At 72.0% G+C, this 57671-nt stretch carries 43 protein-coding genes and 1 pseudogene (2 of these 44 running past the window's edge); 35 read left to right on the top strand and 9 right to left on the bottom strand.

Annotation, left to right across the window (positions count from 1 at the left end; translation table 11 throughout):
- From LY05_RS12110 to LY05_RS12050, 13 genes and pseudogenes are all read left to right on the top strand, one after another.
- Nucleotides 1–928, top strand: the 3' portion of a protein-coding gene (locus LY05_RS12110) for an amino acid ABC transporter substrate-binding protein (protein WP_148923333.1). Its footprint begins 89 nt before the window's first position; 928 of the gene's 1017 nt are visible here — the last part of the coding sequence; the start codon falls outside the window, past its left edge; its stop codon occupies nt 926–928.
- A gap of 145 nt (nt 929–1073) precedes the next feature.
- Nucleotides 1074–2294, top strand: a pseudogene (locus LY05_RS12105) (amino acid ABC transporter permease); the annotation flags it as partial.
- 509 nt (nt 2295–2803) lie between these two features.
- On the top strand, nt 2804–4123 hold the full coding sequence (locus LY05_RS12100; RefSeq protein ID WP_148923331.1) for an amino acid ABC transporter permease: 1320 nt from the start codon (nt 2804–2806) through the stop codon (nt 4121–4123).
- Nucleotides 4124–4134: 11 nt separating this feature from the next.
- Entirely contained in the window at nt 4135–4914 is a 780-nt protein-coding gene (locus LY05_RS12095) for an amino acid ABC transporter ATP-binding protein (protein WP_072747763.1), read from the top strand.
- A gap of 540 nt (nt 4915–5454) precedes the next feature.
- Nucleotides 5455–6720, top strand: a complete 1266-nt coding sequence (locus LY05_RS12090) for an aspartate kinase (protein WP_148923330.1) — start codon at nt 5455–5457, stop codon at nt 6718–6720.
- Between the two features lie 107 nt (nt 6721–6827).
- Nucleotides 6828–9041, top strand: a complete 2214-nt coding sequence (gene ptsP, locus LY05_RS12085; protein WP_148923354.1) for a phosphoenolpyruvate--protein phosphotransferase — start codon at nt 6828–6830, stop codon at nt 9039–9041.
- 88 nt (nt 9042–9129) lie between these two features.
- Nucleotides 9130–9798 carry a DUF3047 domain-containing protein gene (locus LY05_RS12080; protein ID WP_148923329.1) on the top strand — a complete coding sequence of 223 codons (669 nt, stop codon included), beginning with the start codon at nt 9130–9132 and terminating at the stop codon, nt 9796–9798.
- Between the two features lie 160 nt (nt 9799–9958).
- A complete protein-coding gene (locus tag LY05_RS12075; RefSeq protein ID WP_148923328.1) occupies nt 9959–11410 on the top strand; it encodes an FAD-linked oxidase C-terminal domain-containing protein in 1452 nt (483 codons plus the stop codon).
- Nucleotides 11411–11442: 32 nt separating this feature from the next.
- Entirely contained in the window at nt 11443–12585 is a 1143-nt protein-coding gene (locus LY05_RS12070) for an FAD-binding protein (RefSeq protein ID WP_148923353.1), read from the top strand.
- A gap of 183 nt (nt 12586–12768) precedes the next feature.
- Complete coding sequence (glcF, locus tag LY05_RS12065) at nt 12769–14118, top strand: glycolate oxidase subunit GlcF (RefSeq protein ID WP_148923327.1); 1350 nt, start codon at nt 12769–12771, stop codon at nt 14116–14118.
- 322 nt (nt 14119–14440) lie between these two features.
- Nucleotides 14441–15058 (top strand): trypsin-like serine peptidase, encoded by a 618-nt coding sequence (locus LY05_RS12060; RefSeq protein WP_170258994.1) that lies wholly within the window; start codon nt 14441–14443, stop codon nt 15056–15058.
- 104 nt (nt 15059–15162) lie between these two features.
- Nucleotides 15163–15951, top strand: coding sequence for a trypsin-like serine peptidase (locus LY05_RS12055; protein ID WP_072747757.1), 789 nt, complete (start codon nt 15163–15165; stop codon nt 15949–15951).
- 487 nt (nt 15952–16438) lie between these two features.
- Complete coding sequence (locus LY05_RS12050) at nt 16439–16969, top strand: Hsp20 family protein (RefSeq protein WP_148923324.1); 531 nt, start codon at nt 16439–16441, stop codon at nt 16967–16969.
- Between the two features lie 468 nt (nt 16970–17437).
- On the opposite strand, the gene LY05_RS12045 is transcribed toward LY05_RS12050, so the two are convergent.
- Both LY05_RS12045 and LY05_RS12040 read right to left on the bottom strand, forming a co-directional pair.
- Nucleotides 17438–18151, bottom strand: a complete 714-nt coding sequence (locus LY05_RS12045) for a response regulator transcription factor (protein WP_148923323.1) — start codon at nt 18149–18151, stop codon at nt 17438–17440.
- Nucleotides 18148–20310 (bottom strand): hybrid sensor histidine kinase/response regulator, encoded by a 2163-nt coding sequence (locus LY05_RS12040; protein WP_211356327.1) that lies wholly within the window; start codon nt 20308–20310, stop codon nt 18148–18150. Before LY05_RS12040 ends, LY05_RS12045 begins: the two co-directional genes overlap by 4 nt.
- 264 nt (nt 20311–20574) lie before the next feature.
- On the opposite strand from LY05_RS12040, the gene LY05_RS12035 reads away from it, so the two are divergent.
- From LY05_RS12035 to LY05_RS11995, 9 genes are all read left to right on the top strand, one after another.
- Nucleotides 20575–22551: an AMP-binding protein gene (locus LY05_RS12035; protein ID WP_072747754.1), complete on the top strand. Its 1977-nt coding sequence runs from the start codon at nt 20575–20577 to the stop codon at nt 22549–22551.
- A 95-nt stretch (nt 22552–22646) separates the two neighbouring features.
- On the top strand, nt 22647–23405 hold the full coding sequence (locus tag LY05_RS12030; protein ID WP_245728523.1) for an ABC transporter ATP-binding protein: 759 nt from the start codon (nt 22647–22649) through the stop codon (nt 23403–23405).
- Nucleotides 23406–23415: 10 nt separating this feature from the next.
- On the top strand, nt 23416–24417 hold the full coding sequence (locus tag LY05_RS12025; RefSeq protein ID WP_148923321.1) for a branched-chain amino acid ABC transporter permease: 1002 nt from the start codon (nt 23416–23418) through the stop codon (nt 24415–24417).
- Between the two features lie 4 nt (nt 24418–24421).
- Nucleotides 24422–25498, top strand: a complete 1077-nt coding sequence (locus LY05_RS12020; protein ID WP_148923320.1) for a branched-chain amino acid ABC transporter permease — start codon at nt 24422–24424, stop codon at nt 25496–25498.
- A gap of 86 nt (nt 25499–25584) precedes the next feature.
- Nucleotides 25585–26874: an ABC transporter substrate-binding protein gene (locus LY05_RS12015; protein ID WP_148923319.1), complete on the top strand. Its 1290-nt coding sequence runs from the start codon at nt 25585–25587 to the stop codon at nt 26872–26874.
- 130 nt (nt 26875–27004) lie between these two features.
- Entirely contained in the window at nt 27005–27832 is an 828-nt protein-coding gene (locus tag LY05_RS12010) for an ABC transporter ATP-binding protein (RefSeq protein WP_072747750.1), read from the top strand.
- Nucleotides 27833–27884: 52 nt separating this feature from the next.
- Nucleotides 27885–29168 (top strand): ABC transporter substrate-binding protein, encoded by a 1284-nt coding sequence (locus tag LY05_RS12005; RefSeq protein ID WP_148923318.1) that lies wholly within the window; start codon nt 27885–27887, stop codon nt 29166–29168.
- A 109-nt stretch (nt 29169–29277) separates the two neighbouring features.
- The gene (locus LY05_RS12000) at nt 29278–30513 is read left to right on the top strand and encodes a phenylacetate--CoA ligase family protein (RefSeq protein WP_148923317.1); all 1236 of its coding nucleotides are present in this window, start codon (nt 29278–29280) and stop codon (nt 30511–30513) included.
- A gap of 75 nt (nt 30514–30588) precedes the next feature.
- Nucleotides 30589–32847: a molybdopterin-dependent oxidoreductase gene (locus tag LY05_RS11995; protein ID WP_148923316.1), complete on the top strand. Its 2259-nt coding sequence runs from the start codon at nt 30589–30591 to the stop codon at nt 32845–32847.
- A 6-nt stretch (nt 32848–32853) separates the two neighbouring features.
- On the opposite strand, the gene LY05_RS11990 is transcribed toward LY05_RS11995, so the two are convergent.
- Nucleotides 32854–34086 (bottom strand): urate hydroxylase PuuD, encoded by a 1233-nt coding sequence (locus tag LY05_RS11990; RefSeq protein WP_148923315.1) that lies wholly within the window; start codon nt 34084–34086, stop codon nt 32854–32856.
- A gap of 144 nt (nt 34087–34230) precedes the next feature.
- Between LY05_RS11990 and puuE the strand changes: the two genes are divergently transcribed.
- The 3 genes from puuE to LY05_RS11975 are packed head-to-tail and all read left to right on the top strand — an operon-like array spanning nt 34231 to nt 36988.
- Nucleotides 34231–35637: an allantoinase PuuE gene (puuE, locus tag LY05_RS11985; protein ID WP_148923352.1), complete on the top strand. Its 1407-nt coding sequence runs from the start codon at nt 34231–34233 to the stop codon at nt 35635–35637.
- Nucleotides 35634–36464 (top strand): bifunctional allantoicase/(S)-ureidoglycine aminohydrolase, encoded by an 831-nt coding sequence (locus tag LY05_RS11980; RefSeq protein ID WP_148923314.1) that lies wholly within the window; start codon nt 35634–35636, stop codon nt 36462–36464. The genes puuE and LY05_RS11980 overlap by 4 nt, the downstream gene beginning before the upstream one ends.
- Nucleotides 36461–36988 carry an ureidoglycolate lyase gene (locus LY05_RS11975; protein WP_148923313.1) on the top strand — a complete coding sequence of 176 codons (528 nt, stop codon included), beginning with the start codon at nt 36461–36463 and terminating at the stop codon, nt 36986–36988. The genes LY05_RS11980 and LY05_RS11975 overlap by 4 nt, the downstream gene beginning before the upstream one ends.
- Before the next feature lie 431 nt (nt 36989–37419).
- On the opposite strand, the gene LY05_RS11970 is transcribed toward LY05_RS11975, so the two are convergent.
- The 3 genes from LY05_RS11970 to LY05_RS11960 form a co-directional block, all read right to left on the bottom strand.
- The gene (locus tag LY05_RS11970) at nt 37420–37902 is read right to left on the bottom strand and encodes a (deoxy)nucleoside triphosphate pyrophosphohydrolase (RefSeq protein WP_282957565.1); all 483 of its coding nucleotides are present in this window, start codon (nt 37900–37902) and stop codon (nt 37420–37422) included.
- On the bottom strand, nt 37899–39311 hold the full coding sequence (gene argJ / locus LY05_RS11965; protein WP_148923312.1) for a bifunctional glutamate N-acetyltransferase/amino-acid acetyltransferase ArgJ: 1413 nt from the start codon (nt 39309–39311) through the stop codon (nt 37899–37901). The genes LY05_RS11970 and argJ overlap by 4 nt, the downstream gene beginning before the upstream one ends.
- A 122-nt stretch (nt 39312–39433) precedes the next feature.
- On the bottom strand, nt 39434–40360 hold the full coding sequence (locus LY05_RS11960) for a peptidylprolyl isomerase (RefSeq protein WP_249041943.1): 927 nt from the start codon (nt 40358–40360) through the stop codon (nt 39434–39436).
- Nucleotides 40361–40678: 318 nt separating this feature from the next.
- Here LY05_RS11960 and secA point away from each other — a divergent pair, with 318 nt between their 5' ends.
- On the top strand, nt 40679–43582 hold the full coding sequence (secA, locus tag LY05_RS11955) for a preprotein translocase subunit SecA (protein ID WP_148923311.1): 2904 nt from the start codon (nt 40679–40681) through the stop codon (nt 43580–43582).
- A 259-nt stretch (nt 43583–43841) separates the two neighbouring features.
- Here secA and LY05_RS11950 read toward each other — a convergent pair whose 3' ends face one another.
- Nucleotides 43842–44867: a T6SS phospholipase effector Tle1-like catalytic domain-containing protein gene (locus tag LY05_RS11950; protein WP_282957564.1), complete on the bottom strand. Its 1026-nt coding sequence runs from the start codon at nt 44865–44867 to the stop codon at nt 43842–43844.
- A 273-nt stretch (nt 44868–45140) separates the two neighbouring features.
- On the opposite strand from LY05_RS11950, the gene LY05_RS11945 reads away from it, so the two are divergent.
- Nucleotides 45141–45488 (top strand): hypothetical protein, encoded by a 348-nt coding sequence (locus tag LY05_RS11945; protein WP_125459038.1) that lies wholly within the window; start codon nt 45141–45143, stop codon nt 45486–45488.
- 133 nt (nt 45489–45621) lie between these two features.
- Nucleotides 45622–45996, top strand: a complete 375-nt coding sequence (locus tag LY05_RS11940; protein WP_148923310.1) for a hypothetical protein — start codon at nt 45622–45624, stop codon at nt 45994–45996.
- Here the strand turns inward: LY05_RS11940 and LY05_RS11935 are convergent.
- On the bottom strand, nt 45978–48272 hold the full coding sequence (locus tag LY05_RS11935) for a xanthine dehydrogenase family protein molybdopterin-binding subunit (RefSeq protein WP_148923309.1): 2295 nt from the start codon (nt 48270–48272) through the stop codon (nt 45978–45980). The two genes, LY05_RS11940 and LY05_RS11935, sit on opposite strands and share 19 nt — an antisense overlap.
- A gap of 175 nt (nt 48273–48447) precedes the next feature.
- On the opposite strand from LY05_RS11935, the gene LY05_RS11930 reads away from it, so the two are divergent.
- The 7 genes from LY05_RS11930 to LY05_RS11900 all read left to right on the top strand — a co-directional run bounded on the left by LY05_RS11930 (nt 48448) and on the right by LY05_RS11900 (nt 57241).
- Entirely contained in the window at nt 48448–51144 is a 2697-nt protein-coding gene (locus LY05_RS11930; protein WP_170258992.1) for a hypothetical protein, read from the top strand.
- A gap of 106 nt (nt 51145–51250) precedes the next feature.
- Entirely contained in the window at nt 51251–52777 is a 1527-nt protein-coding gene (locus LY05_RS11925; protein ID WP_170258991.1) for a substrate-binding domain-containing protein, read from the top strand.
- 194 nt (nt 52778–52971) lie between these two features.
- On the top strand, nt 52972–54165 hold the full coding sequence (locus tag LY05_RS11920; RefSeq protein ID WP_072747738.1) for an acetyl-CoA C-acyltransferase: 1194 nt from the start codon (nt 52972–52974) through the stop codon (nt 54163–54165).
- Between the two features lie 57 nt (nt 54166–54222).
- Complete coding sequence (locus LY05_RS11915) at nt 54223–54603, top strand: rhodanese-like domain-containing protein (RefSeq protein ID WP_072747737.1); 381 nt, start codon at nt 54223–54225, stop codon at nt 54601–54603.
- A 1-nt stretch (nt 54604) separates the two neighbouring features.
- Nucleotides 54605–55735: an acyl-CoA dehydrogenase family protein gene (locus tag LY05_RS11910; RefSeq protein WP_072747736.1), complete on the top strand. Its 1131-nt coding sequence runs from the start codon at nt 54605–54607 to the stop codon at nt 55733–55735.
- A gap of 13 nt (nt 55736–55748) precedes the next feature.
- Nucleotides 55749–56519 carry an SDR family NAD(P)-dependent oxidoreductase gene (locus LY05_RS11905; protein WP_148923306.1) on the top strand — a complete coding sequence of 257 codons (771 nt, stop codon included), beginning with the start codon at nt 55749–55751 and terminating at the stop codon, nt 56517–56519.
- Nucleotides 56516–57241 (top strand): DUF2161 domain-containing phosphodiesterase, encoded by a 726-nt coding sequence (locus LY05_RS11900; protein WP_148923305.1) that lies wholly within the window; start codon nt 56516–56518, stop codon nt 57239–57241. Before LY05_RS11905 ends, LY05_RS11900 begins: the two co-directional genes overlap by 4 nt.
- A 229-nt stretch (nt 57242–57470) precedes the next feature.
- Here the strand turns inward: LY05_RS11900 and paaZ are convergent, their stop codons facing one another.
- On the bottom strand, nt 57471–57671 hold the final stretch of the coding sequence (gene paaZ / locus LY05_RS11895) for a phenylacetic acid degradation bifunctional protein PaaZ (protein WP_148923304.1). Its footprint extends 1827 nt past the window's final position; the window shows 201 of its 2028 coding nt (coding positions 1828–2028); its start codon lies off the right edge, out of view; it ends in the stop codon at nt 57471–57473.

Here is a 57671-nt window from a genome sequence, read left to right as displayed (position 1 = left end):
CAAGGGCCATCTGCAGTGCGGCGTCGCCACCGGCGTTCCCGGCTTCGCCTTCACCGACGCCGACGGCGAGTGGCAGGGCTTCGACGTCGCGGTCTGCCGCGCCGTGGCCGCCGCGATCTTCGGCGATCCGAAGGCGGTCAAGTTCACCCCGACCACCGGCAAGACCCGCTTCACCGCGCTCGCCTCGGGCGAGGTGGACATGCTGGCGCGCAACACCACCTGGACCTTCTCGCGCGACACGGATCTGGGCTTCGACTTCGTGGGCGTGAACTACTACGACGGCCAGGGCTTCATGGTCCGCAAGGATCTGGGCGTGACCTCGGCCAAGGAGCTTGACGGCGCCACGGTCTGCATCCAGACCGGCACGACCACCGAGCTCAACCTGGCGGACTTCTTCCGCACCAACGGCATGAGCTACGAGCCGGTGCCGATCGAGACCAACGCCGAGGCGCGTCAGAAGTATCTGGCCGGCGCCTGCGACGTCTACACCACCGACGCCTCGGGCCTGGCGGCCACGCGCTCGACCTTCGAGGATCCGAAGGCGCATGTGATCCTGCCCGAGATCATCTCGAAAGAGCCCCTCGGCCCGCTGGTGCGTCATGGCGACAACGAGTGGGGCGACCTGGTGCGCTGGACGCTCAACGCGCTGATCATCGCCGAGGAGAAGGGCATCACCGCCGCCAACGTCGAAGAGATGGCGAAGGGCACCAACGATCCCGAGGTCAACCGCCTGCTGGGCGCCGAGGGCGAGTATGGCAAGATGATCGGTCTGGGCAAGGACTGGGCCGTGAACGCCATCAAGGCCGGCGGCAACTATGGCGAGATCTTCGCCCGCTACATCGGCGAGGAGACCCCGGTGGGCCTGGCGCGCGGCCTGAACGCGCAGTGGACCCAGGGCGGGCTGCTTTACGCGCCGCCGTTCCGCTGATCCGAACCAGCCGGGCGGGGCGCGCGCCGTCCCGCCCGGATCTTTTGCCGACCGCCGACCGAGGCCCGCCCGCGCGCCGCATCGATCCGCGCGCCCTGGGGCCGGCGGCGCTTACCCCCCACGACAGGTTGAGGGAGCGGGCTGCATGACCGCCGTCACTGACCCTTCGCAGGGAGGATTCCGCATCGGGATGCTCCTGTCGGACACGCGCTATCGCGGCGCGACGATCCAGACGATCGCCCTGATCGCGTTCCTGACCGCCGGCTACTGGCTGGTGGACAACGTCATCAGCAATCTGGCGGCGCTGGGCAAGGACTTCAGCTTCCGGTTCATGACCGAGCCGGCGGGCTATGACATCAACCAGCGGCTCATCGAATACACCTCGCGCTCCAGCCATGCGACCGCCGCGGTGGTGGGCATTCTGAACACGCTGCTGGTGGCGGTGCTGGGCTGCGCCCTGGCCACCGTGATCGGCGTCGTCGCGGGCGTGCTGCGGTTGTCGAACAACTGGATCGTGGCCAAGCTGATGACCGTCTATGTCGAGACGGTCCGAAACATCCCGGTGCTTATCCAGATCCTGCTTCTGGCCGCCGTGTTCGACGAGTTCCTGCCCCATCCCAAGCAGGCGGGCACGCTGTCGCTGTTCGGCCTGGTCGACACGGGCGTCGTGGCCACCAACCGCGGCTTCTACGTGCCCGGCCCGGTCTTTCACGACGGGTCGGCCTGGGTGGTGGGCGCGCTGATCGTCGGGATCCTGCTGTCGATCGGCTATGCGCGCCATGCGCGCCGGGTGCAGCAGGACACGGGCGAGATCCTGCCCGTCCTGCCGGTGCGGCTCGGGCTGATCGTGGGGCTGCCGCTGGTCGTGATGCTGGTCCTGTCGGCCGTGGGCGCGCCGCCGATCACCATGGAATCGCCGGTTCTGAAGGGGTTCAACTTCCAGGGCGGCATCTACATGCGCAACTCGCTGGTCGCGCTGTGGCTGGCGCTGTCGATCTACACCGGCGCCTTCATCGCCGAGAACGTGCGCGCGGGCATCCTGTCGGTGCCCAAGGGGCAGACCGAGGCCGCCTACGCGCTGGGTCTGCGGCCGCGGCGCACCATGCAGCTGGTGATCCTGCCGCAGGCGATGCGCGTGATCATTCCGCCGCTGATCTCGCAATATCTGAACCTGACCAAGAACTCGTCGCTGGCCATCGCCGTGGGCTACATGGACGCAACGGGCACGCTGGGGGGCATCACGCTCAACCAGACGGGCAAGGAGATGGAAACGCTGATGCTGCTCATGGCGTTCTACCTGAGCATCTCGCTGACCATCTCGATGGTGATGAACCTGTATAACGAGCAGGTGAAGCTGGTCGAGCGCACCTCGGCGACGGGCTTCGCGCCGTCGCTGGGCCATCTGCTCAACAACGTCACGGGCCCGTGGCGCAACCTGACCAAGGGCGACGCGCAGCACCAGCCGCTTTACGGCGTGGCGGGCTGGCTGAACCTGGTCGTGCTGCTTTACGGCGCGATTTGGCTTGCGCTGCTGGTCTACCTGTTCCTGATGGACACGCCCGCCCAGCGCGAGCCCTATTTCCTGTGGCCGACCTCGCGGCAGATCGTCTTCCTGGCGCTGACGGCCTCGACCATGTCCGCCTTCCTGACGATCGTGTTCAAGCACTTCCGCGCCATCGACTTCGCCGCGCTGACCCTGGTCCTGTGGGTGGCGGCAAGCCTGCTCGGCGTCGATCTGGACGGGCTTGCGGCCGACCTGCCCGACGGCGTGGTCACCTATGGCGGCTTCGCGGCGCAGGTGGCGGCCATCGCCTATCTGCTGTTCGGCAAGCGGCCGAACCTGACCTATCTCAACCGCGTCAAGGAGGCCGGGTGATGTCCAACGCCAAGTCCGTCGCCTTCGTCGCCACGAAGATGATCCCGCCCTCGCCGCCGCCCTCGGGCAGCGTCGGGCCGATCCACTGGGCGCGCGAGCATCTGTTCCCGACGCCGCTCAACGCCCTGCTGACGCTCGTCTCGATCGCCTTCGTGCTGTGGCTGACGCCCGAGATCATCCGCTGGGCCTTCATCGACGCCGTGTGGAAGGCCGGATCTCTGGCCGAGTGCCGCGAGATCGCGCGCGCGGCGGGCGTCGAGGGGTCGTTCGCCTGCTGGGCCGTGATCAACGAGCGCTTCAACCAGTTCATGTTCGGCTTCTACCCGTCCGAGCTCTACTGGCGCCCGATCCTGGCCTTCGCGCTGCTGCTGGTCGCGCTGGCGCCGGTCCTGTTCGCGCATCTGCCGCGCAAGATGCTGATCTTCTCGGCCGTGTATCCCTTCCTGGCCTACTGGCTGATCTGGGGAGACAGCCTGTGGGCGCCGCTCTCGGCCATGGCGGGCTTCGCGGTGGCCTATGCGGCGTTCCGCGCGCTGAGCGGCGGCGTCGTGCAGCTGGGGCTGGCGGCCGCGGCGGCGGCGGCGGGGCTGGCGGCCGTGCTGTGGTGGCTGTTCGCCGCCTCGTCGGCGGCCGAGGCGATGCAGGCCGTTCTGCCGCTGTCGATCGAGCATGTGGAAAGCGCCAAGCTGGGCGGCTTCCTGCTGGCGCTGATCCTGGGCGTTTCGGGCATCGCCATGTCGCTGCCGCTGGGCATCCTGCTGGCGCTGGGGCGCAAGTCGGATCTGCCGGTGCTCAAGGGCATCTGCGTCGCCTTCATCGAGTTCATCCGCGGCGTGCCGCTCATCACGCTGCTGTTCGTGGCCTCGACGCTGCTCAACTACTTCCTGCCGCCGGGCACCAGCTTCGACCTGATCCTGCGCGTGGTCATCATGGTGACGCTGTTCGCCGCGGCCTACATGGCCGAGGTGATCCGCGGCGGCCTGGCGGCGCTGCCGCAGGGGCAGTACGAGGCGGCGGCGGCGCTGGGGCTGGATTACTGGAAGTCCATGCGGCTGGTGATCCTGCCGCAGGCGCTCAAGATCTCGATCCCCGGCATCGTCAACACCTTCATCGGCCTGTTCAAGGACACGACGCTGGTGTCGGTCATCGGTCTGCTCGACCCGGTGGGCATCATCGCGCCCATGCGCGCGGACTCGAACTGGAACGGCATCGTGTGGGAGTTCTACGGCTTCGTGGCGCTCTTCTTCTTCATCTTCTGCTTCGGCATGTCCCGCTACTCGATGTATCTCGAGGGCAAGCTGAAGACCGACCATCGTTGAGGACCGAACCCATGACCAACACCGCCATCGACACCTCGAACATGGTCGTCTCGGACGAGGTGGCCGTCGAGATCGTGAACATGAACAAGTGGTACGGCGAGTTCCACGTTCTGCGCGACATCAACCTGACCGTGAACCGGGGCGAGCGGATCGTCATCTGCGGCCCCTCGGGTTCGGGCAAGTCCACGCTGATCCGCTGCATCAACCGGCTCGAGGAGCATCAGAAGGGCAAGATCGTGGTGGACGGAATCGAGCTGACCTCGGATCTGAAGAACATCGACAAGATCCGCTCCGAGGTCGGGATGGTGTTCCAGCACTTCAACCTGTTCCCGCATCTGACGATCCTCGAGAACTGCACCCTGGCGCCGATCTGGGTGCGCAAGACCCCGCGCCGCGAGGCCGAGGAGATCGCGATGCATTTCCTCGAGAAGGTCAAGATCCCCGACCAGGCGCACAAGTATCCCGGCCAGCTGTCGGGCGGCCAGCAGCAGCGCGTGGCCATCGCGCGGGCGCTGTGCATGAAGCCGCGGATCATGCTGTTCGACGAGCCGACCTCGGCGCTCGACCCCGAGATGATCAAGGAGGTGCTCGACACCATGATCGAGCTGGCGCAGGAGGGCATGACCATGCTGTGCGTCACGCACGAGATGGGCTTCGCGCGCCAGGTGGCCAACCGGGTCATCTTCATGGACCAGGGCCAGATCGTCGAGCAGAACGAACCCGAGGAGTTCTTCCTCAACCCGCAGAGCGAGCGCACCAAGCTGTTCCTGAGCCAGATCCTGGGGCACTGAAGCGCCGGTTTCGCAAGGATGCGCCCCGCCGCCCTCGGGCGGCGGGGCGCTGCGTTTCGCGCGGCGTCCCTGGCGCGCGACTCGGGGCGGGGCGCCTGGCCTTGGGCGCGGGCACCCTGAGGCCGGAGACGCCTTCCGGGCGTTTGCGCCGGTTCCCACTCGTGTCATGGCTGCGTCCGGGTCGGGTTTTCCGCGCCCTGCCGTTAATTCTGATCGCATTCCCGTTAACTCAGACAGGAATTTGCACTAAAATCGTTTCATGTTTTCTTGATTGGCGAGGCGCTCGCCGCGTTCGTGGTTCGCCGCCTTCTCCGCGTTTCGTTCGCGGGTTTTCAGCCAATGGAGTTTCCAATGACCTTTTCCACCGTTTCGCGCATGGGCGCGCTGTTCGCCGCCGACATCGTCTTCATGGCCCTGCTGGCCGCCGCGATCCATCTGATGCTCTGAAGCCGGGCGCGCGCCCTCGGGCGCGCTTGCGCGCAAGGGCCCCATCCTCTATGACCTGCGCCGACGACAGGGCGCAGGGGGGCCTTTGCGAACATGCCCAGGCTTGTGATGAAATTCGGCGGCACGTCGGTCGCCGATCTGGACCGGATCCGCAACGCCGCGCGCAAGGTCAAGCGCGAGGTCGAGAAGGGCTACGAGGTCGCGGTCGTGGTCTCGGCCATGGCCGGCAAGACCAACGAGCTGGTCGGGCTGGTGCGCAAGGCCGCCGCGACCGAGGGCGAGGGCGAAAGCAGCTTCTACGACGCGCGCGAATACGACGCCGTCGTCGCCAGCGGCGAGCAGGTGACCGCCGGCCTCATGTCCATCGTCCTGCAGGAGATGGGCGTGCCCGCGCGCTCGTGGCAGGGCTGGCAGGTGCCGATCCTGACCAACGCCTCGCACGGCGCCGCCCGCATCGAGGAAATCCGCACCGAAGCGCTCGAGCGCAAATTCGCCGAGGGCCTGCACGCCGTCGTCGCGGGGTTCCAGGGGCTTGGCCCCGACGGGCGCATCACCACGCTGGGCCGCGGCGGCTCGGACACCTCGGCCGTGGCGCTGGCCGCGGCGCTGGGCGCCGAGCGGTGCGACATCTACACCGACGTGGACGGCGTCTACACCACCGACCCCCGCATCACCAAGAAGGCGCGCAAGCTCGAGCGCATCGCCTATGAAGAGATGCTCGAGCTGGCCAGTCTGGGCGCCAAGGTCCTGCAGACCCGTTCGGTCGAGCTGGCCATGCGCTACAAGGTGCGGCTTCAGGTGCTGAGCAGTTTCTCGGACGAGCCGGGCACGCTCGTTTGCGACGAGGAGGAGATCATGGAATCCAGGGCCGTCAGCGGCATCGCCTATGTGCGCGACGAGGCGAAGCTGACCCTCATCTCGGTGGCCGACCGCCCCGGCGTGGCCGCCGCCATCTTCGGCCCGCTGGCCGAGGCGGGGGTGAACGTGGACATGATCGTCCAGAACATCTCGGAAGAGGGGCGCACCGACATGACCTTCTCCTGCTCGGTGGACGACGTGCCCAAGGCCATGAAGGCGCTGCAGGAGGCCCGCGCCAAGGGCGCCATCAACTACCGCGACCTGGTGGCCGACACCGAGGTCTCGAAGGTCTCGGTGGTGGGCATCGGCATGCGCTCGCATGCCGGCGTGGCCGCGCGCATGTTCAAGGCGCTGGCCGATGAGGGCGTGAACATCAAGGTCATCACCACCTCCGAGATCAAGGTCTCGGTGCTGGTGGACCGCAAATACATGGAGCTTGCCGTGCAGGCCCTGCACGACGCCTTCGATCTGGACAAGCCCGCCGACCGGCTGGAAGGCTGACCGACGCATCCAGGCAGGAGGGCCAGGTGCCCGACGACGACGCGCCGACATCGCAGCACGATCCGGGCGCGCAGCGCGGCGAGGGTTCGCGCGCGCTGCTGCGCCGCATGGCCGCCGTCATGGCCGAGCCGGGCGGCCCGCAGGAGCGGCTCGACCGCATCGTGCGCCTCATCGCCGAGTCGATGCGCACGGATGTGTGCTCGATCTATCTGCGCCGCGGCGAGCGCACGCTCGAGCTGTGCGCGACCCACGGTCTGAAGGCCAGCGCCGTGCACGCGGCGCGGCTGCGCGTGGGGCAGGGGCTGGTGGGTCTGATCGCGCAGCGCGCCGAGCCCATCAACACCGCCGAGGCGATGAACGAGCGCGGGTTCCAGTATCTTCCCGAAACGGGCGAGGAGGAATACCACGCCTTCGCCGGCGTCCCCATCCAGCGGCTCGGCGCGGTGCTGGGCGTGCTGGTGGTGCAGAACCGCGCCAGCCGCGTCTTCACCGAGGACGAGATGCACGGCCTCGAGGTCATCGCCATGGTGCTGGCCGAGATGACCGAGCTCGGGGCCTTCCTGTCCGAGGCCGACGCCGACGTGGCCGGCGCGCACCGGCGCCCCTTCTATGCGCGCGGCGTCTCGGGGCAGGAGGGCGCGGCCATGGGCGTGGCGCATCTGCACGAGCCGCGCGTGGCCGTGCAGAACCCCGTCGCCGAGGACCCCGCCGTCGAGCGTGCGCGCCTCGAGGCGGCGATGGAGGCGCTGCGCGGCGAGGTGGACCGGATGGTGACCGGCGATCTGGTCGGCAATCCGGGCGAGCATCGCGACGTGCTCGAGGCCTACCGCATGTTCGCGCATGACAAGGGCTGGCTGCGGCGGATGCTGGAATCGATCGACCGCGGCCTGAGCGCCGAGGTCGCCGTCGAGCGCGAGCAGACCGCCGCCCGCGCCCGGCTCGAGCGCGTCGCCGACCCCTATCTGCGCGAGCGGCTGCACGACCTTGACGACCTTGCCAACCGCCTGATGCGCAAGCTGGTCGGCGACGGCGGGCGCGAGCCGGTTCCCGAGAACGCCGTCCTTGTGGCGCGCAACATCGGTCCGGGCGATCTGCTGGAATACGGGCGCAAGCTGAAGGGCGTGGTGCTCGAAGAGGGTTCCATCGGCTCGCATGCGGCGATCGTGGCGCGCGCGCTGGGCATCCCCATGGTGCTGCAGGCGGCGGGCGTCGCGGCCGAGGCGCGCCCCGGCGACGTGATCCTGGTGGACGGCGACCTGGGCGTGGCGCATCTGCGCCCCGAGGACAGCGTGCTTGCCGCCTTCCGCGAGAAGATGGAGATGCGCGCCCAGGCGCAGGAGCTGTATGAGAGCCTGCGCGACAAGCCCGCCGTCTCGCTCGATGGGCGGCGCATCGCGTTGATGATGAACGCGGGGCTGATGACCGATCTGCCCTCGCTCGAATCGAGCGGCGCCGAGGGGGTGGGGCTTTACCGCACCGAGCTTCAGTTCCTGATCCGCAGCACCGTGCCGCGCCGCTCGGAGCAGGCGGCGCTGTATTCGCGCGTGCTGGACGCCGCGCGGGGCAAGCCGGTGGTGTTCCGCACGCTCGACATCGGCTCGGACAAGGTGCTGCCCTATCTGCAACGCCCCGAAGAGCCGAACCCGGCGCTCGGCTGGCGCGCGATCCGCATCAGCCTGGACCGGCCGATGATCCTGCGCATGCAGATCCAGTCGCTGCTGCGCGGCGCGCGGGGCCGGCCGCTGCGGGTCATGTTTCCGCTGGTGGCCCAGGCGGCCGAGTATTTCGCCGCCCGCGACATGGTTCTGGAAGAGGTCGAGAAGGAGCGCGCCCGCGGCCGCCCGGTCCCGAGCGAGCTGCGCATCGGCGCCATGCTCGAGACCCCCTCGCTGGCCTTCGCGCCCGACGCCTTCTTCCGCGAGGCGGATTTCATCTCGATCGGGGGCAACGACCTCAAGCAGTTCTTCTTCGCCGCCGATCGCGAGAACGAGCTCGTGCGCCGGCGCTACGACACGCTCGACGCGGCGTATCTGCGCTTCGTCGACCTGATCGTGCGCCGCTGCGCCGAGGCCGGAACCGAGCTGAGCTATTGCGGCGAGGATGCGGGCCGCCCGCTCGAGGCGCTGGCGCTGGCCGCGATGGGGGTGCGGGTCCTGTCCATGCGCCCGGCCTCGGTCGGCCCGGTCAAGAGCGCGATCCGCGCCGCCCGGCTGAACGAGGCGCGCGCGGTCATCGACGCCGCGCTGGCCGAGGGCGCGGCGACGCTGCGCGAGGCGCTGACCCGCTGGGCGGCCGAGGCGGGCGTCGTGCGGCCGGGCTGAGCGCGCGGCCTTGACCCGGCGGCGCGGCGCATCACCCTTTTGCGCATGGCCGCCGGGAAGCGGCGGGCGACGACGGAGCCGAACAGCGATGCGCGCAACGATCATGGCCGCCGCGGCGGCGGTCTGCCTGGCCGGGGCCGCCCCGGCCTGGGCGCCGGTGTCCTTCGACGGATGGGCCGAGCAGCGGTTCTCGCTTTTTTTCGGCAATGAGTGGCGCACGAGGGGAACGTCGCTCGAGGTGCGCGCCGACGGCACGGTCTCGATGCTGTGGTCGCCGCTGCCCGAAGCGGCATGGGGCGCGCGGGCGGCGTCCTGGCGCTGGTCGGTGGCGCGCAGCGTGCCGCCGACGGATCTGACGCGCAGGGGCGGCGACGACCGCAACCTGGCGCTCTATTTCATCTTCATGCCGGCCGAGATCGCCCGCGCCCATCGCGGCAAGGGCATCCGCGCGCTGCTGGACGTCGATGAGGCGCGGGTGCTGATGTATGTCTGGGGCGGCGCGCATCCGCGCGGGGCCGTGCTGCCGACGCCCTATCTGGGCGCGCGCGGGCGCACGGTGGCGCTGCGCCCGGCGGGCGAGGGCGCCTTCGCCGAGCAGGTCGATCTTGACGCCGACCACCGCCGCGCCTTCGGCGCGCCGGCGGCAAGCCTTGTGGGGCTGGCGGTGTCGGCGGACGCCGACGACACCGACTCGGCGCTGCGCGCGCGGCTCGAGGATCTGCGTCTGTCGCCGGTCTCCTCCCTTGCCGGAGGCTGAGGCCCGCCGCCGCGCCTTCCGCGGGGCGGAAAAGCGGCGCGCGACGATGCGCCGCCGCCGCGCGCGGGCGCTTGCGGCTTGGCATGCGGGGAAATTGGTCACATAATCGGACCAATTCTTCGGGCGCGCCCGCGCCCGCCGCTGCGAACGAGGTCCCGCCATGCAGATGCCCGAACCCGACGCCAAGGTGCTTGCCCGGCGCGAGCGCATCCTGGTCCGCCTGGCCGAGGCGCTGCCCGAGGACGCGCTGATCTCGGACCCGGCCGAGACCCGCGCCTATGACTGCGACGCGCTGACCGCCTATGCCTGCGCCCCCATGGCGGTGACGCTGCCGCGCAGCACCGAAGAGGTCAGCGCGGTGATGCGCATCTGCCATGAAGAGGGCGTCAGCGTCATTCCGCGCGGCTCGGGCACCGGGCTGGCGGGGGGCGCGCTGCCCACGGCGGACTCGGTGGTGCTGGGCGTGTCGCGCATGAACCGCGTGCTCGAGGTCTGCCCCGAGGACCGCTTCATCCGCGTCGAGGCCGGGCGCACCAACCTGTCGGTCACCGGCGCGGTCGAGGATCTGGGCTTCTTCTACGCGCCCGACCCCTCGTCGCAGCTGGCCTGCGCCATCGCGGGCAACATCGCCATGAATTCGGGCGGCGCGCACTGCCTGAAATACGGCGTCACCACCAACAACCTTCTGGGCGTCAAGATGGTGCTGGCCGACGGCGAGGTGGTCGAGCTGGGCGGGCCGACGCTCGAGCAGCCGGGGCTGGACCTGCTGGGCGTCGTCTGCGGCTCGGAAGGGCAGCTGGGCGTGGTCACCGAGGCGACGCTGCGCATCCTGCCCCGGCCCGAGGGCGCGCGCCCCATCCTGCTGGCCTTCGACAGCCCGGTCACCGCCGGCGCCTGCGTGGCCGACATCATCCGCGCCGGCGTCCTGCCCGTGGCGATCGAGTTCATGGACCGCCGCATCATTCACCTGACCGAGAATTTCGTCGGCGCGGGCTACCCGCTGGACGCCGAGGCGCTGCTGATCGTCGAGGTCGAGGGCTCGGAGCCCGAGATCGACGAGCAGCTGGCCCGCATCAAGGCCGTGGCCGCCCGGCACGATCCGCTCGAGATGCGCGAAAGCTCGGGGCCCGAGCAGTCGGCCGCCATCTGGAAGGGCCGCAAGGCGGCCTTCGGCGCGACGGGGCAGGTGGCCGACTATCTGTGCATGGACGGAGTCATCCCGACCTCGGCCCTGCCCGACGTGCTGCGCCGCATGGCCGAGCTGTCGGCGCAATACGGGCTGGACGTGGCGAACGTGTTCCACGCCGGCGACGGCAACCTGCACCCGCTCATCATGTTCGACGCCAACGCGCCCGGCCAGCTCGAGAAGGCCGAGCGCCTGGGGGCCGAGATCCTGACCCTGTGCGTCGAGGCCGGCGGCTGCCTGACCGGCGAGCATGGCGTCGGCGTCGAGAAGCGCGATCTGATGACGCGCCAGTATGCGCCCGACGATCTGGATGCGCAGATGCTGGTCAAGGACGTGTTCGATCCCGACTGGATCCTCAACCCGGCCAAGGTCTTCCCGCTCGAAGCCAGCGCGGCGCGACGCGTGCGCAAGGGGGCGGCGGCATGAGCGCCGGGGCCGTTCCGGGGGCGGCGGAAGTCCTGGCCCCCGCCGACGAGGCCGAGCTGGCGGCCATGGTCGCCGACGCCGCCGCGCGCCGCGCGCCGCTGCGCATCCGCGGCGGCGGCACGCGCCTGGCGCTGGGCCGCCCGTCGCAGGCCGCGGCCGAGCTGAGCGTGGCGCGCCTGGGCGGCGTGCGCCTTTACGAGCCCGGCGCGCTGACGATCGTGGCCGCCGCCGGCGCCACCGTGGCCGAGATCGAGGCGACGCTGGCCGCCGAGCGCCAGATCCTGCCCTTCGAACCCATGGATCACCGGCGTCTTCTGGGAACGGACGGCGAGCCGACCATCGGCGGCGCGGCGGCGGTCAACGCCTCGGGGCCGCGCCGCGTGCAGGCGGGGGCGTGCCGCGATCTGATGCTGGGCGTGCGCTTCGTCGACGGGCGCGGCCGGGTCGTCAAGAATGGCGGGCGCGTGATGAAGAACGTCACGGGATACGACCTGGTCAAGCTGATGGCGGGCGCCCATGGCACGCTGGGCGTTCTGACCGAGATCGCCTTCAAGGTGCTGCCCGCGCCCGAATGCGCCGCCACGCTGTGGCTCGAGGGGCTGGAGGACGAAACCGCCATCCGCGCCATGAGCGCCGCGCTGACCTCGCCATGGGATGTGAGCGCGGCGGCGCATCTGTCGGGCGGGCCGACCATGATCCGCCTCGAGGGGCTCGAGGGATCGGTGCGCGCCCGCGCCGAGCGGCTGCGCGAGCGCCTCGCGGCCTTCGGCGACGTCGAAACGGCCGAGGAGGGGCCCCTTTCCTGGCGCGACGTGCGCGATTGCGCCCCCTTCGCCGGGCGGCCTGGCGCGGTGTGGCGCGTGGCGGCGCGGCCGTCGATGGCGGCGGCGGCGGTGGCGCGCCTGCGCGCCGAGCGGCCGGTCGAGGCGCTCTATGACTGGGGCGGCGGGCTGATCTGGCTGCTGACCCCCGAGCAGGACGACGCCGGCGCCGCCCTTGTGCGCGCCGCCGCCGAGGCCGCGCAGGGCCATGCGACGCTTGTGCGCGCGTCCGACGCGGTGCGCGCGGCGGTGGGCGCGTTTCATCCGCGCCCAGGCGCCGACGCGCTGGCCGCCGGGCTGCGCGCGCGCTTCGACCCGGCGGGGGTGCTCAACCCCGGCCTGATGGCGTCATGAGCCGCGTCGCCGCCGCGCGCCCGCATGGCGCGGCCCCGGCCCAGGCCCCGCGCCGCCGCGGCGGGGCGGGCCTGATCTTGCGCGCGTTCGCCCGCCCCCGCGCCGCAGCGCGTGCGGCGCGTGCGGCGCCCGTTTCCGCCCGCCCGCCCGCCGCCTGATCCGAGCGCAGCCGAGGAGCCCCCGATGCAGACCCGCTTCACCCCCGAGCAGCTGGCCGATCCGCGCATCGCCCGCGCCAACCGGATCCTGCGCAGCTGCGTGCATTGCGGCTTTTGCACCGCCACCTGCCCCACCTATCAGGTGCTGGGCGACGAGCTCGACAGCCCGCGCGGGCGCATCTACCTGATCAAGGAGATGCTCGAAAGCGGCCGCGACCCCGATCCGCGCACGGTCAGGCACATCGACCGCTGCCTCAGCTGCCTGGCCTGCATGACCACCTGCCCCTCGGGGGTGAACTACATGCACCTGGTGGACGAGGCCCGCGCCTATATCGAGCGCCGCTACCGCCGGCCGCCCTTCGAGCGGCTGCTGCGCTGGACGCTGGCCTGGATCCTGCCCCATCCGGGCCGCTTCCGCCTGGCGCTGCGCGCCGCGCGGCTGGCGCGGCCCCTTGCGGCGCTGGTCCCCGATGCGCGGCTCAGGGCGATGCTGCGCATGGCCCCGCGCCGCCTGCCGCCGCCCAGCCCGGCCGACGCGCCCCAGGTCTTCGCCGCCCAGGGCGCGCGGCGGGCGCGCGTGGCGCTGATGATCGGCTGCGCCCAGCGCGCGCTCGACCCCGGCATCAACGAGGCGACGATCCGCCTGCTCACCCGCCTCGGCTGCGATGTGGTCGTGCCGCGCGGCGCGGGCTGCTGCGGCGCGCTGGCCCACCACATGGGGCGCGAGCGCGACAGCCACGCCGCCGCCGCCCGCAACATCCGCGCCTTCATGGCCGAGGCGCGCGGCCAGGGCCTTGACGCCGTGGTCGTCAACGCCTCGGGCTGCGGCACGACCGTCAAGGATTACGGCGCGATGTTCGAGGGCGACCCGCTGGCCGAAGACGCCGCCGCCGTCGCGGCCATGGCGCGCGACGTGACCGAGCTTGTCGCCGAGCTGGGCCTGCCCGAGGGCGTCGCCGCGCCGCGCCCGCTGCGGGTGGCCTATCACGCGGCCTGCTCGCTTCAGCACGGGCAGAAGATCACCCGCCAGCCCAAGGCGCTGCTGCGCCAGGCGGGGTTCGAGGTGCTCGAGCCCGCCGACGCGCATCTGTGCTGCGGCTCGGCGGGCACCTACAACCTGCTTCAGCCCGAGATCGCCGAGCAGCTCAAGGCGCGCAAGGTCGCCACGCTCGAGGCCTTGAGCCCCGACGCGATCGCGGCCGGAAACATCGGCTGCATGGTGCAGATCGGCTCGGGATCGCGCGCGCCGGTCGTCCATACGGTCGAGCTGCTGGACTGGGCCACGGGCGGGCCCGAGCCGCGCGCCCTGTCCGCGGGCGGCGCGGCGCAGGCAAGGCAGCCGGGCGGGTTCCGCATGCCGGCCGACGCGCGCTGAAGGTCGGGCGCGCGCCTTCGCCTGCGCGGCGCAGGCGGCCGGGGCGCGGCGCCCCCGAACCCGCGCCAGCCGCCGGCTCGCAGCGCGCGCATGGGCGGGGCTCGGCGCGGCCCATCGCCCGCGATCCGCGGATGGCGCGGCGGGCGGGGGTGCGCCGGACCCGCCGCCATGGCATGATCGCGCCATGCTCGCGAACTGGCGCCCTTGCTCGATCCTTCGCCGCCTTGGCGGCGCCGCCATGGCATGGCTGGCGGCTGCGGCTGCGGCGGCAGCCCCGTTGGGCGCCGCGGCCGCAAGCGACGCGCCGCCAGGCGCGCGCCGCATGGCCAACCCGGACGAGGCGCGCGCCTGGCGGGCGGTCGGGCGGCTCAACCTGGCGGGGCGGGGGTTCTGCACGGCGACGCTTGTCGCGCCCGACCTCATCGCGACCGCGGCGCATTGCCTGCGCCACCCGGTTTCGGGCAGCGCGCTGGCGCCCGAAAGGCTGCATTTCCTTCTTGGCCATGACCGCGGGCGTCATGCGGCGCATCGGCGCGGGCGGGCCGCCCTGTCGCCGCCGGGGGCGTCGGGCCGTGCCGAGGACGTGGCGGTGGTCGTGCTCGACGCCGCGGTCGACGAGGCGCCGCCGCTTGCCCTCGGTCCCTTGTCGGCGGCGACGTCGCCGCTGGCGCTGACGGTCGGCTACGGGGTCGATCGCCCCGAGGCGCTTTCGATCCAGCATGGCTGCCGGATTCTGGCGCGGCGCGGGGCGCTCATGCGCATCGGCTGCGCGGCGCCGCCGGGCTCTTCGGGCGCGCCGCTGATCGCGCGCGGCGCGGCGGGCCCGTTCCTGGCTGGCGTGATCGTGGCGCGCGGCCCGGACGGGCATGCGTTGGCCGTGGCGGCCGAGGCCTTGGCGCCGCTCATCGCCCGCGCGCGCGCCATGGAGGCGGGGCGATGAGGGCGCCGCGCCCGGCCCCGAGCGCCGGCCGCATGCGCGCTCGGGCGCCCGCAGCCGGGGCGGCGCGGCGCAGCTGCGCGCCGGCGCTGACGGCGGCTCGGGCGGTGGCTCGGGCGGCAGCGCTGGGGGCGGCGCTGGCGGCGGGGTCCGCGCTCGGCGCCGGGCCTGAGGCGCCGCCGCGCGGCTGGCCGGCCATCGGGGCCGCGGCGCTGACCGGCGTGGGGCGGCTCGAGGCCGAGGGCGGCGGGCGCTGCACCGCGGCGCTGGTCGCGCCCGCTCTGATCGTCACCGCGGCGCATTGCCTGTTCGACCGGCGCGGCGCGCGGCTGCCCGATGCGCGGCTGCGCTTCCGCGCCGGTGGCGGGCCGGGGGGCGCGGGGGCCGCGCGCGCCATTCGGCGCAGCGCGCTCCTGCCCGGCTATGTCCATGGCGGCGCGCATCCTTCCTACGAGTCGGTCGCCGCCGACCTGGCGCTGGCCGAGCTTGACGCGCCGATCGATCGCGCCGCCGTCGCCCCCCTTGCCCTGGCCGCGCCGGGCGCGCCGCCGGCGCCGGGGGCTACGCTGATCCTTCCGGGGCATGGGGCGGATGGACGGTTGTCGCTTCGGCGGTGCCCGCTCGAGGCGCGCGATGCGCGGATCCTGCGCCTTGGCTGCCGGGCGCCGGCGGGCTTTTCCGGCGCGCCCGTGGTGATGGCGGACGAGGGCGGCGCGCGGGCCGTCGCTATTCTGACCGCCGGCGGCGCGGGCAAAAGCTACGCCGTCGCGCTCGGGCCGGCCTTCGCGGCGCTTCGCGCGGCGTTCGACGCCGGGATCCCCGCACGCAAGACGGCGGCGCCCGGGCGCCCTGGCGCGCAAGGCGCCTGGAAAAGCAGCCGCCCGCCCGCGCGCTGACCCCGCCGCGCGGGGCGGCGGGGAAGTTGGGCCGGTCCTCGGCCCCCGCGCCTCTTGCCGCCGCGCCCGTCATCCCTTGCGCGGGCAGGCCGATCTTCGCGGCGCCGCCGGCCCCCTTCCGGGCGCGCCGCATCGACCGCCCCGCGGGGCGCCCGCAGAGCAGGCGCCGGGCGTCGATGGCCCCGGCCGGAGCGGGCCAGGTCGTCGGCGCGAATTCTGGACGGCGGTCTGCGGGTCGCCAGGCGGTGCGGGCCGAAAGCCGCCGCCGGCGCGCCCCCGCGGCGCGCGCGGCGGGGGCCGCACATGGCCCGCATCGAACGCGGCGGGACGGGGGCCGGCCGCGGGCGCGCCGTTCTTGCGCGGCCGCGCGGGGGCGCCCATATCCATTGCGCCGCCCGGCGCCGCTTTCGGGCCCGGCGGCGCGCAAGGGTCCGTCCGATTCGGAGGACCCGCCATCCTGTCGCTCTGACCGAGGAGAGGAACCAAGATGAGGCACGTCGATTTCACCCCGCTCTACCGCACCACCATCGGTTTCGACCGGCTGGCCAGCCTGCTGGACAACGTTCTGGCCGCCGAGACGGCGCAGGGCGGCTATCCGCCCTACAACATCGAGAAGACCGGCGAGGACGCCTACCGCATCACCGTCGCCGTGGCCGGGTTCTCGGAGGATGAGCTGAGCGTCGAGACCCGCGACGGGCAGCTGACCATCTCGGGCCGCAAGGTCGAGGACGAGCAGGAGCGCGGCCGCACCTTCCTGCATCGCGGCATCGCCGCGCGCGCCTTCGAGAAGCGCTTCCAGCTGGCCGACCATGTGCGCGCCGTGGGCGCCCGGATCGAGAACGGGCTGCTGCATGTGGATCTGGTGCGCGAAGTGCCCGAGGCGCTCAAGCCGCGCCGGATCGAGATCGTGAGCGACGCGCCGCGCAAGGCGGCCATCCGGCACGACGCCCCCGCGGCCGAAGAGGCGCAGGCGGCGCCGAGCGACGCCGCGCCGGCCGAGGCGCCCGCCCAGGCCTGACGGCTTCGCCGCGCGAGCCGGGGTCCGCGTCGGGCCCCCGCTCCAGCCGCTTGATGCGCGCGCCGTGGGGCGGCCATCGGTCGTTGTTGCGGCCTGAGGCGCGCACAGCTTTGGGCGCGGCGATGCGCGGTCGGGCCGAGGCGGCGCCGGGGCCCGCCCGCCATGCATCGCCGCCCGTTCGCCCCCCTTCGGCGCGGCGCGGGCGGTCCGGCGCCCGCCGCGGCGCGATCGTGCGGGCGCGCCCTGCGGCGGTCTGCGCGCATGCGCCCGCGGCGCGCGCGTTCGTTCCCGTTCATCGAGGATCGCCTGGCCGGTGCGCGCTTCGGCGCCCGCCGGCTCGCCGCCCCGTCGCCGCCGTTTCATCGCTTCCGAAGGGATCGGGCGGCGACTTGCGAGAACCGGCGCCGAGCGGTGAGCCGGCGCATGGGCGCCGCACCATCGGCAAGGTCTGGGCGGGGAAGACCCTTTTCAGCCCTCCCAGGTCACATCGCCGACGAAGATGTAGCCCGCGCCGTAGATGGTGCGGATCAGCTTGGGGTTCTTGGGGTCGTCGCCCAGCTTGGTCCGCAGGCGCGAGACCCGCACGTCGATGGCGCGGTCGAACCCTTCGCCGGCGCCCCCGCCGATGCGGTCCTGGATCTGCGCGCGCGAGAGCAGCCGGTTGGGCGTTTCAAGGAACAGCCGCAGGATCTCGCCCTCGGCGCGCGACAGCCGCGCCTCGGCGCCGTCGGGGGCGGTCAGCGCATGGCCGTCGAAATCGACGCTCCAGCCGCCGAAGCGCGCGCGGCTGCGCCGGCCGGGGTTGGCGGCGCGCTCGCCCCGGCGCAGCAGAACGCGGATGCGGGCCACGACCTCGGCGGGGTCGAAGGGTTTGACGATGTAGTCGTCGGCGCCCAGCTCGAGCCCGGCGACCTTGTCCTGCACCCCGCGCCGGCCCGAGACGATCATCACGAGCGCGCCCTGCTCCTGCGCCAGCTTGTAGACAAGGGCCAGCCCGTCCTTGTCGGGCAGGCCCAGATCGACCAGGCACAGCGCCGGGCGCAGGCGGGGCAGGGCGTGCTCGAAGCTGGCGGCGGTCGAGAAGCCGCGCATGCGCAGCCCCGCCCCCTCGAGCGCGCCGCGCAGGATCTCCAGCACCTCGGGTTCGTCGTCCAGAACGGCGATCAGCGGGGCGTCGGTCATGCGGGCTCCGTCGCGGACCGCGCAAGCAGGGCGCGCAGCTGCTCGGCGGCGAAGGGTTTGTCCAGCGTCGCGAACCGGCCGCGCGCGCGCCGTCGCTCGGGCGCGTCGGGCGGCAGGCCCGTGGTCAGGATCACGCCAAGGCCGGGGCGCAGGGCGGTCAGGCGCTCGGCCAGCTCGACGCCGCTCATCCCCGGCCCCATGTCGATGTCCGAGACGACCAGCCCCACCTCCTCGACGCGGCGCGCCAGTTCGAGCGCCTCTTCGCCGTCGGCGGCCTCGAGCACCGGCCAGCCGGCCTCCTGCAGCGTCTCGCGCACCATGCGGCGCAGCTCGGGGTCGTCGTCGGCGACCAGCGCCAGCCCGCCGATGGCGGCCGGCAGGGCGGGGCCGGGGGCGATGCGCTCGAACTCGTCCGGCGCGCCGAGGGGCAGCGTCAGCGTCACCGCCGCGCCGGCGCCGGGCGCGCTGCGGATGGTCAGCTCGCCGCCCGCGCCCTGCGCGAAGCCGTAGACCATCGACAGCCCAAGGCCCGAGCCGTTGCGCCCCTTGGTGGTGAAGAAGGGCTCGAAGGCGCGCTCGCGCGCCTCGGGGTCGAAGCCCGGGCCGTTGTCGCGCACCGTGATCGACAGTTGCCCGTCGGCGACGGCGGCGGCGATCATGATCTCGCCGCCCTCGGGGCCCTCGGGGCGCGCGGCGACGGCGTCGCGCGCGTTCAGCAGCAGGTTCAGAACCGCGTCCTGCAGCTGGCCGGCGTCGAGCCAGGCGGGCGGCAGCATGGCGGGCACGTCGCGCGTGATGGACACTCCCGGCGGCGCCGAGGGGGCGAAGATCTCGACCAGGCCGTTGAGCAGATCGGCCACGTCCACGCGCGCGCGCCGCTGCTCGCGCTCGGCGGCGATCGAGGACAGGCGGTCGATCAGCTGCGCCCCCCGGCGCGCCGCGGCGCGGGTGCGCTCGGCCGCGTCGCGGACCGCGTCGGGCAGGGGGCCGGCGTCGAGGATGCGGCCCTGAAGGCCCAGGATCACCGTCAGCAGGTTCGAGAAGTCATGCGCCAGGCCCCGGGTCAGCTGCGCGGCGGCCTGCATCTTCTTCGATTGAAGCAGCGCCGCCGCCGCGCGGCTTTCCTCGGTCACGTCCAGCGACAGGATGTAGACGCCGCGCACGGCGCCGTCGGGTTCGCGCACCGGGGTGAAGACGCAGCGCACCTCGGCCTCTTCGCCGTCGGCGCGGCGGAACTGGAAGGCGCAGCGCGTCTGCTCGCCGGCGAAGGCGCGGTCGAGGGCGGGGCGGATCTTGTCGAACACCTCGGCGCCCAGCACCTGGGGCATGGGGCGGCCGACGATCTCGGCGGGCGCGGCGCCGGGGCCCAGCACCGCCTCGATGCGCTTGTTGGAATAGCGGTAGACGTAGTCGCGCTTGACGTAGGCGATGTGCGCGGGGGTCGTCTCGGTGGCCAGGCGCGCGCGCGCCTCCGAGCGCATCAGCGCGCGCTGCGTCTCGATCAGCGCGGCGTTGGCGGCGGCCAGCTCGCGGTTGGCGCGCGCAAGATTGGCCGAGTGCGCCAGAAGCTGCTCGGACAGGTCTTCCGAGCGCGCGCGCAAGAGCCGCTCTTGCCGGCGGTAATGGGTGATGTCGGTGTAGACCGCGATCCAGCCGCCCTGCGCCAGCGGGTGACCCTCGATCGAGATGGTCATGCCGTTGGGGCGGTCGCGCTCGAAATAGTGCGGCTCGAAGGCGCGGGCGCGCTCGACGCGGTGGCGCACGATCTCGTCCACGGGGCCGGGGCCGTATTCGCCGCGCTCGGCCATGAAGCGGATGATGTCCTCGAAGCGCGCGCCGCGGCGCACGAGCTCGGGCGGCAGGTCGAACATCTCGGTGAAGCGGGCGTTCCAGCCCACAAGGCGCAGCTGCGCGTCGAAGATGGTCAGCGCCTGCTGGATCAGGTTGAAGCCGGCCTCGATCAGCGCCGGATCGGCGGCGGGGATGTCGGCCGCGTCGTCGCGCCCCAGCCCCTGCCCATGCCCCTGCCCATGCGCCTGCCCCGACGCCTGCCCGTGCGCAGGGTCGTGCGCAGGGTCGCGCGCCGCCGGCCGTTCGGCGCCGGCGCCGTCGGGCCCGCGCGGCGGCGGGGCGGGATATGCGCCATCATGCTGGGCCATGCTCTTGCGCTAGCACCATGCCCGCGCGTTCGTAAAGCGCGGCGAGGGGCTTGTTGCAATTCGTTGCAATGCTGAAAAACTGGCGCAAGACTCGGGCGCTTTAAGTGGGGCGCAGAACGCGCGCCGGGCCGCGGCCGCGGGGCAAGCGCAAGTCGGCGCTTGACCTTTTCGGGCCCGCGCGGGTTACTTGCACCCGGCGGCCCGGCCGCCGAGACAGGGAGCGGGACGCGCGCGAAGAACGCGCATCCGAGGGAGGACATCGCCGTGACAAGAGGCGCCGCGCTGGACAGCGCGCTCGACACCTTTCCGAAGCTGCTGGAGGACAACGCCCGCCGCTTCGGCGACCGGCCCGCGAATCGCGAGAAGGAATTCGGCATCTGGCAGAGCTGGACCTGGCGCGAGGTGCGCGACGGCACGCGCGCGCTGGCGATGGGCTTCATGGCGCTGGGGCTCGAGCCGGGCGAGCATGTGGCCATCATCGGCAAGAACAGGCCCAAGCTCTACTGGTCCATGATCGCCTCGCAGTATTGCGGCGCCACCCCCGTGCCGGTGTATCAGGACGCCGTGGCCGAAGAGATGGCCTTCGTGCTCGAACACGCCGAGGTCGTCTTCGCCGTGTGCGAGGATCAGGAGCAGGTGGACAAGGTGCTGGCGGTCAAGGACCGTCTGCCCAAGCTGCGCCACGTCATCTATCTGGACCCGCGCGGCCTGCGCAAATACGACCACACCACGCTGCACAGCATGGAGCATGTCGAGCGCCTGGGGCAGGACCGCCGCGCCGAGCTCGAGCCGCGCATCGACGCGATCCGCGACGCGGGCAAGGGCTCGGACACCTGCGTGATGCTCTACACCTCGGGCACCACGGGCCGCTCGAAGGGCGTGGTGCTGTCGAACGACAACGTCATCGTCACCGCCCGCGGCGCGGCGCAGTTCGACGACCTGCGCGAGACCGACAGCGTGCTGGCCTATCTGCCCATGGCGTGGGTGGGCGACTTCGTGTTTTCGGTGGGGCAGGCCTATGTGGTGGGCTTCTGCGTCAGCTGCCCCGAAAGCCAGGAGACGATGATGGCCGACCTCAAGGAGATCGGCCCGACCTACTTCTTCGCGCCGCCGCGCATCTTCGAGACGATCCTGACCAACGTCGCCATCCGCATGGAGGATGCGGGCCGCGTCAAGAAATGGCTCTACGACGTGTTCATGGCCCATGCGAAGAAGGTCGGCCCCGACATCCTCGACGGCAAGCCGGTCGGGCTGGGGGCGCGGCTGAAATACTGGCTGGGCGAGCTGCTGATCTACGGCCCGCTCAAGAACGTGCTGGGCTTCAGCAACGTGCGCGTGGGCTACACGGCGGGCGAGGCGATCGGCCCCGAGATCTTCCAGTTCTACCGCTCGCTGGGCATCAACCTCAAGCAGCTCTACGGCCAGACCGAGGCGACGGTGTTCATCACCATCCAGCCCGACGGCCAGGTGCGCGCCGACACGGTCGGCGTGCCGGGGCCGGGGGTCGAGATCCGCATCGCCGACAATGGCGAGGTGTTCTACCGCTCGCCCGGCGTGTTCCAGGAATACTACAAGAACCCCGAAAGCACGGCCGACACCAAGGACGCCGAAGGCTGGGTGGCGACGGGCGACGCGGGCTTCATCGATCCCGAGTCCGGCCAGCTGCGCATCATCGACCGCGCCAAGGACGTGGGCAAGATGGCCGACGGGTCGATGTTCGCGCCCAAGTTCGTCGAGAACAAGCTCAAGTTCTACCCGCCGATCCTCGAGGCGGTGGTGTTCGGCGCCGGGCGCGACCGCTGCGTGGCCTTCATCAACATCGACATGGCCGCGGTGGGCAACTGGGCCGAGCGCAACAACATCGCCTACGCCTCGTATCAGGAGCTGGCCGCCCATCCGCAGGTCTACGCCTGGGTGCAGAAGTGCATCGAGGAGGTCAACCGCGACGTGGCGCAGGATCCGATGCTGTCGGGCTGCCAGATCCACCGCTTCCTGATCCTGCACAAGGAGCTGGACGCCGACGACGGCGAGATGACCCGCACGCGCAAGGTGCGCCGGCGCATCGTCGAGGAGCGTTACAAGCCGCTCATCGACGCGCTCTACGCCGGCGAGCCGTCGGCCTACATCGAGACCGAAGTCACCTACGAGGACGGCCGCAAGGGCAAGATCGCGGCCACGCTCGAGCTGCGCGACGTCGCCGTGTTCGAGCGTCGGAGCGAGCAAGGGAGGGACGCCGCATGACCCATACAGTCGCCGAGGCCGCTTCCGACGACCTCGAATACGCCGTCAAGGAGATTCAGCACGGCATCCCGCCGCGCGTCATCGGCGAGCCGGTGATGGAGATGAAGCACATCACGCTGCGCTTCGGCGGCGTGACGGCGATCAAGGACATCTCGTTCGACATCCGCGAGGGCGAGATCCGCGCCATCATCGGCCCCAACGGCGCGGGCAAGTCCTCGATGCTGAACGTCATCAACGGCTTCTATCACCCGCAGGAGGGCGAGATCTGGTTCCGCGGCAAGAAGCGCGGGCCGATGAAGCCGCACGAGATCGCCCGCCAGGGCATCGCGCGCACCTTCCAGAACATCGCCCTGTTCAAGGGCATGACCACGCTCGACAACATCATGACCGGGCGCATGACGCTGATGAAGACCGGCATGCTCAGCCAGCTGTGGTGGTGGGGCCGCGCCCAGGCCGAAGAGATCGAGCACCGCGAGAAGGTCGAGCGCATCATCGACTTTCTCGAGATCCAGCACATCCGCAAGACGCCCGTCGGCCGCCTGCCCTACGGCCTGCAGAAGCGCGTCGAGCTGGGCCGCGCCCTGGCGGCCGAGCCCAAGCTGCTGCTGCTGGACGAGCCGATGGCCGGCATGAACGTCGAGGAGAAGGAGGACATGTGCCGCTTCATCCTCGACGTGAACGACGAATTCGGCACCACCATCGCCCTGATCGAGCACGACATGGGCGTGGTGATGGACATCGCGGACCGGGTGGTCGTGCTGGACTACGGCAAGAAGATCGGCGACGGCACGCCCGACGAGATCCGCAACAATCAGGAAGTGATCGACGCCTATCTCGGCGTGAGCCACGATTGAGGACGCGCTGATGAGCCCCGTATTTCTCAACACCCTTGAAGTGATCCTGAACGGCCTGATGGCCGGGGTCATGTATTCGCTCGTCGCCCTGGGCTTCGTGCTCATCTACAAGGCGTCAGGCATCTTCAACTACGCGCAGGGCGTGATGGCGCTGTTCGCGGCGCTGACGCTGGTCGGGCTGCAGACGGGGCAGGTGCCCTTCTCGCACCTGATCAACGCCATCTTCGGGACCGAGGTGCATCACTTCGGCTGGGAGCTGCCCGCGCTGGTCGCCATCGTGCTGACGCTGGGCGTGATGGTGATCTTCGCCATCCTGGTCGAGCGGCTGGTGCTGCGGCACCTGGTCGGGCAGGAGCCGATCATCCTCTTCATGGCCACCATCGGCCTGGCCTACTTCATGGAAGGCTTCGGCGACCTGATGTGGGGCTCGGACATCAAGAAGCTGGACGTGGGGCTGCCCTCGGGCGGGTCGTTCTGGCTCGAGGACGTCACCCGCGGCTGGGCGGCCGAGGGCGCCGACTATTACGGCATGTATATCGACCTGCTGGACGTGTGGGCGGCGATCGTGGCCACCATTCTGGTCGTGTCGCTGACGCTGTTCTCGCAATACACCAAGACCGGCCGCGCGCTGCGCGCGGTGGCCGACGACCACCAGGCGGCGCTGTCGGTGGGCATCGACCTGCGCACGATCTGGGTCATCACCTGGGCCATCGCGGGCTTCGTGGCGCTGGTGGCGGGCGTGATGTGGGGCGCCAAGTCGGGCGTGCAGTTCTCGCTGTCTCTGATCGCGCTCAAGGCGCTGCCGGTGCTGATGCTGGGCGGCTTCACCTCGATCCCCGGCGCCATCGTCGGCGGGCTGATCATCGGCGTGGGCGAGAAGCTGTTCGAATACGCGATCGGTCCCATGCTGGGCGGCGCGACCGAGAACTGGTTCGCCTACGTGCTGGCGCTGCTGTTCCTCGTCTTCCGGCCGCAGGGCCTGTTCGGCGAAAAGATCATCGAGAGGGTCTGAGACCATGTTTTACCGCGAGGCCGGCGACTTCAAGACGAACTACGCCGACGACAGCCAGACCTTTCCCATCGCCTTCGACCGCAAGGCCTACTACGCGGCCATGTTCGTGGCCTTCTGCGTGATCCCGCTGGTCATCAACAGCTACTGGGAGAAATCGGTGCTCGTGCCGTTCCTGGTGTGGAGCATCGCGGCGCTGGGCCTGAACATCCTGACCGGCTATTGCGGACAGGTCAGCCTGGGCACGGGCGGCTTCATGGCCGTGGGCGCGTTCGCCGCCTACAAGCTGATGACCGCCTTCCCCGAGCTCAACATCTTCTTCGTCGTGTTCCTGTCGGGCGGGATCACCGCGCTGGTCGGGATCGCCTTTGGCCTGCCCTCGCTGCGGATCAAGGGGTTCTACCTGGCGGTGGCGACGCTGGCGGCGCAGTTCTTCCTGGTCTGGCTCTTCAACAAGGTGCCGTGGTTCTACAACTACTCGGCCTCGGGGCAGATCACCGCGCCCGAGCGCACGGTCTTCGGCGTCATCGTGACGGGGCCGAACGCGCCCAGCTGGGCCACCTACCTGTTCTGCCTGACGATCCTGTTCCTGCTGGCCTGGGGCGCGCGCAACCTGACGCGCGGGCGCATCGGCCGCAGCTGGATGGCGATCCGCGACATGGACATCGCCGCCGAGATCATCGGCGTCGATCCGCTCAAGGCCAAGCTCAGCGCCTTCGGCGTGTCGTCCTTCTACATCGGCGTCGCGGGCGCGCTGTTCTTCGCGTCCTATCTGGGCGCGGCCGAGGTGACCGAGGCCTTCGGCATCAACCAGTCCTTCCTCGTGCTGTTCATGATCATCATCGGCGGCCTCGGCTCGATCTTCGGCAGCTTCGCCGGCGCGGCCTTCATGGTGCTGATGCCCGTGGCGCTGAAGAACCTGCTGGTCGGGGGGCTTGGCTGGCCGACCGACATCGCCGCCCATCTCGAACTGACCATCGTGGGCGCGCTGATCATCTTCTTTCTCATCGTCGAGCCGCACGGTCTGGCCCAGCTCTGGCGCCTGACGAAGGAGAAGCTGCGCCTGTGGCCCTTCCCCTACTGAGGGGGCGGGCCCGCACGGGCGCCAACCATCCGACCCCGGATTCGCCGGGGCGTTTCAACCGTCGAAATCCCAAGGGAGGCAACGACATGAAATTCACCAAAGTCACCGCGCTGGCGGCGGCGGCCATCCTCAGCGCCGCGCCCGCCATGGCGGATCTGGTGTTCCCCTCGCTCAGCTACCGCACGGGGCCCTACGCCGCCAACGGCATCCCCTTCGCCGACGGCTACGCCGACTACTTCACCCTGCTCAACGAGCGCGACGGCGGCATCGGCGGCGTGAAGATCAAGCTGATCGAGTGCGAGACCGGCTACAACACCCAGAAGGGCGTCGAGTGCTACGAGGCCACCAAGGGCGAAGGCGCGCTGCTCTACCAGCCGCTGTCCACGGGCATCACCTACCAGCTGATCCCCAAGGCGACCTCGGACGGCATCCCGCTGCACACCATGGGCTATGGCCGCACCTCGGCCGCGAACGGCAAGGTCTTCCCCTGGGTGTTCAACTACCCGGGCACCTACTGGGATGCGGCGTCGATCATCATCGAGCACCTGCTTGACGAGAACGGCGGCAGCCTCAAGGGCAAGAAGATCGCGCTGCTGTATCACAACTCGGCCTATGGCAAGGAGCCGATCCGCACCCTCGAGGAGCTGTCCAAGAAGCACGGCTTCGAGCTGATGCTGCTGCCGGTCGATCACCCCGGTCAGGAGCAGAAGTCGCAGTGGCTGCAGATCCGCCGCGCGCGCCCCGACAACGTCATCATGTGGGGCTGGGGCGTGATGAACCAGGTCGCCATCCAGGAGGCCGTGAACATCCGCTATCCGATGGATCACTTCATCGGCGTCTGGTGGTCGGGCTCGGAGAACGACGTGAAGCCCGCCGGCGAGGGCGCCGACGGCTACAAGGCCGTCACCTTCCACAATGTCGGCGCGAACTACCCGATCTTCGATGACCTGAAGAAATACGTCATCGACGCGGGCAAGGCCGCGGGCGCGGGCGATCAGGTCGGCACGGTGCTTTACAACCGCGGCCTCTACGCGGCCATGCTGGCGGCCGAGGCCGCGCGCACCGCGCAGAAGATCCACGGCGTGAAGCAGATCACGGCGGCCATGATGCGCGACGGCATGGAGGCGCTGCAGGTCGATCAGGCCCGCATGGCCGAGCTGGGCCTGCCGAATTTCGGCCCCGAGATCCACGTCACCTGCGCCAACCATGGCGGCCCGGGCCTGGGCGCCATCCAGCAGTGGGACGCGAAGGCCGGCCAGTGGAAGCTGATCACCGACTTCATGCCCGCCGATCGCGAGGTGGTGGACCGCCTGATCGAGGAAGACTCGATGGCCTACGCCAAGGAAGCGGGCATCACGCCGCGCGACTGCAAGTGATCCGCGGCGCGCCCGGCCGGTCCGGGCGCGCGACGCCAACAACGTGCCGAGCGCCCCGGCGCTCGGCGCATCAAGGTCGAGACAGGCTTCGCGGCGCGCAGGAACGCGACGCGGCAAGGGAGGGCGCTTCATGACCCAGGCGAGCGCGCAGCGCGGAGAAACGCTGCTCGAGGTGAACAACATCGAGGTCATCTACAACCACGTGATCCTCGTGCTGAAGGGCGTCAGCCTGAGCGTGCCCAAGGGCGGCATCACCGCGCTTCTGGGCGGCAACGGCGCGGGCAAGACGACGACGCTCAAGGCGATCTCGAACCTGCTGCAGTCCGAGCGCGGCGAGGTCACCAAGGGCTCGATCACCTATCGCGGCCAGAAGATCCAGGACCGCAGCCCCTCGGACCTGGTGCGCACCGGCGTCATCCAGGTGATGGAGGGCCGCCACTGCTTCGAGCACCTGACCATCGAGGAAAACCTGCTGACCGGCGCCTACACGCGGCGCGACGGCGCGGCGGCCATCCGCCAGGACCTCGAAATGGTCTACAGCTATTTCCCCCGCCTCAAGGAGCGCCGGCGCAGCCAGGCGGGCTACACCTCGGGCGGCGAGCAGCAGATGTGCGCCATCGGCCGGGCGCTGATGTCGCGCCCCGAGACCATTCTGCTGGACGAGCCGAGCATGGGCCTGGCGCCGCAGCTGGTCGAGGAGATCTTCGAGATCGTGCGCGATCTGAACGAGAAAGAGGGCGTTTCCTTCCTTTTGGCCGAGCAGAACACCAACGTCGCCTTGCGCTACGCGCATTATGGCTACATCCTCGAGAACGGGCGCGTCGTCATGGACGGCGCGGCCGCGGAACTGCGCGAGAACCAGGACGTGAAGGAATTCTATCTTGGCATGTCGGAGCAGGGCCGCAAGAGTTTCCGCGACGTGCGCTCGTATCGTCGCCGCAAGCGTTGGCTGAACTGAAAAGGCTCGCCGCCGTCGCCGGCCGCCGGGCTCGAGGGAGAGATCGAACACCATGTATCGTGCGCTTACCGTGTCACTGGCCCTTGCGTTGGGCTGCGTCTCCGCCGCGCGGGCGGACATCGTGCTGGCCGATCTGTCCTACCGGACCGGTCCCTATGCGAACAACGGCATCCCCAGCTCGGACGGCTTCAACGACTACATCACCCTTCTGAACGAGCGCGACGGCGGCATCGAGGGCGAGAAGATCCGCGTCGTGCCCTGCGAGTTCGGCTACAACACCCAGAAGGGCGTCGAGTGCTACGACAAGATGAAGGCGGCCGGCGCGCTTTCGATCCAGCCGCTCTCGACGGGCGTCACCTACGGCATCATTCCCAAGTCCATGGCCGACGGCATTCCCGTCCTGACCACGGGCTACGGGCGCACCTCGGCGGCGGATGGCGAGGTGTTCTCGACCATCTTCAACCCGCCCGCCAACTACTGGCAGGCCGCCGACGCCCAGATCCGCTTCATCAAGGAGCAGGAGGGCTCGCTGCGCGGCAAGAAGATCGCGCTGGTCTACCACAACTCGCCCTACGGCAAGGAGCCGATCCCCACGCTCGAGGCCCTGGCCAGGCGCGAAGGCTTCGAGCTGCAGTTCTATCCCATCGACCACCCCGGCGCCGAGCAGGCCGCCGACTGGGACAAGCTCAAGGCCGCCGCGCCCGACTGGGTCCTGCTGTGGGGCTGGGGCGTGATGAACCCGACCGCGCTGCGCGAGGCGCGCCGCGTCAAGTTCCCCATCGACCACATCATCGGCGTGTGGTGGTCGGCCAACGAGACCGACGTCAAGTCGATCGGCCGGCGCGCGAACGGCTACAAGGCGGTGAACTTCCACGCCGTGGGCACCGAGTTCCGCATCTACAACGACATGAACGAATACGTCTACTTCGCCGGCAAGGCGCGCGGCGAGGCGGACAATCTGGGCACGGTCCTCTACAACCGCGGCATCCTGACGGCCATCCTGGTCACCGAGGCCGCGCGCACGGCCATGAAGATCCACGGCACCACCAAGCTGACGCCGCAGATGATGCGCGACGGCTTCGAGAACCTGAACATCACCGAAGAGCGCATGGCCGAGATCGGCATGGAGGGCTTCGTGCCGCCCTTCTCCCTCAGCTGCGCCAATCACGGCGGCTCGGGCCGCGTGACGGTCAACGAGTGGGACGCGCGCCTGCGCGGCTGGCGCCAGATCGCCGACTATTACGAGCCCGACATGTCGATCATCGGTCCCATGATCAAGGCCGACGCCGACAAGTTCGCCAAGGAGAACGGCATAAAACGCCGCAAATGCCGCTGAGGCGGGGCCCCTGGGCGCCGCCGTCCGGCGCGGCCGGGCGGCGCGCCGCTTCGGGCGCGTCGCGGCGGCGGGCGGCCTCGCCACAGGAAACGACCCCGGAGAACGCCTGATGTCAGAATATTACGACGCGCTCGAAACCCGCTCGGCCGACGAGCGGGCGGCCGACATCGCCCGCGCCCTGCCGCGCCAGATCGCCAACGCCAAGGCGAACGCGCCGGCCATGGCCGCGCTCCTGGCCGATGTGGACCCGGACGCCATCGACAGCGTCGAGAAGCTGGCCGCCCTGCCGGTGCTGCGCAAGTCCGAGCTCGTCGCCCGGCAGAAGGAGGCGCCCCCCTTCGGCGGCTTCGCCGCCCGCCCCGTGACCGCCATGCGCCATGTCTTCCAGTCGCCCGGGCCGATCTACGAGCCCGGCCACGACGCGCGCGACTGGTGGCGCATGGGCCGCTTCCTGCACGCCGCGGGCATCGGTCCGGGCGACATCGTGCAGAACTGCTTCTCGTATCACCTCGTCCCGGCCGGCATGATCTTCGAGAACGGCGCCGCGGCGGTGGGCGCCACGGTGCTGCCCGCCGGCGTCGGCCAGACCGAGCTGCAGGCGCGCGCCGCGGCCGATGTCGGCGTCACCGCCTATGCCGGCACCCCCGATTTCCTCAAGATCATCCTCGAGAAGGCCGACGCGCTGGGCCTGGACCTGAGCCGCCTGACCAAGGCGGTCGTCGGCGGCGGCGCGCTGTTCCCCTCGCTGCGGCAGGAATACGCCGATCGCGGCATCTTGTGCCTGCAATCCTACGCCACGGCCGATCTGGGCAACATCGCCTATGAGAGCCGCGCCATGGAGGGCATGATCGTGGACGAGGGCGTGATCGTCGAGATCGTGCGCCCCGGCACCGGCGATCCGGTTCCCGAGGGCGAGGTGGGCGAGGTGGTCGTGACCACGCTCAACCCCGATTACCCCCTCATCCGCTTCGCCACCGGCGATCTGTCGGCGGTCCTGCCCGGGCAAAGCCCCTGCGGGCGCACGAACATGCGCATCAAGGGCTGGATGGGCCGCGCCGACCAGACGACCAAGATCAAGGGCATGTTCGTGCGCCCCGAGCAGGTCGCCGAGCTGGTCGCCCGCCACCCCGAGATCATCCGCGCCCGCGTCGTCGCCACGCGCGAGAACGAGCGCGACGTGATGACCGTGCGCATCGAGACCGAGCGCCGCACCGACGATTTCGCCGCGCAGCTGGCGCGCTCGGTGAACGAGACGCTCAAGCTCTCGGGCGCGGTCGAGCTGGTCGCCCCCGGAACCCTGCCCAATGACGGCAAGGTGATCGAGGACGCGCGCAGCTACGACTGAGCGGCATTCGCGCTTGACCGCGGCCGCCCGGCGCCCTGCCATGGGCGTCGGGCTTGTTCGCGCGAGGGGGCGGGAATGCACGAGGTCGAGAAGGTCTTCACCAGCCATTGGGGCGCCTTTCGCCTGCGCGCCAGGGGCGGGCGCCTGACGCAGGCGCTTCCCTTCGCCGCCGATCCCGACCCGTCGGACATCGCGCGGGCGGTCCCGGCGGCGGTGCATCACCGCAGCCGCGTGGCGCGCCCCTCGGTGCGGCGCTCGTGGCTCGAGGGGCGGCCGGGCGCGCGGGCGGGGCGCCTGCGCGGGCGCGAGGGCTTCGTCGAGCTGCCATGGGACGAGGCGCTGGACCTTGCCGCGCAGGAGATCGACCGCGTGCGCCGCGACCATGGCCCCGAGGCGATCTATGGCGGCTCCTATGGCTGGGGCAGCGCGGGGCGCTTTCACCACGCGCAAAGCCAGGTGCATCGCTTTCTGAGCTGCATCGGCGGCTATGTGTCCAGCTTCGCCAGCTATTCGACCGGCGCGGCGCAGGCGATCATCCCGCATGTGCTGGGCATGGAGTTCCTGCGCCTGACCTGGGAGGAGCAGAACGCCTGGCCCATGATCGCCGAGAACACCCGCACCATGGTCATGTTCGGCGGCGTCAACCGCAAGAACGCGCAGGTCAGCATGGGCGGGGTGACGCGGCACGAGGTGGGCGGCTGGCTCGAGCGCCTGTCGCGCGCGGGGGCGCGGCTGGTCAATGTCGGCCCCCAGCGCGCAGACGCGCCCGAATTTTGCGAGTGGCTGCCCCTTGCGCCGGGAACGGATGTGGCGCTGATGCTGGCGCTGGCCTGGACGCTGGAGGATGAGGGGCTGACCGACCGCGCGTTCCTCGCGCGTTGCGCGACGGGCTACGAGCGGCTGCGCGATTATCTGACCGGCGCCGCCGACGGCCAGCCCAAGACGCCCGAATGGGCCGCGCCGATCTGCGGCGTCGCGCCCGAGCGCATCCGCGCGCTGGCGCGGCGCATGGCCTCGACGCGCACGCTCATCACCGTGGCGTGGTCGCTGCAGCGCGCGCGCCATGGCGAACAGCCCTACTGGATGGCCGTCGCCCTGGCGGCGATGCTGGGGCAGATCGGCCTGCCCGGCGGCGGGGTGGGCTTCGGCTACGGCGCGATCGGCGGCGTGGGCGCGGCGATCAGGCGGCTTGGGGGCATGACGCTGCCGCAGCCGCCCAACCCGGTGCGCGACTTCATTCCCGTGGCGCGCATCGCCGACATGCTGCTCGACCCGGGCGGCCGTTTCGAGTTCAACGGCCGCGTCATGCGCTATCCCGACATCCGTCTGGTCTATTGGTGCGGCGGCAACCCGTTCCATCACCATCAGGACCTGGGGCGCCTCTCGCGCGCGTGGACGCGCCCCGAGACCATCATCGTTCACGAGCCCTGGTGGACGGCGACCGCGCGCCGCGCCGACATCGTCTTTCCCGCGACCACGCCCTACGAGCGCGAGGACATCGGCCGCGCCGGCGCCGATCCGTTCCTGTTCCACATGCCCGCCATGATCCCGCCCGTGGCCGAGGCGCGCAACGACTACGACATCTTCGCCGCGCTGGCCGCGCGGCTGGGCGAGGCCGAGCGCTTCACCGAGGGGCGCGACGCGGCGGGCTGGATCGCGCATCTTTACGAGCGCTTCCGCCAGCAGGCTGCGGCCGAGGGCGTCGAGGTTCCCACCCTGGACGAGCTGCGCGCGCGCGGCTGGGTCGAGCTGCCCATCGCCGGCGCCGAGCATGCGCGCGTTCCCTTCGCCCGCTTCCGCGCCGACCCCGAGGCCGCGCCCCTGGGCACGCCCTCGGGGCGGATCGAGCTGTTCTCCGAGCGCATCGCCGCCTTCGGCTATGACGACTGCCCCGGCCACCCGGCCTGGCTGGCCCCCGACGACGATCTGCCGGCCGAACGCTACCGCCTGAAGCTGCTGTCGCCGCAGCCGGCGGACAAGCTGCACAGCCAGCTGGAATGCGCGCTGGCCGACGCGCCGGGCGCGCGCCCCCAGACGGTGCGCCTGCACCCGTCCGAGCTGCATGCGCGCGGCTTGCGCGACGGGGCGCTGGCGCGGGTGTTCAACGATCGCGGCGCGACGCTGGCGCGGGTGCGCGCCGATCCGGGCGTGGTTCCGGGCGTGGCCGTGCTGCCGACGGGGGCCTGGTTCGACCCGGGCCCGGACGGAACCGACCGGCAGGGCAACCCGAACGCGCTGACCCGCGACCTCGGCACCTCGCGGCTGGGGCAGGGCAGCAGCGCGCATACCGCCCGCGTCGAGATCGCCCCGCTCGAGACGGCGGCGGGCGGCTAGGGGCGCTCAGCCCTCGCGCGCGGCGCGGGCCCAGGCGCGGATCAGCGTGCGCTCTTCGGGTTCCATGAAGCTGACGTTGGCGGGGGGCATGGCGCGGGTCAGCCCGGCCTGAAGCTCGATCATCCGGCCCCAGCGGGCGATCTGCTCGGGCGTCTCAAGCTCGACGCCGCGCGGGGCGACGGGGATCCCCTCCCAACCCGGCTCGGCGGCGTGGCACATGGAGCAGCGCGCGCTCACCACCTCGACCGCCTGCGCGAAGCCCTCGGCCTCGGCCCAGCGGCGGGCCTCGGACGACAGGGCGGCGTCCTCGGCCGCGGCGCGCTCGTCGCCGGGGCCCAGCGTCGAAAGCCAGACCGCCGCCGCGAACAGCGCCGCCGTCGCGCCCCATGTCCACCACGGCCTGCGCCCGGTCGCGTGCATGGTGTTGAAGAAGTGCCGGATGGTGACGCCCATCAGGAACACCAGCGCCGCGATGGCCCAGTTCCACTCGGCCGCGAAGGCCAGCGGATAGTGGTTGGACAGCATCATGAACACGACCGGCAGCGTCAGGTAGTTGTTGTGCGTCGAGCGCTGCTTGGCGATGCGCCCGTATTCGGGATCGGGCGTGCGCCCGGCGCGCAGATCGGCCACCACGATCTTCTGGTTCGGGATGATGACCAGAAAGACGTTGGCCGACATGATCGTCGCCGTCAGCGCGCCCAGATGCAGGAACGCCGCGCGGCCCGAGAACACCTGCGCATAGCCCCACGCCGCCGCGACCAGAACGACGTAGAGCGCCAGCATCAGCCCCACGTCCCGCGACCCGAGGCGCGAGCGGCACAGCCCGTCATAGATCAGCCAGCCCGCCGCCAGCGAGCCCGCCGACAGCGCGATCGCGCCCCAGCGCGGCAGGTCGGCGCGCTCGGGGTCGATCAGGAACAGGTCCGCGCTTCCGTAATAGACCAGCGACAGCAGCGCGAAGCCCGACAGCCAGGTGGCGTAGCTTTCCCACTTGAACCAGGTCAGGTGCTGGGGCAGCGCGGGGGGCGCGACCATGTATTTGCGGATGTGGTAGAAGCCGCCGCCATGGACCTGCCATTCCTCGCCCTTGACGCCCTCGGGCATGTCGGGCGCCCGGCGCAGGCCCAGGTCCAGCGCGATGAAGTAGAATGACGAGCCGATCCACGCGATCGCCGTCACCACATGCAGCCAGCGCAGGGCGAACTCGGCCCAATGGATCAGCAGCGCGGCGTCGGGCATGGCGTCCTCCTGTTCGGGCGGCGGCCGGGCGTGCGAATCCCCGGCTTTACGCGTCGCATGAATCGGATAACGTTTTCCGGCCGGTCAAAAAAGAGACATGGAGATCCCAGCGTGACGCAAACGCCTCCGCGATACCCGCGCGACATGCGCGGCCACGGCCCCACGCCCCCCGATCCGCGCTGGCCTGGCGCGGCGCGAATCGCCGTGCAGGTGGTGCTGAACTACGAAGAGGGCGGCGAGAACTGCATCCTTCACGGCGACCCGGCTTCCGAGGCGTTCCTGTCCGAGATCGTCGGCGCCCAGCCCTGGCCGGGCATGCGGCACTGGAACATGGAATCGATCTACGAATACGGCGCGCGCGCGGGTTTCTGGCGGCTGCACCGGCTGCTGACCGGGCTGGGCGTGCCCGTCACCGTCTACGGCGTCGCCACGGCCCTGGCCCGCGGCCCCGAGCAGGTCGCCGCCATGCTCGAGGCGGGGTGGGAGATCGCCAGCCACGGCCTGAAATGGATCGAGCACAAGGACATGCCCATCGAGGAGGAACGCGCCCAGATGCGCGAGGCCATCCGCCTGCACGCCGAGGTCACCGGCGCGCGGCCGCTGGGCTGGTATACGGGGCGGTGCTCGGTCAACACCGTCGATCTGGCGACCGAGGAGGGCGGGTTCCTTTACGTCGCCGACAGCTATGCCGACGATCTGCCCTACTGGCGCCGCCATGCCGGGCGCGACCAGCTGATCGTGCCCTACACGCTCGACGCCAACGACATGCGCTTCGCCACGCCCCAGGGCTTCAACGCCGGCGACCAGTTCGAGGCGTATCTGCGCGATGCCTTCGACGCGCTCTACGCCGAGGGGCTGGCCGGCGCGCCGAAAATGATGTCGGTCGGCCTGCATTGCCGCCTGGTCGGGCGGCCCGGCCGCATCATGGCGCTGCGGCGGTTTCTGGAATACGCGCTGGGGCATGACGGCGTCTGGTTCGCCCGGCGCGAGGACATCGCCCGCCACTGGGCCGCGACGCATCCGCCGCGCCTGACCGAGCGTCCCTCGCAGATGCCGCGCGAGGAATTCGTGGCGCGTTTCGGCGGCGTGTTCGAGCACTCGCCCTGGGTGGCCGAGCGCGCCTGGGCGCTCGAGCTGGGGCCGGCGCATGACTGCGCGGTCGGGGTCTGGAACGCGCTGTGCCGCGCCTTCCGCGCCGCCTCGCCCGAAGAGCGCCTGGCCGTGCTGCGCGCCCATCCCGATCTGGCGGGCAAGCTGGCGCGGGCGCGGCGGCTGACGGCGCACAGCGCGGCCGAGCAGGCCTCGGCCGGGCTCGACGCGCTGACCGACGCCGAGCGCGCGCGCTTCGAGGCGCTCAACGCCGCCTATGCCGAGCGGCACGGCTTTCCCTTCATCATCGCCGTGCGCGAGCATGACAAGCCCGCCATCCTGGCCGCCTTCGAGCGCCGCCTGGCCAACTCGGCCGAAGAGGAATTCGCCGAGGCCTGCCGCCAGGTCGAGCGCATCGCCCTTCACCGCCTGCGCGACATGTTCGACGAGGAGCGCCCATGACCTCCTACGGACGCCCCCCCGGCGGGCTGCCGCCGCAAACGGCGCTGATGACCGGCCGCGCCGTCTTCACCGAGGCCTACGCCGTGATCCCGGGCGGCGTGCTGAGCGACATCGTCGCCAGCCCGCTGCCGTTCTGGGAGGGAACGCGGTCCTGGACGCTGGCGCGCCCCATGACCGGCTTCGCCGAGACCTTCGCCCAGCTTCTGCTCGAGCTGGCGCCCGGCGGCGGCTCGGACCGCCCCGAGCCGGACCCGGCGGCCGAGGCCGCGCTGTTCGTCCTGGACGGCGAGGCGGCGCTGACCATCGAGGGCCGCGCCAGCCGGCTCGAGCCCGGCGGCTTCGCCTACATCCCCCCGGGCGCCGCCTGGAGCCTGCGCAACCCCGCCGGCGCCCCCGCGCGGCTGCAATGGATCCGCAAGGCCTACGCCCGCCTGCCCGGCCTGCCCGCGCCCGATCCCATCATCGTCAACGAGCGCGAGCTGACCCCGGCGCCCATGCCCGGCAGCGACGGGCGCTGGGCGACGACGCGCTTCATGGATCCCGAGGATCTGCGCCACGACATGCATGTGACCATCGTCACCTTCGAGCCCGGCGGGCTGATCCCGTTCGAAGAGACGCATGTGATGGAGCACGGGCTATACGTGCTCGAGGGCAAGGGGGTCTACAAGCTCAACCGCGACTGGGTCGAGGTCGAGGCGGGCGATTTCATGTGGCTGCGCGCCTTCTGCCCGCAGGCGTGCTATGCGGGCGGGCCGGGGCGGTTCCGCTACCTGCTCTACAAGGACATGAACCGCCTGCCCGCCCTGCGTCCGGGCGCCCGGCCATGAGCGGCCCGCACGAGGCGGGCGCGCGCATCGCGGCGCGGCCGCTCGAGGCGCGCGCCTTCGCCCCCTTCGGCGAGGTGATCGAGGCCGCCGGCCCGCCCGACCGCATCATCAATGGCGGGCTTTGCGGGCGCTGGCACGATCTGGCGCGGCTCGATTTCGGCCCGGGCGGGCGCGCCGGCGTCAGCGTGTTCCGCGCCGAGCCGCGCGCCCTGCCGCTGAAGCTGGATCTGCTCGAGCGTCACCCGCTGGGCAGTCAGGCCTTCATCCCCATGACGGCGCATCCCTTCCTGGTCGTCGTCGCCCCGGACGAGGGCGGCGCCCCCGGCCGCCCGCAGGCCTTCGTGACCGCGCCGGGGCAGGGGGTGAACTACCGGCGCGGGGTGTGGCATGCGGTGCTGACGCCGCTGCACCCGCCGGGGCTGTTCGCCGTCATCGACCGCATCGCCGGCGCGGATGACGCCAATCTCGAGGAATTCCGCCCCCGCACGCCGTGGATCATCCTGCCTCCCGGCGGGTCCGACTGACGCGACCGGCCCGGCGGCGGCGGGGCGTCCGCGCGCGCTCGGCAGGGCCGACCGCGCCGCAGCGCCGGCGGGGCGTCCGGGCGCAGCTCGGCGGGGGCGCCGCATCGGCGCACCGGCTTGGGGGCGTGGCGGAGGGCCGGCAGCCGGCGCGGGGCGTCAGGGCGTTGCAGGCGGGCGCGGTCGGCTTGCGCGATCGGGGCGGGCCGCCGGGCGTTTCGCCGGGTGCGGCGGGGCGCTTGGACCGCCTGCTGGCGCGGCGCCGGGCCGAAGGCGGCGCTGGGCGGCCGCGCCGGCCGCCGGCGCGGGGCGTCGGGGCCGCCGCGAGCGGGCGGGGTCGGCTTGCGCGGTCGGGGCGGGCCGCCGGGCGTCGCGCGTGGTGCGGCGGGGCGCCTTGGCCGCCTGCCGCCTTGGCGCCGCCAAGGCGGCGCGGGTCAGAGCAGGTCTCGCAGCATCGCCGCCAGCGGCACGTCGGCCGCCGGCATGGGCAGATCGCGCAGCGCCTCGGGGCGCACCCAGCGCATGGCCTGCCCCTCGCGCGCGGCGGGGGTTCCGCGCCACTTGCGGCAGACGAAGAGCGGCATGAGAAGGTGAAACGAGTCGTAGGCGTGGCTGGCGAAGGTCAGCGGCGCAAGGCAGCTGCCCCAGGTCTCGATGCCCAGCTCCTCGCGCAGCTCGCGGATCAGGGCGGCCTCGGGCGTTTCGCCCGGCTCGAGCTTGCCGCCGGGAAACTCCCACAGCCCGGCCATGGGCTTGCCCTCGGGCCGGCGCGTCATCAGCACCCGCCCGTCCGGGTCGACCAGCGCGCAGGCGACCACCAGCACCAGCCGCGCGGCCTGGGGGCGGCCCGCGGCGCTCTGCGCGTCGCTCGCCCCCTTGTCGGCCCCTGCGGCCATGTCCGCGTCCGTCGCGCTCACGAGCGGTAATCCGCGTTGATCTCGATGTAGCGCTTGGTCAGATCGCAGGTCCAGATCCGCCCGCGCCCGCGCCCCACGCCCAGATCCACCGTGATCTCGAGCTCGGCGCGCTTCATGTAGGCGGCGCCGTCCTCTTCGCGGTAGCCCGGGGCGACCTGGCCGTCCTGCGCCACGAGGATGTCGCCGAAGCGGATGGACAGCTTGTCGCGGTCGGCTTCCTCGCCGGCCTTGCCGACGGCGGCGACGATGCGGCCCCAGTTCGGGTCCTCGCCGGCCAGCGCCGTCTTGACCAGGGGCGAGTCGGCGATGGCCCGCGCCACGCGCCGCGCCGCCCTGGCCGAGCGCGCGCCCGTCACCTCGACGCGGACGAACTTGGTGGCGCCTTCGCCGTCCTTGACGATCTGGTGCGCCAGGTCCTGCATCACCTCGGCCAGGGCGCGGGCGAAGGCGCGCGCATGGGCGCCGCGCGGCTGGTCGATGCGCGGCGCGGCGGCGCGGCCGGTGGCGGCGACCAGCACCGTGTCCGAGGTCGAGGTGTCGCTGTCGACCGTGATGGCGTTGAAGCTGTCGTCCAGCGCGGCGGCGGTCATCTGCTGCAGGGCCTGCGGATCGACCGCGGCGTCGGTGACGATGAAGCCCAGCATGGTCGCCATGTTCGGCGCGATCATGCCCGAGCCCTTGGCGATGCCCACGATCGTGACCGGCGCGCCGCCGATGCGCACGATGCGCGCGGCGCCCTTGGGGAAGGTGTCGGTGGTCATGATGGCGCGGGCGGCGTCCTCGATGCGCTCGGGCGCAAGCCCCTGCGCCAGCGCCTCCATCGCGTCGCAGACGCGCCGGGCGGGCAGGGGCTCGCCGATGACGCCGGTCGAGGCCAGCCACACCCCGCCCAAGGGCGCGCCCGTCGCCTCGGCGGCGGCGGCGGCCACCTGGCGCACGGCCTCGTCGCCCGCGCGGCCGGTGAAGGCGTTGGCGTTGCCCGAATTGACCACGATGACCTGCCGGCCCCTGGGCGGCCCCTTGCGCAGGGCCTCGTCGCGGCGCGCCTCGCACCACAGCACGGGGGCCGAGCGTGTGGCCGAGCGCGTGAAGACGCCGGCGACTGCGCTGCCCGGCGCCAGCTCGATCATCATCACGTCGAGCCGCCCGGCATAGCGCACCCCGGCCGCGATGGCCGAGAAGCGCGCGCCCTCGACCGGCGGCAGGGCGGGGAAGGCGGCCGGGGCGAAGGGCGAGAGGGCGACCTTCTTCTTCGCGCCGCCGGTCTCGGCCTGCGCGCCGGCGCCCAGCGCGGCCTCGAGGCGGGCCAGCCGGCCGTCCAGCGCCTCTAGCCGGGCGGCGATCGCCTCCAGCCCCTGTTCCTCGGCGGCCTTGCGGCGCGCCTTCTTTCCCGTCTTGTCCTTGGCCATGTCGAACCCCTCGGCTGCCCCCGGCGGGGGGCGGATGCGGCGCCGCGGGACCGGCGGAGCGGCCCCGCGGGCATCAAGCAATGCGCCCTTGCGCGCGCGGGCGCAAGAGCGCGCGGCGCCCGTCAGCGCGGGATCAGCACGTCGTCGCGCCGGATCGCCGCGGGGGCGGGGGCGGGCTCGGGACGCTCGACCGTCACGCCCTCGCGCACGGCGTCGACCGCGGCGCGGGCGGCTTCGGATTCAAGCTCGGCGGCCAGCTCCTCGCGCATCTCCTCGAAGGTGGGGGCGGGCTTCTCGCGCCGCTCCTCGAGCTTGATGACGTGCCAGCCGAACTGGGTCTGCACGGGCTCCGAGATCTCGCCCGGCTCGAGGGCGAAGGCGGCCTCGGCGAACTCTGGCACCATCATGTCCTTCTCGAACCAGCCCAGATCGCCGCCGCGCGGACCCGAGGGGCCGGTCGAGCGGGTCTTGGCCAGCTCGGCGAAGTCGGCGCCGTCGAGCAGCTCCTTGCGCACGGCCTCGGCCTCTTCCTTCGTCTTGACGAGGATGTGGCGCGCGCGCACCTCCTCGACCGGCTTGCGCTCGGCCATCTGCTTCTCGTAGGCGGCGCGCAGCGCGTCTTCGGTCACGGCCTTCTCGATCTCGCGGCGCAGCTGGGCCTCGGCCAGGAAGTTGCGCGCATCGGCGCGCGCGCGCAGCTTCGCCAGGCGCGACTGGTCCAGGCCCGCCTCGCGCGCCTTGTCGGCCAGCAGGGTCTGGGTCACGATCTGCTCGACCAGCGCTTCGTAAAGCTGCTCGTCCGGCAGGGCCTGATACTGGGGCGGCAGATTGGCGCGCATCAGGATGACGTCGCCCAGGGTGATCTCGTGCCCGTTGACGCGCGCCACCACCGCATCGGGATCGACGGGGGCGTTCTGCGCATCGGCGGCGCCGGCGGCCGCATCGGCGGCGGGCGCCTGCGCGGGCTGGTCGGCCAGGGCGGGGGCCGTCGCCAGCATCAGCGCGGCGATGCCGCCCGAGATGGCGCGGCGCGTGGGAATGATCGGCATGCGGACTCCTTGTCACGGACGGTTGCGCCGGCGACGCTGCGGCCGCGGGCGCGTTGACACTTGCGCCCCCGCCGCTTACATCAGCCTTGCCCGAAGGACCGGGCCTTCGCGCAGGGGCCGCCTTGATCTAAGCCGTCCCGGCCGGCGCCGCAAGCGCCCGCGCGGAGGGCGCGGTTCCGGGCGCTCGGCAGCCATGCTTGCGGTCGCGGCCCCGGGCGGGCGCGCGGGCGCCCGGACGGGCGCGGTTCCGGGCGCCGGGGCCGAATGGAACATGGCCGGGCCCGGGCGGGCCGGCCGCACACAGGGATACGCCGCGAAATGCTGGGTTTGGGCGCCGCCGCCAGGAAGATCTTCGGAACCGCCAACGACCGCAAGGTCAAGTCCATGATGAAGACGGTCCAGCGCATCAACGCGCTGGAGCCCGAGATCGAGGCGCTTTCGGACGAGGCCTTGCGCGGCAAGACCGACGAGTTCAAGGCCCGCCTCGCCAAGGGCGAGACGCTGGACGGCCTGCTGCCCGAGGCCTTCGCCGTGGTCCGCGAGGCGGCCCGCCGCGCGCTGGGCCTGCGGCCCTTCGACGTGCAGCTGATCGGCGGCATCGTCCTGCACCAGGGCAAGATCGCCGAGATGAAGACCGGCGAGGGCAAGACCCTGGTCGCCACCCTTCCGGCCTATCTGAACGCGCTGACGGGCAAGGGCGTGCACGTCGTCACCGTGAACGACTATCTGGCCCGCCGCGACGCCGAGTGGATGGGCAAGGTCTACGGCTTTCTGGGCCTGACGACCGGCGTCATCGTGCCCGGGCTGGACGACGCCCAGCGCAAGGCGGCCTATGCCTGCGACGTGACCTACGCCACGAACAACGAGCTGGGCTTCGACTACCTGCGCGACAACATGAAATACCGGATCGAGGACATGGTCCAGCGCGGGCACGCCTACGCCATCGTGGACGAGGTCGACTCGATCCTGATCGACGAGGCGCGCACGCCGCTCATCATCTCGGGTCCGGCCGAGGACAGCGCCGCGCTCTACCAGGCGGTGGACAAGATCATCCCCGAGCTGAGCGAAGAGCATTACGAGCTGGACGAGAAGTCGCGCCAGGTCTCCATGACCGACGAGGGCAACGAGTTCGTCGAGCAGCGCCTGCGCGCCGCCGGCCTGCTGCCCGAGGACGCGTCGCTTTACGATCCCGAAAGCATCACCCTGCTGCACCACGTCAACCAGGCGCTGCGGGCGCACAAGCTGTTCAAGCGCGACGTGCACTACATCGTCAAGGACGGGCAGGTGATCATCATCGACGAGTTCACCGGCCGCATGATGCCCGGCCGCCGCTACGGCGACGGCCAGCACCAGGCGCTCGAGGCCAAGGAGGGCGTGCCCGTCCAGCCCGAGAACGTCACCCTCGCCTCGGTGACGTTCCAGAACTATTTCCGCCTCTATGACAAGCTGGCGGGCATGACCGGCACCGCCATGACCGAGGCCGACGAGTTCGCCGAGATCTACGGCCTCGAGGTCATCGAGATTCCCACCAACAAGCCCGTCGCGCGCATCGACGACGACGACCTGGTGTTCCGCACCGGCAAGGAGAAATACCGCGCCATCGTCGAGGCCATCGCCGACGGCGTGCGCCGCGGCCAGCCGATGCTGGTCGGCACCACCTCGATCGAGAAGTCCGAGCAGCTGTCGCAGATGCTGTCCGACCCGGCCTTCCTGGCCGAAACCGCGCGCTTCCTGCGCGCGCAGGCCGAGAAGCTGACCAAGAAGAAGGACGCCGAGCGGCGCGAGCATCTCGAACAGACGGCCGAGTTCCTGGAAGCCCGGGCCAAGCAGGGCAAGGGCATTCCGCATCAGGTCCTCAACGCCCGCCATCACGAGCGCGAGGCGCATATCGTGGCCCAGGCCGGCGCGCCGGGCGCGGTGACCATCGCCACGAACATGGCCGGCCGCGGCACCGACATCAAGCTGGGCGGCAACGAAGAGTTCCGCATCGCCGACGAGATCGCCATGCGCGGCCTGACCGACCCGGACGAGATCGCCGCGCTCGAGGCGCAGATCAAGGCCGAGATCGCCGAGGCCCGCGCGAAGGCGCTCGAGGCGGGCGGGCTGTGGGTTCTGTCCACCGAGCGGCACGAGAGCCGGCGCATCGACAACCAGCTGCGCGGCCGCTCGGGCCGCCAGGGCGATCCGGGCCGCTCGACCTTCTACCTGTCGCTCGAGGACGACCTGATGCGCATCTTCGGGTCCGAGCGCATGGACAAGATGCTGCGCACCCTGGGCATGGAGGAAGGCGAGGCCATCATCCATCCCTGGGTCAACAAGGCCATCGAGAAGGCGCAGGCGAAGGTCGAGGCGCGCAACTTCGACATCCGCAAGAACCTGCTCAAGTTCGACGACGTGATGAACGATCAGCGCAAGGTGATCTTCGCCCAGCGGCGCGAGATCATGGAGGCGGACGACCTGTCCGACGTGGTGCGCGACATGCGCCGCGAGCTGATCGACGAGCTGGTGGCCGAGCACATCCCCCCGCGCGCCTATGCCGACCAGTGGCGCGTCGAAGAGCTGTATGGCGAGCTGGTGCGCTATTTCGGCCGCCCCGACATCCCGGTCATCGAGTGGGCCAAGGAAGAGGGCGTCGACGACCAGGTCATCCGCGAGCGGCTCTACAAGCTGACCGACGAGTTCATGGCCCGCAAGGCGGCCGAGTTCGGCCCCGAGGTGATGCGCCAGATCGAGAAGTCGCTGCTGCTCCAGACCATCGACCACCGCTGGCGCGAGCACCTGGTCATGCTCGAGCATCTGCGCTCGGTCATCGGCTTCCGCGGCTACGCGCAGCGCGACCCGCTGAACGAGTACAAGTCCGAGGCCTTCGCCCTGTTCGAAAGCCTGCTCGCCCGGCTGCGCCGCGACGTGACGGGACAGCTCTCCTACGTTCAGGTCATGCGGCAGGACGAGATGGCCGAGCGCATGCGCCAGGAAGAGGAGGCGCGCCTGGCGCAGGCGCAGCTGAGCGCGGGCGGCGAGGCCGCCGCCGCGCCGGGCGCAGACGTCGCGCCCCAGCCCGCCGAGGCGCCCGCCCGCCCGGCCCGGCCCGAGCGCGCCGTCGCCGACGTGGCCGAGATCGACCCGCGCGATCCCGCCACATGGGGCAAGATCGGCCGCAACGAGCCCTGCCCCTGCGGTTCGGGGCGCAAGTTCAAGCACTGCCACGGCAAGCTGGTCTGACGACGCGGCAAGCGTCCCGAGGGCCGGGGGCCGCCGACTGGAGACGCCGTCCGCCGCGCGCGGGCGTCGGCCCTTCGGCTTTCCTGGGGCGTGCGCCTGCCGTGGCGCCGGCGGGGGCGCTGGCCCGCCGGGCCGCTTTGCGCCGACCGGCCGAGGATCTGGATGCCTCCGGCGCGGCTCCGTCCGGGCGCGAAGCTTCGGGCGCGAAGCCCCGCCCCGGCGCCGGCCGGGCTGCGTCGCGTTCGCGCGCCGCGCGGGTTCAGGGCGCCAGGCCCTCGGCCGCGGGTCGGTAGCCCGGGACCATCTCGATGCGGCGCGCGACGCTTTCGTGCAGCTCCTCGCCATTGGCGCCGCCGAAACGCCGCGGCCGACGCAACAGGAACAGCTTGCCGATGCCGGCATTCGTTCCGACCATGGGCGCGGCGGGGTCGGTGGGAAAGGCCTCGCGCCAGCCTTCGGGCAGCAGTAGGCCGCAGGCTTCGGCGCGCTCCAGCATCCACACCAGCGGAATGTTCGCCAGCGGCCGAGCCGCGGGGCGGCTTTCGACCTGTCCGCCCACATCGGCATGGGCGCCGGCGAACCAGACCTGCTCGAGCCGCCCGCGCCAGCCGGGCGCGCGCTCCCACATCACGGGCGCGAAGGCGGTGCGGGTCTCGTCCAGCGCCAGCGCGTGGAAGCCGTTGCGGATGTGCCGCCCCAGGCGGTGGTCGTGGAACTCGGTGGCCATGGGGTGGATGCGCGACAGGATCGGGTAGGGCAGGCCCAGCGCCGCCACCGTGTCCCACACGCACACCGCCTCGATGCGCACGTCGCGCCGGCAGAAACGATCGGAAAAGCTGCGCGCGGCCGAGTCCGAGCGCGCCCCCATGTAATGCTCGAAGGCCAGGCGCACGCGCCGCTCGATGGCGTGCCGCCGGCGCAAAAGGCCGATGCGGTCGATCATTCCGGCCAGCGAACGCACCGCATAGGCGCCGCGGCTGTAGCCGAACAGGTAGATCCGGTCGCCCGGCCGCCAGCGGCTGGCCAGCGTGGCGTAGCCCTGCAGGATCGCGTCGTTCACCCCCTCGCCGGTGGCCGCGCGCACCCATCCCTCCAGCCCGCGGCCGTAAACGCCCCGGTGATACGCGACCAGCTGCCGCGCCAGCGGTCCCTCGCGCATGAGCAGCTTGTAGGTCAGTCCGGCGTTCGTTTCGCATCCCGGCTCGAGCGACGAGAAGGTGCCGTCCACGATGAAGACATGGTTCCGGCCTGTCGCGTTTTGCGAAAGATGCGATGTGGTTTGCAAAATGCGAAAACTCCGGCATTGGCGGCCCGGGACGTTCCGGCGGTTCGCCCAGGCGCGCGGGCGAAAACCGGCCCGGCGCCCCCACTCTTGCGACGTTTCGGGGGCGCGGGGCAAGAACGGATCGCCCTGCAACCGATTGGCGCGGTTCTTGCATGTTTTTCCCTGCGCTCCGTTCACCGCGAATTTGAACGAGCGTTTGGGGGCCTTTCACCGATTCTGGGGAGAATCGCTGGACGAGCAGGCAAATCGGGGGGAAACGCCATGCGCGATGTGATGTTTGTGCGATTCGACGATGAGGGGGCCGCGGCCCGCGTCAAGGCATGGGCGGGCGCGGGGTTGCGCAGGGCGGGGCTGACGGCCCGTCGCGCCCGCGCGGCGGCCGACCGGCTGGCCGATGCGGCGCGCGAGGCGATCGGGGCGATCCGGGGCCGAGAGGCCGGCGCCGACGCCGAGGTGATGCTGGTGCTGCGCGACGACGACGGCGAGCTGGCGTTCGAGATGGTGGCCGACGGCGACCGCCCGGTGGCCACCCTGCAGGACGGGGCGGGGCCGTGGGAGGCGATCGAGCGGCGCGTCGCCGGCGACGGCGTCACCTGCCTGAGGATGCGCCCTGCGGACTGACCTTGGCGCCCCGCGGCGCGCGCGCCCGAGCGCCTTTGGGGGGCGCCGCGCAGCGCGCCGCGCGAGCGGCGACGAGGGGTCCGCGGGGCGAGGGGCCGCCTGGCCTTCCGCTCGACGAGGGGGCGGCGGCGACATGGCCGAAGCGGCTTGCGCGCCAGGGCCAAGCGGCGCGCGGATCATGGCGACGCCGGCGCCGCCGGCGCGGTTCGGCGGCTCGATCGATGGGCGCTTGATCCGCAGGCGCCCCAATCCGTTGAAATCCTTGTTCGACGGTGGCCATGCGGCGCGCGCTCGGGTTTTGTGGCGGCGTTCGCGGGGGCTTGCCCGGCCGCGGCCGCTTGCGCGCGAGGTGGCCGCCGCTTTGCGCGCGGGTTTCTTCGTCGCCGGCGGCCCGGACGCCAAGGCGGATGCCTTGGGTGCTTTGCACGGCACGGCCGATGAGGCGCGCGCTTCAGTCCGGCGCATGGCCGGTGCGGGCGCGGGGCGGCGTCACGGGCGCGCGGCCTGAAGGGCTTCCCATACCCGGCAGGGGGTGTAGGGCGGTTCGATCGGCTCGGCGCCGGCGGCGCGCAGGGCGTCCTGCACCGCCAGCGCGGCGGCGGGCACGGCGCCCACCGAGCCGGCCTCGCCGCAGCCCTTGGCGCCCAGCGGGTTGGTGCGCGCCATGGTGGGGCTCATGAGCACCTCGAAGGGCGGCAGGTCGGCGGCGCGCGGCATCCAGTAGTCCATGAACGAGCCGGCCAGCGGCTGGCCCGTCTCGGGATCGTAGGCCGCCCGCTCGCCCAGCGCCTGGCCCAGGCCCTGGGCGACGCCGCCATGGACCTGGCCCTCGACGATGAGCGGGTTGATGACCGTGCCGAAATCATCGGCGGCGACATAGCGCGTGACCGCGACGGCGCCGGTCTCGGGGTCGATCTCGACCTCGGCCGCGTGGCAGCCATTGGGGAAGGTGGCGATCGAGTCGTCCACCGCGCCGGCGCCCAGAATGCCGCCCAGCTCGCGCGCCGCATCGAACAGCGTGACCGTGCGGTCCGTGCCCTTGATGCGGAAAAGGCCGCCTTCGTCGGGGCGGAACTCGATGTCGGCCGGCGCCGCCTCGAGCAGCTCGGACGCCGCGGCGAGCGCCTTCTCGATCACCTCGTCCGCGGCCTTGAGGAACACGCGCCCTGCCATGATGAGCGAGCGCGACCCGCCCGTGCCGCCGCCCGCCGGAAGCAGGTCGCTGTCGCCCTCGAGCAGCTGGATCGCGTCGAGGGGCACGCCCAGCTTTTCGTGGATGATCTGCGCCCAGGCGGTTTCGTGCCCCTGGCCGTTGGACTGCGTGCCCACCGCGGCGCGCACGACGCCCTCGGGGTCCAGCTCGAGCGTCGCGCGCTCGATCGGGGCGCCGCCGGTGCGCTCGAAATAGTAGATCACGCCCCGCCCCAGCAGCCGCCCGCGCGCGCGCGCGGCCTCGCGCCGGGCGGGAAAGCCGGCATGGTCCGAGGCCTCGAGCGCCAGCTTCAGGGCCGCCTCGGGGTCGAGGCTGTCGAACTCGAACCCGCCATGCGAGCGGTAGGGAACCTGCTCGGCCTTGATGAGGTTGATGCGCCGGAACTCGGCCGGGTCCATGCCGAAGGCGCGGGCGCCGGCTTCGATCACCGCCTCGGTGACGTGGATGGCTTCGGGCCGGCCGGCGCCGCGATAGGCGTCGGTCGGGGTGGTGTTGGTCAGAACGCCGCGGACCTCGTGATGAAAGCAGGGCAGGTCGTACATGCCGCCCGTCAGCGGCGCCGAGAAGACCGTGTGCACGCCAACGCCGACCGAGGACAGATAGGCGCCGAGATTCGAGATCGAGCGGCAGCGCATGGCCAGGATGCGGCCGTTCTCGTCGAAGGCGCCCTCGGCCTCGGTGGTCAGGTCGCGGCCCTGCACGTCGGCCAGGAAGCTTTCCGAGCGGTCGGCCGTCCATTTGACGGGGCGCCCCAGCTCGCGCGCGGCAAGGGCGACGAGCGCGTCTTCGGGATGGGCCTGCAGCTTCATGCCGAAGCCGCCCCCCACATCGGGCGTGCGCACGCGGATCTTCTCGGGCGGGACCATCAGCTGGGCCGACAGCTTGGCGCGCAGGGCGTGGACGCCCTGCGTGGCGGCCCAGACCTCCCAGCGTTCGGCCTCGGCGTCCCAGCGGGCCAGGGTGGCGCGAGGCTCCATGGCGTTGACGATGATGCGCTGGTTCGTCACGCGCGTGCGCAACGTGCGCGCGGCGCGGGCGAAGGCCGCCTCGACGGCGGCTTCGTCGCCGATGGTCCAGCGATAGGCCAGGTTGCCCGGCGCGCAGTCGTGCAGCTGCGGCGCGTCCGGCGCCAGCGCGGCTTCGGGGTCGACGACGACGGGCAGATCGTCGAACGCCATCTCGATCAGCTCGGCCGCGTCGCGCGCCTGCGCGCGGGTGCGCGCCACGACGAAGGCCACGGGCTGGCCGACATAGCGCGTCACGCCGTCGGCCAGGTGCGGCATGACCACGGGGGGCACGTCGCTTCCGTCGGCCTGCTTGAGGGGGAACTGGTTGGCGATCGGCGCAAGGCGCCCGGCGACGTCGGCCCAGCTCCAGACCAGCAGCACCCCGGGCGCGGCGCGCGCGGCCGACAGGTCGAGCGCGCTCAGCCGCCCATGCGCCACGGGCGAGCGCGCCACATGCGCGAAGACCTGCCCCGGCAGCGACAGGTCGTCCACGAAGCGCCCCTTGCCGCGCAGCAGTCGGTCGTCTTCCTTGCGGCGCACGGGCTGGCCAATTCCGAACTTCATGGCGCTTCTCCTGAACTGCGGGAACGGCGGCAGGCTAGCCGCCTCCGCGGCGCGCGGCAACGGGCCGCGAGGGGCGCGCGGCTGCGCGGTTCCTATTTGCCTGCGCTTGCGCGATAATCGGTCCGTATGCGTCCGAATCAGTTGGAGCGGTCAGTCAGTGCGTAGCGATGACCGAATGATGGCGATCCTCACCGGGGTCGTGTTGATGGTGGCTCTCGGCGCCATCGCTCAAAAGAGCGAGACGCTCATGGCCGCCTTCTCGGGCAAGTCCGGCCCGTCCCCGGTCGACGACGTCGCCGAGCTGCGCGCCGGCGGCTCCTACGTCATCGACGTGCTCCACAATGACGAGGGCATCCCCGATTCGTCCGCAGTCGCGCTGAAGGTGGTCTCGCCGCCGGTCTGCGGCCGCCTGCGGCCCGAGGGCGGGATGCTGGTCTATGACGTGCCCGCCATCTGCGCCGGCACGCAGACCGCCGTGTATTGCGTCGAGCAGGACGGCGCCTGCGCGCGCGCGACGCTGACGCTGGCGCTGGTCGATTCCGACCCGCGCATCGCGCCGGTCAAGCCGCGCGAGGCGCCGGGAGCCGCGCCGCCGGCCGCGCCCGAGCGCGTGGCGCGCGCCGATTCGGCGCGGCCTGCCGCCGGCGCGCCGGAGCTGCCCGAGGATCCGGCCGACATCGCCGCCGCGGCCTCGTCCGCGCAGGGGGGCGCCTTGCCGACCGTGGCCGCCATCGCTCCTCCGCGCGAAGAGCCCCCGCGCCGGCGCGACCTGCAGGCCCCGGCGCCCGAGCCGGGCATGGTGCTGGCGACTCCGGCGCTGTCGGCGCCGGGGGGCGCGGCCCCCGGCGCAGCGCCCGGCGCGGGGCTGCTGGCCGAGCTTGCGCCGCGTTCGCCCGCCCCGGCCGCCTCGGCCGAGGCGGCGCGCCCCGCGCCGCCCGCGCCCGCGGCCGCTCCGGCCCGTCCCGCAGCGGACGGCGCCGCCCCCGCCGCCCCGCCCGCGGCCGCCCAGGGCGCGCCCCGGGCGCCGGCGCCGGCCGCGCTGGCCGAGGTCGCCCGGCCGGGCGCGACCGAGCCGCGGATGCCCCCCGCCGCGCAGCAGCGGATCGCCGCGCTGGCGCCGGCGCCCGCCGCGGAAGAGCCGGCGCAGCCTGGGCCGCTTGGCGCGCCGGCGCGCGTCTCGGCCCCCGCCGCCGCGGCTCTTCCCGCCGCCGCGCCCGCGCCCGCGACGCATTCCCAGGCGGCGCCGCCGCCCGCGGTCGCCGGCGCGGCGCAGATGGGGCTGGCCCCGGCCATGGCGCGCGGCCTGGTCGCCTTCCCCGACGCCATGGGCGCCGTGGCCATGCGCGCCGATCCGCCGGCGCCGCCTCTGGCCGCGCGGCAGGAGGGCCGGCCCGGCGGCTCCGAGCCCGACGCGGTCGAGCCCCTGTTCGGGCCGCTCCTGGCGCTGGAAGGCGCCGCGCCGCAGATGCCCGTTCCGCAGGGCGAGGCCGAGCTTGGCCGCCTGATCGGCCCGCGCGGCCCCGACGCGCAGCTTGCGCGCGCGGCGGCGCGGCCCTTCATGCCCATGATCACCGACATGCGGCCGCCCAAGCCGACCCCCGAGCGCGCCGAGCCGCTGCCCCAGGCGCTCGCCTCGGCCGGCGCCGCGCCGGCGCCCGCGCCCAGCGCGGCGCTGGCCCAGGCCGAGCCCGAGGCGGCGCCCGCGGCCGGCCTGCTGTCGCGCATCGCGCGTCTGGTGACCGGCGCCGAGCCCGTCGCCGCGCCGCCCGCAGACCGCCGCGCGACGCCCGTTCCGGCGCCTGCGCAGGCCGCCGTGGCCCTGGCGCAAGCCTCGGCCTTGCCGGCGCCGGCGGCGCCTGCGCCCGGTTGGGCGCCGCCCCAGGGCGCGCCCGTGCGCATGGCGGCGCTTGACGGTTCGGCCGCGCCGAGCGCGCCGGGCGCGCCGGCCTCGCATGACCGCGCGCCTTTGGCGCCGGCGCCCGACGCCGCGCCTGCGCCCGTGCAGTCCGGCGCGACGCCCGCGCCCGTGCAGTCCAGCCCGGCGGATGGCGCGCCCGCGCCGGCCGCGCCGCAAGCGGTCGAGCGTGCGCCCCAGGCCATCGCCGCGCTGGATGCGCGCGCCGCGCAGGCGCCGGCGGCGATCCCGCCCGCGTCCGCGCCTGACTGCCCGGTGGCCCTGTCGGCGCGCGCCGAGCCGGGGGCGTTCGTCCATGTCGAGGGCGACTCGAGCTGCCGCGCGGGCCGCGTCGGCGTGCTCGAGCACGAGGGCCTGCGTTTCGCCGTGCGCTTCGACGCCAAGGGCCGCTTCGCGGCCGAGCTGCCGGCCTTCGCCCGCGACGCGCGCGTGAGCTATGTCGAGGGCGGCGCGGCCCTGGCGCAGGCGCGGGCAAGGCTGCTTGACGCGGCGCGGGTGCTGCGCGTGGCTCTGGTCTGGGACGCGCCGGTGGACCTGAACCTCCACGCCTTCGAGTTCGGCGCGTCCGTGGGCGCGCCCGGCCATGTGTGGGAGCGCGCGCCGGGCGATGCGCGCGCCTATCGCCGCGGACGCGGGGGGCTGACGCAAAGCTTCCCGTCGCTCGAGGGGCAGGGCGACAATATCGAGGTCTACAGCTTCAACCCCGGGCGGCGCTCGCCGCAGGGGGTGATCCGCATGGCGGTCGAGTTCGCCAGCCGCGGCCGCCTGGCCCAGCCGCCCTATTGCGGACTGACGCCCGAGGCGTCGCCCGTGTTCCGCACCGTCCGGCTCGAGAACGGCCGCGTGGAGGAGCGTTCGAACCAGTCGATCGTCGCCGCCTCGTGCGGCGAGGCGATCGCGGATGCGGCGCTGTATCTGCCGGATATGGTCAGGGACATGGTCATTGTGCATAACTGAGACCGACGCGTCCGGCCAGGCCGGACGAAGCGGCGTATCAAGCGTGAGGGGACGAGACCGGATGATGTTGAGCAAAGCTTTGGGCCGTATCGCGGCCGGCGCGGCCATGGCGGCCGCCCTGATCGGAAGCGCGGCGGCCGGACCGGTCACGCTGCGTTCCTATGACGGGGCGGTGGCGATTTCGGGCGACCTGGTCGAGTTCACCGGCGACGTGTTCGTTCTGCGCACGACGATCGGCGATCTGCGCATCAACGCCATGCAGGTCGCCTGCGAGGGCGAGGGCTGCCCCGACCCGTCCCTTCTGCGTTCCGAATTCGCCATGGCCGGATCGGACGAGATCGGCGCGACGCTGATGCCCGCCCTGCTGCTGGCCTATGCCGACAGCCTGGACGCCGATCTGCTGCAAAGCCGCGAGGGCGACTCGCTGATCGCGCGCATCCGTTCGGCGGCGGGCGCCGATCTGGCCACCGTGACCATCCGGGAAGGCGAATCCGAGGATGCGTTCAAGGCCCTTCTGGCCGGCGACGCGGCCATCGGCATGTCCGCGCGGCCGGTCTCGGACGCCGAGCTGGCCGCGCTGCGCGCCGCCGGCGCGCCCGACATCACCGACCCCGCGCATGAGCGCATCATCGCGCTGGACGGCCTGGTGGTGGTGGTGGCGCCGTCGAACCCCATCGACGCGCTCTCGCAAGAGGACATCGCCGACATCTTCGCCGGCGAGATCACCAACTGGTCCGAACTGGGCGGCCCCGACGCGCCCATCGTGATCTACGCGCCCGAGGGCGAAAGCAGCGCGCGCGCGATGTTCGAGGAGAACATCCTGCAGCCGCTCGGCCTGTCGATCGGCGACGGCGCCAAGCTGTTCGAGAATGACGGCGACCTGGCCGATCAGGTGGCGCTCGACCCGAACGGCATCGGCTTCGTCAGCATCGCCAGCGTGCGCGCCGCCAAGCCGGTGGCCATCCGCACCGAGTGCGGCCTGATCGCCACGCCCGATCCCTTCGGCATCAAGACAGAGGAATACCCGCTGGCGCGCCGCCTCTACCTCTACACCAAGGACGAGACGCTGCCGCCCCACGCCAAGCAGCTGCTGGCCTTCGCGCAGTCCACCCAGGCGCAGCCCGTCATCGCCGACGCCGGCTATGTCGATCAGGGCATCGAGTCGCGCACCATCAACGAGCAGGGCATGCGCTTCGCCATGGCCTTCACCGACCCCTCGCCCGAGTTCCGCTACGGGCAGATGCGCGAGCTGGCGACCGAGCTGCTGGGGGCCGAGCGCCTGTCGGCGACCTTCCGCTTCAACCCCGGCTCGTCGCAGCTGGACAACAAGGCTCAGCGCGACGTGAAGCGGGTGATCGAATACCTCTCGCAGCCCACCATCGGCGAGAAGGAGGTGCTGCTGATCGGCTTCACCGACAGCGTCGGCCGCGCCGACCTGAACCGCGCGCTCAGCTTCCGTCGCGCCGACCAGGTGCGCGCCGCGATCGAGGCGGCGGCGCCCGCCGGCGCGCTCGACAAGATCGACTTCCGCGTGATGGGCTATGGCGAGCTGGCGCCCGTCGGCTGCAACGAAAGCCTGGCGGGGCGGCGCATCAACCGCCGCGTCGAGCTGTGGATCCGCGACAAGTTCTGATCGCGGCACCGAAGACGGGCGCCCGCGCGGCGCCGACGGCGGCGGCCTTCGGGCCGCCGCTTCGCGTTCGGGGCGGCAATTCGCGCCGGGCCGGGGCAGGCGGCTCGGTTGATCCGACTCGCGCTTTGGGCTATGCCGGTCGGGAAATGAACATTCGTTCACCGCCGCCACGCGCGGCGCAAGGGAGGACACCCATGACCGCTTCAGCGCATGATCCCATCGTCATCGTCGGCGCCGCGCGCACCCCGATGGGCGGCTTTCAGGGCGATTTCGCGGGCGTGCCCGCCGCCGATCTGGGCGGGGTCGCCATCAAGGCCGCGCTCGAGCGCGCGGGGCTCGAGCCGGGCGACGTGGACGAGCTTCTGATGGGCTGCGTGCTGCCGGCCGGGCAGGGCCAGGCGCCCGCCCGCCAGGCCGGCTTCAAGGCCGGGCTGGGCGAGGAGGTGCCCGCCACCACCGTCAACAAGATGTGCGGATCGGGCATGAAAACGGTGATGATGGCCCATGACCAGCTGCGCTGCGGCAATGGCGACGTGCTGGTCGCCGGCGGCATGGAGAGCATGAGCAACGCGCCCTACCTTCTGCCCAAGATGCGCGCGGGCGCGCGGCTGGGCCATGCCGAGGTGCTGGACCACATGTTCCTGGACGGGCTCGAGGACGCCTACGACAAGGGCCGCCTGATGGGAACCTTCGCCGAGGATTGCGCCGAGAAGTTCCAGTTCACCCGCGAGATGCAGGACGAATACGCCCTCGCCTCGCTGGCCGGGGCGCTGCGCGCGCAGGAGACCGGCGCCTTCAAGGCCGAGATCGCCCCCGTCGCCGTGCGCACCCGCCAGGGCGAGGTCGAGGTGGCCGAGGACGAGCAGCCCCGCAAGGCCCGCCCCGAGAAGATCCCCACCCTCAAGCCCGCCTTCCGCAAGGACGGCACGGTGACCGCGGCCAACGCCTCGTCCATCTCGGACGGCGCCGCGGCGCTGGTGCTGATGCGCCGCTCGGACGCCGAGGCGCGCGGCCTGCCGATCCGCGCCACGATCCTGGGCCATGCCAGCCACGCCCAGGCGCCGGGCTGGTTCACCACCGCCCCGGTCCCCGCCATGCGCAAGCTGATGGAGCGCGTGGGCTGGAGCGTCGAGGACGTGGATCTGTGGGAGATCAACGAGGCCTTCGCCGTCGTCCCCATGGCCGCCATGGCCGAGATGGGCATCGCGCGCGACAGGCTCAACGTCAACGGCGGCGCCTGCGCGCTGGGCCATCCGATCGGCGCCTCGGGCGCGCGCATCCTGGTCACGCTTCTGCACGCGCTCGAGGCCCGCGGCGGCAAGCGCGGCATGGCCGGCATCTGCATCGGCGGCGGCGAGGGCACGGCCGTCGCCATCGAGCTGCCCTGAGCCGCCGGCCCCGCCCCGCGCGGGGCCGCGCCCTTCCATCCGGCCAAGGAGGCGCAGATGAAGCGCGTGAAGGACATGGTGGCCGAGGCGAACGCCCTGGTCCGAACCCTGCCGGTCGAAGAGGCCATCGCCCTGCATGGGCGCGAGGACGTCACCTTCGTGGACCTGCGCGACATCCGCGAGCTGCGCCGCGAGGGCGCCATGCCCGGCGCCTTCCACTGCCCGCGCGGGATGCTCGAATTCTGGCTGGACCCCGAAAGCCCCTACGCCAAACCCGAGTTCCAGCGCGGCGGCCGCTACGTCTTCTTCTGCGCGGGGGGCTGGCGCTCGGCGCTGGCGGCGCGGACGGCGCAGGAGATGGGCCTGCCCGGCGTGGCCCATGTCGAAGGCGGCTTCGCCGCCTGGAAGGCCGCCGGCGGCCCGGTCGAGGAGAAATGACATGCTGACCGACGAGCAACGCCTGATCCGCGACACCGCGCGCGAATTCGCGCGCAGGCGCCTGGCCCCCGGCGCGCGGGCGCGCGAGCGCGCCGGCCTGATCGAGCCCGAGATCCGCGCCGAGCTGGGCGAGCTGGGCTTTCTGGGCATGACCATCGACCCCGAGATGGGGGGCGCTGGCGCCGACTACGTGTCCTACGCGCTGGCCTTGATGGAGCTGGCCTGGGGCGACGGCGCGGTCTCGACGATGGTGTCGGTGCACAACGCGCCCTATCTGGCCATCCTCGACCGCTACGCCAGCCCCGAGCAGAAGCGCCGCTGGCTCGAGCCCGCCGCGCGGGGCGAGTGGATCGGCTGCTTCGCGCTGACCGAGGCGCATGCGGGCTCGGATGCGGGCGCGCTGCGCACCCGGGCCGAGCGGCGCGGGAACGGCTATGTGATCAACGGCGCCAAGCAGTTCATCTCTTCGGCGCGGATCGGCGGGGCGACGATCCTGTTCGCCGTCACCGACCCCGCCGCCGGCAAGAAGGGCATCAGCGCCTTTCACGTCATGAACGACGCGCCCGGCTTCGTCGTCGCCAAGGTCGAGGAGAAGATGGGCCAGAAGGCGTCCGACACCTGCGCGCTGGCCTTCGACGACATGGAGGCGACCCCCGATCACCTGATCGGCGCAGAGGGGCAGGGCTACGCCATCGCGCTGTCCAGCCTCGAGACCGGGCGCATCGGCATCGCGGCGCAGTCGGTGGGCATGGCCCAGGCCGCCTTCGACCACGCCCTGGCCTATGCGCGCGAGCGCGAGGCCTTCGGCCGGCCGATCTTCGAGCATCAGGCCGTGCAGTTCCGCCTGGCGGACATGGAGACGCAGATCGAGGCCGCGCGGCAGCTGGTGCTCAACGCCGCGCGCATGAAGGACGCCGGGCTGCCCTGCCTGCGCGAGGCGGCGATGGCCAAGCTCTTCGCCTCGCAGATGGCCGAGCGCGTGTGCTCGGACGCCATCCAGACGCTTGGCGGCTACGGCTATCTGGCCGATCATCCGGTCGAGAAGATCTATCGCGACGTGCGCGTGTGCCAGATCTACGAGGGCACGTCCGACATCCAGAAGCTCATCATCGCCCGCCAGATGGCGGGATAACGGGAGGACAGGCATGAAGCTGAGCAACGAAATCGCGGCCGTCGTCACGGGCGGCGCCTCGGGTCTGGGCGAGGCCACGGCCCGCCGGCTGGCCGCCGACGGGGTGCGCGTGGCCATCTTCGACCGCAACGCCGAGCGCGGCGAGGCGGTGGCGCGCGAGCTGGGCGGCGTCTTCTGCGCGGTGGACGTGACCGAGCCCGACAGCGTCGCCGCCGGGCTCGAGAAGGCCCGCGCCGCCAACGGGCAGGAGCGTATCTGCGTCAACTGCGCCGGCGTCGCCTGGGCCGCGCGCACCGTGGACAAGGAGGGCAAGCCCCATCCGGCCGAGCTGTTCCGCACCACGCTCATGGTCAACCTGTTCGGCACCTTCAACGTCGCCAGCCAGGCGGCGGCCGGCATGGCGGCGGCCGATCCGCTCAACGCCGACGGCGAGCGCGGGCTGATCGTGAACACCGCCTCGGTGGCGGCCTTCGACGGGCAGATCGGGCAGATCGCCTATTCGGCCTCGAAGGGCGGCGTGGTCGGCATGACCCTGCCCATGGCGCGCGACCTGGCCCGTTCGGGCATCCGCGTGATGACGATCGCGCCGGGCCTGTTCCTGACCCCCATGCTGCAAAGCCTGCCCGAAGAGGCGCAAAAGAGCCTGGGCGCGCAGGTGCCCTTCCCCTCGCGCCTGGGCGATCCGGCCGAATATGCGGCGCTGGTGGCGCATTTCGCCGAGAACGTGATGCTGAACGGCGAGACGGTGCGCCTGGACGGCGCCATCCGCATGGCGCCCAAATGAGCGCCCGCCGGAGCGCGCCCCCGCGCTCCGGCCCCTTTCCCGAGACGGCGCTTTACGCGCCGGTCAAGGCGCTGCTCGAAGGGCAGGGCTACGAGGTCAAGGCCGAGATCGGCGCCGCCGACGTCGTCGCGCTGCGCCCCGGCGAGCCGCCCCTGATCGTCGAGCTCAAGCGCGGCTTCTCGCTGGCGCTGTTTCACCAGGCCGTTGCGCGGCAATCGGCGGCCGAGGCGGTCTATGTCGCCGTCGCGCGCGGGCGCGGGCGCGCCTTCGCAAGGTCGCTCAGGGCGAACATGGCGCTGTGCCGGAGGCTGGGCCTTGGGCTGATCACGGTGCGTCTGCCCGAGGGAACGGTCGAGGTGCATCTGGACCCGGCGCCTTTTCGGCCGCGCGTCTCGGCGGCGCGGCGGGGGCGGCTGCTGCGCGAATTCGCCCGGCGCGAGGGCGACCCCAATCTTGGCGGCAAGGCGCGCGGGCCGGTCATGACCGCCTATCGTCAGGACGCGCTGCGCTGCCTGCGCCATCTGGCCGAGGCCGGGCCGACCCGCGCGGCCGAGGTCGCGCGCGCCGTCGGCGTTGCGCGCGCGCGGCGGATCATGGCCGACGATCACCATGGCTGGTTCGAGCGCGTCGCGCGCGGGGTCTACGCCGCCTCGCCGCGCGGGCTGGCGGCGCTTGAGGAATGGCGGCGCATGATGCCCTCGGCGCCGCCGCCCGAAGCCTGACCGCCGGCATGGCGGCGGCGATCCTCGGCGCGCCCGATCCGCCGCCGCCCGGCGGCGCGGGCCGGGCGCCGCGCTTCGACGGCGGCGGCGCGCTCCGGCCAGGGGGCGGGCGTTTTCGCCCCGCCGCGGGACCGCGCGCGGGGCAAGGCGTCGCGCCGTCTTTGCGCGTCCGGCGCGGACCCGGCGGGATCGGCCGGCGCCGCGGCCCCTTCGCGGGGCGCGGCGGGGCTCAGAACGCGTTCATGGTCAAGAGGTCGTAGGCGGCCACGGTCTCGTCGTTCTGGTTGGTCAGCTCGACGTCCCAGCGCACCTCGCCATGGCTTTCGTTGCGCGGGGTCTTGCGCTTGACCGTCAGGCGCACCTTGATCGAGTCGCCCGGGCTGACCGGCTTCATGAAGCGCAGGTTGTCGAGGCCCGTGTTGGCCAGCAC

This window comes from Oceanicella actignis (assembly GCF_008124525.1).
Classification (GTDB): domain Bacteria; phylum Pseudomonadota; class Alphaproteobacteria; order Rhodobacterales; family Rhodobacteraceae; genus Oceanicella; species Oceanicella actignis.
The sequence above is the reverse complement of the archived record's forward strand: the minus strand, read 5'-3'. Positions and strand labels throughout refer to the sequence as shown.

What these genes read in the sequence shown, in the direction of transcription:
- LY05_RS11915 (WP_072747737.1), top strand. Translation starts at nt 54,223, where the DNA reads ATGAAGCGCGTGAAGGACATGGTGGCCGAGGCGAACGCCCTGGTCCGA.
- LY05_RS11990 (WP_148923315.1), bottom strand. Translation starts at nt 34,086, where the DNA reads ATGCCCGACGCCGCGCTGCTGATCCATTGGGCCGAGTTCGCCCTGCGC.
- LY05_RS11900 (WP_148923305.1), top strand. Translation starts at nt 56,516, where the DNA reads ATGAGCGCCCGCCGGAGCGCGCCCCCGCGCTCCGGCCCCTTTCCCGAG.
- argJ (WP_148923312.1), bottom strand. Translation starts at nt 39,311, where the DNA reads ATGGCCAAGGACAAGACGGGAAAGAAGGCGCGCCGCAAGGCCGCCGAG.
- LY05_RS12080 (WP_148923329.1), top strand. Translation starts at nt 9,130, where the DNA reads ATGCGCGCAACGATCATGGCCGCCGCGGCGGCGGTCTGCCTGGCCGGG.
- LY05_RS12015 (WP_148923319.1), top strand. Translation starts at nt 25,585, where the DNA reads ATGAAATTCACCAAAGTCACCGCGCTGGCGGCGGCGGCCATCCTCAGC.
- LY05_RS12075 (WP_148923328.1), top strand. Translation starts at nt 9,959, where the DNA reads ATGCAGATGCCCGAACCCGACGCCAAGGTGCTTGCCCGGCGCGAGCGC.
- LY05_RS12000 (WP_148923317.1), top strand. Translation starts at nt 29,278, where the DNA reads ATGTCAGAATATTACGACGCGCTCGAAACCCGCTCGGCCGACGAGCGG.
- LY05_RS11960 (WP_249041943.1), bottom strand. Translation starts at nt 40,360, where the DNA reads ATGCCGATCATTCCCACGCGCCGCGCCATCTCGGGCGGCATCGCCGCG.
- LY05_RS12020 (WP_148923320.1), top strand. Translation starts at nt 24,422, where the DNA reads ATGTTTTACCGCGAGGCCGGCGACTTCAAGACGAACTACGCCGACGAC.
- LY05_RS11910 (WP_072747736.1), top strand. Translation starts at nt 54,605, where the DNA reads ATGCTGACCGACGAGCAACGCCTGATCCGCGACACCGCGCGCGAATTC.
- LY05_RS11920 (WP_072747738.1), top strand. Translation starts at nt 52,972, where the DNA reads ATGACCGCTTCAGCGCATGATCCCATCGTCATCGTCGGCGCCGCGCGC.
- LY05_RS11930 (WP_170258992.1), top strand. Translation starts at nt 48,448, where the DNA reads ATGATGGCGATCCTCACCGGGGTCGTGTTGATGGTGGCTCTCGGCGCC.
- LY05_RS11905 (WP_148923306.1), top strand. Translation starts at nt 55,749, where the DNA reads ATGAAGCTGAGCAACGAAATCGCGGCCGTCGTCACGGGCGGCGCCTCG.
- secA (WP_148923311.1), top strand. Translation starts at nt 40,679, where the DNA reads ATGCTGGGTTTGGGCGCCGCCGCCAGGAAGATCTTCGGAACCGCCAAC.
- LY05_RS11980 (WP_148923314.1), top strand. Translation starts at nt 35,634, where the DNA reads ATGACCTCCTACGGACGCCCCCCCGGCGGGCTGCCGCCGCAAACGGCG.
- LY05_RS12010 (WP_072747750.1), top strand. Translation starts at nt 27,005, where the DNA reads ATGACCCAGGCGAGCGCGCAGCGCGGAGAAACGCTGCTCGAGGTGAAC.
- LY05_RS11995 (WP_148923316.1), top strand. Translation starts at nt 30,589, where the DNA reads ATGCACGAGGTCGAGAAGGTCTTCACCAGCCATTGGGGCGCCTTTCGC.
- ptsP (WP_148923354.1), top strand. Translation starts at nt 6,828, where the DNA reads ATGGCCGCCGTCATGGCCGAGCCGGGCGGCCCGCAGGAGCGGCTCGAC.
- LY05_RS12005 (WP_148923318.1), top strand. Translation starts at nt 27,885, where the DNA reads ATGTATCGTGCGCTTACCGTGTCACTGGCCCTTGCGTTGGGCTGCGTC.
- LY05_RS12090 (WP_148923330.1), top strand. Translation starts at nt 5,455, where the DNA reads ATGCCCAGGCTTGTGATGAAATTCGGCGGCACGTCGGTCGCCGATCTG.
- LY05_RS12100 (WP_148923331.1), top strand. Translation starts at nt 2,804, where the DNA reads ATGTCCAACGCCAAGTCCGTCGCCTTCGTCGCCACGAAGATGATCCCG.
- LY05_RS12060 (WP_170258994.1), top strand. Translation starts at nt 14,441, where the DNA reads ATGGCCAACCCGGACGAGGCGCGCGCCTGGCGGGCGGTCGGGCGGCTC.
- LY05_RS12025 (WP_148923321.1), top strand. Translation starts at nt 23,416, where the DNA reads ATGAGCCCCGTATTTCTCAACACCCTTGAAGTGATCCTGAACGGCCTG.
- LY05_RS12095 (WP_072747763.1), top strand. Translation starts at nt 4,135, where the DNA reads ATGACCAACACCGCCATCGACACCTCGAACATGGTCGTCTCGGACGAG.
- LY05_RS12040 (WP_211356327.1), bottom strand. Translation starts at nt 20,310, where the DNA reads ATGGCCCAGCATGATGGCGCATATCCCGCCCCGCCGCCGCGCGGGCCC.
- LY05_RS12030 (WP_245728523.1), top strand. Translation starts at nt 22,647, where the DNA reads ATGGAGATGAAGCACATCACGCTGCGCTTCGGCGGCGTGACGGCGATC.
- LY05_RS12050 (WP_148923324.1), top strand. Translation starts at nt 16,439, where the DNA reads ATGAGGCACGTCGATTTCACCCCGCTCTACCGCACCACCATCGGTTTC.
- puuE (WP_148923352.1), top strand. Translation starts at nt 34,231, where the DNA reads ATGCGCGGCCACGGCCCCACGCCCCCCGATCCGCGCTGGCCTGGCGCG.
- LY05_RS11975 (WP_148923313.1), top strand. Translation starts at nt 36,461, where the DNA reads ATGAGCGGCCCGCACGAGGCGGGCGCGCGCATCGCGGCGCGGCCGCTC.
- LY05_RS12045 (WP_148923323.1), bottom strand. Translation starts at nt 18,151, where the DNA reads ATGACCGACGCCCCGCTGATCGCCGTTCTGGACGACGAACCCGAGGTG.
- LY05_RS11940 (WP_148923310.1), top strand. Translation starts at nt 45,622, where the DNA reads ATGGCCGAAGCGGCTTGCGCGCCAGGGCCAAGCGGCGCGCGGATCATG.
- LY05_RS11945 (WP_125459038.1), top strand. Translation starts at nt 45,141, where the DNA reads ATGTTTGTGCGATTCGACGATGAGGGGGCCGCGGCCCGCGTCAAGGCA.
- LY05_RS11935 (WP_148923309.1), bottom strand. Translation starts at nt 48,272, where the DNA reads ATGAAGTTCGGAATTGGCCAGCCCGTGCGCCGCAAGGAAGACGACCGA.
- glcF (WP_148923327.1), top strand. Translation starts at nt 12,769, where the DNA reads ATGCAGACCCGCTTCACCCCCGAGCAGCTGGCCGATCCGCGCATCGCC.
- LY05_RS11925 (WP_170258991.1), top strand. Translation starts at nt 51,251, where the DNA reads ATGGCGGCCGCCCTGATCGGAAGCGCGGCGGCCGGACCGGTCACGCTG.